Annotated in this window: 56 protein-coding genes (1 of these 56 running past the window's edge); 23 read left to right on the top strand and 33 right to left on the bottom strand. The window is 66.4% G+C overall.

What is annotated here, in order from left to right; all coding sequences use genetic code 11:
• From ACW9UR_RS00815 to ACW9UR_RS00785, 7 genes are all read left to right on the top strand, one after another.
• Positions 1-600, top strand: the 3' portion of a protein-coding gene (locus ACW9UR_RS00815; RefSeq protein WP_458914993.1) for a TraB/GumN family protein. The gene continues 390 nt to the left of window position 1, outside the view; the window shows 600 of its 990 coding nt (coding positions 391-990); its start codon lies off the left edge, out of view; it ends in the stop codon at positions 598-600.
• Positions 597-1,445 (top strand): MipA/OmpV family protein, encoded by an 849-nt coding sequence (locus ACW9UR_RS00810; RefSeq protein WP_458914992.1) that lies wholly within the window; start codon positions 597-599, stop codon positions 1,443-1,445. The genes ACW9UR_RS00815 and ACW9UR_RS00810 overlap by 4 nt, the downstream gene beginning before the upstream one ends.
• Before the next feature lie 77 nt (positions 1,446-1,522).
• Positions 1,523-2,398: a TIGR01459 family HAD-type hydrolase gene (locus ACW9UR_RS00805; RefSeq protein WP_458914991.1), complete on the top strand. Its 876-nt coding sequence runs from the start codon at positions 1,523-1,525 to the stop codon at positions 2,396-2,398.
• Between the two features lie 126 nt (positions 2,399-2,524).
• Positions 2,525-2,980, top strand: coding sequence for a MaoC family dehydratase (locus tag ACW9UR_RS00800; RefSeq protein WP_458914990.1), 456 nt, complete (start codon positions 2,525-2,527; stop codon positions 2,978-2,980).
• 34 nt (positions 2,981-3,014) lie between these two features.
• On the top strand, positions 3,015-3,956 hold the full coding sequence (locus ACW9UR_RS00795; RefSeq protein ID WP_458914989.1) for a bifunctional riboflavin kinase/FAD synthetase: 942 nt from the start codon (positions 3,015-3,017) through the stop codon (positions 3,954-3,956).
• Positions 3,957-3,999: 43 nt separating this feature from the next.
• On the top strand, positions 4,000-4,473 hold the full coding sequence (locus ACW9UR_RS00790; protein WP_458914988.1) for a YcgN family cysteine cluster protein: 474 nt from the start codon (positions 4,000-4,002) through the stop codon (positions 4,471-4,473).
• Positions 4,473-5,528 carry a threonine aldolase family protein gene (locus ACW9UR_RS00785; protein WP_458914987.1) on the top strand — a complete coding sequence of 352 codons (1,056 nt, stop codon included), beginning with the start codon at positions 4,473-4,475 and terminating at the stop codon, positions 5,526-5,528. Before ACW9UR_RS00790 ends, ACW9UR_RS00785 begins: the two co-directional genes overlap by 1 nt.
• Before the next feature lie 6 nt (positions 5,529-5,534).
• Here the strand turns inward: ACW9UR_RS00785 and ACW9UR_RS00780 are convergent, their stop codons facing one another.
• Positions 5,535-6,140 carry a DsbA family protein gene (locus ACW9UR_RS00780; RefSeq protein ID WP_458914986.1) on the bottom strand — a complete coding sequence of 202 codons (606 nt, stop codon included), beginning with the start codon at positions 6,138-6,140 and terminating at the stop codon, positions 5,535-5,537.
• A 129-nt stretch (positions 6,141-6,269) separates the two neighbouring features.
• On the opposite strand from ACW9UR_RS00780, the gene ACW9UR_RS00775 reads away from it, so the two are divergent.
• Positions 6,270-7,283: a ribose-phosphate pyrophosphokinase gene (locus tag ACW9UR_RS00775; protein WP_458914985.1), complete on the top strand. Its 1,014-nt coding sequence runs from the start codon at positions 6,270-6,272 to the stop codon at positions 7,281-7,283.
• Between the two features lie 21 nt (positions 7,284-7,304).
• Here the strand turns inward: ACW9UR_RS00775 and ACW9UR_RS00770 are convergent, their stop codons facing one another.
• From ACW9UR_RS00770 to ACW9UR_RS00735, 8 genes are all read right to left on the bottom strand, one after another.
• Positions 7,305-8,192 (bottom strand): hypothetical protein, encoded by an 888-nt coding sequence (locus ACW9UR_RS00770; protein WP_458914984.1) that lies wholly within the window; start codon positions 8,190-8,192, stop codon positions 7,305-7,307.
• A 33-nt stretch (positions 8,193-8,225) separates the two neighbouring features.
• The gene (locus ACW9UR_RS00765; protein WP_458914983.1) at positions 8,226-9,200 is read right to left on the bottom strand and encodes a hypothetical protein; all 975 of its coding nucleotides are present in this window, start codon (positions 9,198-9,200) and stop codon (positions 8,226-8,228) included.
• A 75-nt stretch (positions 9,201-9,275) separates the two neighbouring features.
• On the bottom strand, positions 9,276-9,641 hold the full coding sequence (gene atpC, locus ACW9UR_RS00760) for an ATP synthase F1 subunit epsilon (protein WP_458914982.1): 366 nt from the start codon (positions 9,639-9,641) through the stop codon (positions 9,276-9,278).
• A gap of 125 nt (positions 9,642-9,766) precedes the next feature.
• Positions 9,767-11,191: a F0F1 ATP synthase subunit beta gene (gene atpD / locus ACW9UR_RS00755; protein ID WP_458914981.1), complete on the bottom strand. Its 1,425-nt coding sequence runs from the start codon at positions 11,189-11,191 to the stop codon at positions 9,767-9,769.
• Between the two features lie 18 nt (positions 11,192-11,209).
• Positions 11,210-12,091, bottom strand: coding sequence for a F0F1 ATP synthase subunit gamma (locus ACW9UR_RS00750; protein ID WP_458914980.1), 882 nt, complete (start codon positions 12,089-12,091; stop codon positions 11,210-11,212).
• Between the two features lie 39 nt (positions 12,092-12,130).
• Complete coding sequence (gene atpA, locus ACW9UR_RS00745) at positions 12,131-13,663, bottom strand: F0F1 ATP synthase subunit alpha (RefSeq protein WP_458914979.1); 1,533 nt, start codon at positions 13,661-13,663, stop codon at positions 12,131-12,133.
• Complete coding sequence (locus ACW9UR_RS00740) at positions 13,664-14,224, bottom strand: F0F1 ATP synthase subunit delta (RefSeq protein ID WP_458914978.1); 561 nt, start codon at positions 14,222-14,224, stop codon at positions 13,664-13,666.
• A 230-nt stretch (positions 14,225-14,454) separates the two neighbouring features.
• Positions 14,455-15,255 carry a class I SAM-dependent methyltransferase gene (locus ACW9UR_RS00735; protein WP_458914977.1) on the bottom strand — a complete coding sequence of 267 codons (801 nt, stop codon included), beginning with the start codon at positions 15,253-15,255 and terminating at the stop codon, positions 14,455-14,457.
• A 29-nt stretch (positions 15,256-15,284) separates the two neighbouring features.
• Here ACW9UR_RS00735 and gloB point away from each other — a divergent pair, with 29 nt between their 5' ends.
• The 3 genes from gloB to ACW9UR_RS00720 all read left to right on the top strand — a co-directional run bounded on the left by gloB (position 15,285) and on the right by ACW9UR_RS00720 (position 19,509).
• Positions 15,285-16,052, top strand: a complete 768-nt coding sequence (gene gloB / locus ACW9UR_RS00730) for a hydroxyacylglutathione hydrolase (RefSeq protein WP_458914976.1) — start codon at positions 15,285-15,287, stop codon at positions 16,050-16,052.
• 273 nt (positions 16,053-16,325) lie between these two features.
• Complete coding sequence (gene clpA, locus ACW9UR_RS00725; protein WP_458914975.1) at positions 16,326-18,653, top strand: ATP-dependent Clp protease ATP-binding subunit ClpA; 2,328 nt, start codon at positions 16,326-16,328, stop codon at positions 18,651-18,653.
• A 151-nt stretch (positions 18,654-18,804) separates the two neighbouring features.
• Positions 18,805-19,509 carry a hypothetical protein gene (locus ACW9UR_RS00720; protein ID WP_458914974.1) on the top strand — a complete coding sequence of 235 codons (705 nt, stop codon included), beginning with the start codon at positions 18,805-18,807 and terminating at the stop codon, positions 19,507-19,509.
• Positions 19,510-19,857: 348 nt separating this feature from the next.
• Here the strand turns inward: ACW9UR_RS00720 and ACW9UR_RS00715 are convergent, their stop codons facing one another.
• Complete coding sequence (locus ACW9UR_RS00715; protein ID WP_458914973.1) at positions 19,858-21,582, bottom strand: peptidoglycan -binding protein; 1,725 nt, start codon at positions 21,580-21,582, stop codon at positions 19,858-19,860.
• 3 nt (positions 21,583-21,585) lie between these two features.
• Positions 21,586-22,749: a biopolymer transporter ExbB gene (locus ACW9UR_RS00710; protein WP_458914972.1), complete on the bottom strand. Its 1,164-nt coding sequence runs from the start codon at positions 22,747-22,749 to the stop codon at positions 21,586-21,588.
• A gap of 188 nt (positions 22,750-22,937) precedes the next feature.
• On the opposite strand from ACW9UR_RS00710, the gene ACW9UR_RS00705 reads away from it, so the two are divergent.
• Genes ACW9UR_RS00705 through ACW9UR_RS00695 form a run of 3 tightly spaced genes read left to right on the top strand, consistent with a single transcriptional unit; the run spans position 22,938 to position 25,634 of the window.
• On the top strand, positions 22,938-23,858 hold the full coding sequence (locus tag ACW9UR_RS00705; RefSeq protein ID WP_458914971.1) for an SPFH domain-containing protein: 921 nt from the start codon (positions 22,938-22,940) through the stop codon (positions 23,856-23,858).
• Positions 23,858-24,337 carry an NfeD family protein gene (locus tag ACW9UR_RS00700; protein ID WP_458914970.1) on the top strand — a complete coding sequence of 160 codons (480 nt, stop codon included), beginning with the start codon at positions 23,858-23,860 and terminating at the stop codon, positions 24,335-24,337. Before ACW9UR_RS00705 ends, ACW9UR_RS00700 begins: the two co-directional genes overlap by 1 nt.
• A gap of 58 nt (positions 24,338-24,395) precedes the next feature.
• Complete coding sequence (locus ACW9UR_RS00695) at positions 24,396-25,634, top strand: LysM peptidoglycan-binding domain-containing protein (RefSeq protein ID WP_458914969.1); 1,239 nt, start codon at positions 24,396-24,398, stop codon at positions 25,632-25,634.
• A 4-nt stretch (positions 25,635-25,638) separates the two neighbouring features.
• Here the strand turns inward: ACW9UR_RS00695 and ACW9UR_RS00690 are convergent, their stop codons facing one another.
• Complete coding sequence (locus ACW9UR_RS00690) at positions 25,639-26,220, bottom strand: gamma-glutamylcyclotransferase (protein ID WP_458914968.1); 582 nt, start codon at positions 26,218-26,220, stop codon at positions 25,639-25,641.
• 92 nt (positions 26,221-26,312) lie between these two features.
• Here ACW9UR_RS00690 and ACW9UR_RS00685 point away from each other — a divergent pair, with 92 nt between their 5' ends.
• The gene (locus ACW9UR_RS00685) at positions 26,313-27,329 is read left to right on the top strand and encodes a DUF2125 domain-containing protein (RefSeq protein ID WP_458914967.1); all 1,017 of its coding nucleotides are present in this window, start codon (positions 26,313-26,315) and stop codon (positions 27,327-27,329) included.
• A gap of 4 nt (positions 27,330-27,333) precedes the next feature.
• On the opposite strand, the gene ACW9UR_RS00680 is transcribed toward ACW9UR_RS00685, so the two are convergent.
• The 6 genes from ACW9UR_RS00680 to ACW9UR_RS00655 form a co-directional block, all read right to left on the bottom strand.
• Complete coding sequence (locus ACW9UR_RS00680) at positions 27,334-30,723, bottom strand: efflux RND transporter permease subunit (protein WP_458914966.1); 3,390 nt, start codon at positions 30,721-30,723, stop codon at positions 27,334-27,336.
• A gap of 3 nt (positions 30,724-30,726) precedes the next feature.
• Positions 30,727-32,202, bottom strand: a complete 1,476-nt coding sequence (locus tag ACW9UR_RS00675) for an efflux RND transporter periplasmic adaptor subunit (protein ID WP_458914965.1) — start codon at positions 32,200-32,202, stop codon at positions 30,727-30,729.
• Between the two features lie 114 nt (positions 32,203-32,316).
• Positions 32,317-32,763, bottom strand: coding sequence for an NUDIX domain-containing protein (locus ACW9UR_RS00670; RefSeq protein WP_458914964.1), 447 nt, complete (start codon positions 32,761-32,763; stop codon positions 32,317-32,319).
• The gene (gene moaB / locus ACW9UR_RS00665) at positions 32,760-33,293 is read right to left on the bottom strand and encodes a molybdenum cofactor biosynthesis protein B (protein WP_458914963.1); all 534 of its coding nucleotides are present in this window, start codon (positions 33,291-33,293) and stop codon (positions 32,760-32,762) included. Before moaB ends, ACW9UR_RS00670 begins: the two co-directional genes overlap by 4 nt.
• 2 nt (positions 33,294-33,295) lie before the next feature.
• On the bottom strand, positions 33,296-33,889 hold the full coding sequence (locus ACW9UR_RS00660) for a metallophosphoesterase family protein (protein ID WP_458914962.1): 594 nt from the start codon (positions 33,887-33,889) through the stop codon (positions 33,296-33,298).
• Positions 33,886-34,671 carry a uracil-DNA glycosylase gene (locus ACW9UR_RS00655; protein WP_458914961.1) on the bottom strand — a complete coding sequence of 262 codons (786 nt, stop codon included), beginning with the start codon at positions 34,669-34,671 and terminating at the stop codon, positions 33,886-33,888. Before ACW9UR_RS00655 ends, ACW9UR_RS00660 begins: the two co-directional genes overlap by 4 nt.
• 228 nt (positions 34,672-34,899) lie before the next feature.
• Here ACW9UR_RS00655 and ACW9UR_RS00650 point away from each other — a divergent pair, with 228 nt between their 5' ends.
• The 4 genes from ACW9UR_RS00650 (at position 34,900) to ACW9UR_RS00635 (ending at position 38,187) form a co-directional block, all read left to right on the top strand.
• Positions 34,900-35,838 carry an aspartate carbamoyltransferase catalytic subunit gene (locus tag ACW9UR_RS00650; RefSeq protein ID WP_458914960.1) on the top strand — a complete coding sequence of 313 codons (939 nt, stop codon included), beginning with the start codon at positions 34,900-34,902 and terminating at the stop codon, positions 35,836-35,838.
• On the top strand, positions 35,831-37,108 hold the full coding sequence (gene pyrC, locus ACW9UR_RS00645; RefSeq protein ID WP_458914959.1) for a dihydroorotase: 1,278 nt from the start codon (positions 35,831-35,833) through the stop codon (positions 37,106-37,108). The genes ACW9UR_RS00650 and pyrC overlap by 8 nt, the downstream gene beginning before the upstream one ends.
• Positions 37,105-37,695, top strand: a complete 591-nt coding sequence (plsY, locus tag ACW9UR_RS00640) for a glycerol-3-phosphate 1-O-acyltransferase PlsY (protein ID WP_458914958.1) — start codon at positions 37,105-37,107, stop codon at positions 37,693-37,695. The genes pyrC and plsY overlap by 4 nt, the downstream gene beginning before the upstream one ends.
• 69 nt (positions 37,696-37,764) lie before the next feature.
• Positions 37,765-38,187: a DUF805 domain-containing protein gene (locus ACW9UR_RS00635; RefSeq protein WP_458914957.1), complete on the top strand. Its 423-nt coding sequence runs from the start codon at positions 37,765-37,767 to the stop codon at positions 38,185-38,187.
• On the opposite strand, the gene ACW9UR_RS00630 is transcribed toward ACW9UR_RS00635, so the two are convergent.
• From ACW9UR_RS00630 to ACW9UR_RS00615, 4 genes are read right to left on the bottom strand one after another with little or no spacing between them, the layout of a single operon-like run.
• Complete coding sequence (locus tag ACW9UR_RS00630) at positions 38,184-39,554, bottom strand: glutamate--cysteine ligase (protein ID WP_458914956.1); 1,371 nt, start codon at positions 39,552-39,554, stop codon at positions 38,184-38,186. The two genes, ACW9UR_RS00635 and ACW9UR_RS00630, sit on opposite strands and share 4 nt — an antisense overlap.
• 36 nt (positions 39,555-39,590) lie before the next feature.
• Positions 39,591-40,148, bottom strand: coding sequence for a hypothetical protein (locus ACW9UR_RS00625; RefSeq protein WP_458914955.1), 558 nt, complete (start codon positions 40,146-40,148; stop codon positions 39,591-39,593).
• Positions 40,145-40,837, bottom strand: a complete 693-nt coding sequence (locus ACW9UR_RS00620) for a hypothetical protein (RefSeq protein WP_458914954.1) — start codon at positions 40,835-40,837, stop codon at positions 40,145-40,147. Before ACW9UR_RS00620 ends, ACW9UR_RS00625 begins: the two co-directional genes overlap by 4 nt.
• Positions 40,834-41,568: a 16S rRNA (uracil(1498)-N(3))-methyltransferase gene (locus ACW9UR_RS00615; RefSeq protein ID WP_458914953.1), complete on the bottom strand. Its 735-nt coding sequence runs from the start codon at positions 41,566-41,568 to the stop codon at positions 40,834-40,836. Before ACW9UR_RS00615 ends, ACW9UR_RS00620 begins: the two co-directional genes overlap by 4 nt.
• 9 nt (positions 41,569-41,577) lie before the next feature.
• Here ACW9UR_RS00615 and ubiA point away from each other — a divergent pair, with 9 nt between their 5' ends.
• The 3 genes from ubiA to ACW9UR_RS00600 all read left to right on the top strand — a co-directional run bounded on the left by ubiA (position 41,578) and on the right by ACW9UR_RS00600 (position 45,492).
• Positions 41,578-42,564 carry a 4-hydroxybenzoate octaprenyltransferase gene (gene ubiA, locus ACW9UR_RS00610; RefSeq protein ID WP_458914952.1) on the top strand — a complete coding sequence of 329 codons (987 nt, stop codon included), beginning with the start codon at positions 41,578-41,580 and terminating at the stop codon, positions 42,562-42,564.
• 72 nt (positions 42,565-42,636) lie between these two features.
• Positions 42,637-45,159 (top strand): OmpA family protein, encoded by a 2,523-nt coding sequence (locus tag ACW9UR_RS00605; RefSeq protein WP_458914951.1) that lies wholly within the window; start codon positions 42,637-42,639, stop codon positions 45,157-45,159.
• Positions 45,160-45,162: 3 nt separating this feature from the next.
• Entirely contained in the window at positions 45,163-45,492 is a 330-nt protein-coding gene (locus ACW9UR_RS00600; protein ID WP_458914950.1) for a hypothetical protein, read from the top strand.
• A 16-nt stretch (positions 45,493-45,508) separates the two neighbouring features.
• Here ACW9UR_RS00600 and moaE read toward each other — a convergent pair whose 3' ends face one another.
• Genes moaE through pgsA form a run of 3 tightly spaced genes read right to left on the bottom strand, consistent with a single transcriptional unit; the run spans position 45,509 to position 46,873 of the window.
• The gene (gene moaE / locus ACW9UR_RS00595; protein WP_458914949.1) at positions 45,509-45,955 is read right to left on the bottom strand and encodes a molybdopterin synthase catalytic subunit MoaE; all 447 of its coding nucleotides are present in this window, start codon (positions 45,953-45,955) and stop codon (positions 45,509-45,511) included.
• Between the two features lie 2 nt (positions 45,956-45,957).
• Positions 45,958-46,203 (bottom strand): molybdopterin converting factor subunit 1, encoded by a 246-nt coding sequence (gene moaD / locus ACW9UR_RS00590; protein ID WP_458914948.1) that lies wholly within the window; start codon positions 46,201-46,203, stop codon positions 45,958-45,960.
• 1 nt (position 46,204) lies between these two features.
• Entirely contained in the window at positions 46,205-46,873 is a 669-nt protein-coding gene (pgsA, locus tag ACW9UR_RS00585; protein WP_458914947.1) for a CDP-diacylglycerol--glycerol-3-phosphate 3-phosphatidyltransferase, read from the bottom strand.
• A gap of 102 nt (positions 46,874-46,975) precedes the next feature.
• Between pgsA and ACW9UR_RS00580 the strand changes: the two genes are divergently transcribed.
• Positions 46,976-47,152 carry a hypothetical protein gene (locus ACW9UR_RS00580; protein ID WP_458914946.1) on the top strand — a complete coding sequence of 59 codons (177 nt, stop codon included), beginning with the start codon at positions 46,976-46,978 and terminating at the stop codon, positions 47,150-47,152.
• Here ACW9UR_RS00580 and ACW9UR_RS00575 read toward each other — a convergent pair.
• The 8 genes from ACW9UR_RS00575 to ACW9UR_RS00540 all read right to left on the bottom strand — a co-directional run.
• Entirely contained in the window at positions 47,149-48,744 is a 1,596-nt protein-coding gene (locus ACW9UR_RS00575) for a lysozyme inhibitor LprI family protein (protein WP_458914945.1), read from the bottom strand. The two genes, ACW9UR_RS00580 and ACW9UR_RS00575, sit on opposite strands and share 4 nt — an antisense overlap.
• Positions 48,732-49,286 carry a hypothetical protein gene (locus ACW9UR_RS00570; RefSeq protein WP_458914944.1) on the bottom strand — a complete coding sequence of 185 codons (555 nt, stop codon included), beginning with the start codon at positions 49,284-49,286 and terminating at the stop codon, positions 48,732-48,734. The genes ACW9UR_RS00575 and ACW9UR_RS00570 overlap by 13 nt, the downstream gene beginning before the upstream one ends.
• On the bottom strand, positions 49,283-49,705 hold the full coding sequence (locus ACW9UR_RS00565; RefSeq protein WP_458914943.1) for a hypothetical protein: 423 nt from the start codon (positions 49,703-49,705) through the stop codon (positions 49,283-49,285). The genes ACW9UR_RS00570 and ACW9UR_RS00565 overlap by 4 nt, the downstream gene beginning before the upstream one ends.
• Before the next feature lie 56 nt (positions 49,706-49,761).
• Positions 49,762-51,672, bottom strand: coding sequence for an excinuclease ABC subunit UvrC (gene uvrC, locus ACW9UR_RS00560; RefSeq protein WP_458914942.1), 1,911 nt, complete (start codon positions 51,670-51,672; stop codon positions 49,762-49,764).
• A gap of 337 nt (positions 51,673-52,009) precedes the next feature.
• Entirely contained in the window at positions 52,010-52,792 is a 783-nt protein-coding gene (locus ACW9UR_RS00555) for an SDR family oxidoreductase (RefSeq protein WP_458914941.1), read from the bottom strand.
• A gap of 18 nt (positions 52,793-52,810) precedes the next feature.
• Positions 52,811-53,743: a calcium/sodium antiporter gene (locus ACW9UR_RS00550; protein WP_458914940.1), complete on the bottom strand. Its 933-nt coding sequence runs from the start codon at positions 53,741-53,743 to the stop codon at positions 52,811-52,813.
• Between the two features lie 46 nt (positions 53,744-53,789).
• Positions 53,790-53,972 (bottom strand): hypothetical protein, encoded by a 183-nt coding sequence (locus tag ACW9UR_RS00545; RefSeq protein WP_458914939.1) that lies wholly within the window; start codon positions 53,970-53,972, stop codon positions 53,790-53,792.
• A 3-nt stretch (positions 53,973-53,975) separates the two neighbouring features.
• Positions 53,976-54,701 (bottom strand): S49 family peptidase (locus tag ACW9UR_RS00540; RefSeq protein ID WP_458914938.1); only part of this gene is annotated, 726 nt, incomplete at its 5' end.

Raw genomic sequence — 54,701 nt, 5'->3', positions numbered from 1 at the left:
GAAGGAGAGTTCACCGAGATTACCGCGCTGCTGAGGGACTATGGCATCGGCGTCGAGATCGCCGAGCGCATGGCGCCCTGGTACCTGGTCATCACCCTGTCGAACCCCGCCTGCCTGATCGAGGACATGGCGACAGGCGGCACGATTCTCGACCGCCGGATCGAGGCGCTGGCCAAGGAGAACGAGGTGCCCGTCGGCGGGCTCGAAAGCTTCGAGGACGTGTTCGACCTGTTCGCCACCCTGCCCTACGACGCCCAGGTCGAGATGCTGCGCGCCTCGCTGCCGACCTTCGCGCTTGCCGAGGATTACCTCGAAACCACGCGGCAACTTTACCTCTCGGGCGAGATCGCGGCGATCCAGGCGTTCGCCGGCGCCGTATTGGAACAGGACATCGGCGCCGAACGCGCCGCCGAGATGGAGGAGGCCCTGTTCGGGCGGCTGCTCGACACCCGCAACCTGCGCTGGATCGAGACGCTGGAGCCGAAACTGGCCGAGGGTGATCGCGTGGTTGCCGTCGGCGCCCTTCACCTTGGCGGCGAGACGGGGCTGTTGCGCCTGCTGGAAGACCGCGGATTCACCGTAAGGAGACTGCCCGAATGACGCCCAAGGCCCTGATTGCCGCCACGCTGTCCCTGTGCGCGAGCGCCGTCGCCGCCCAGGACGTGTCGAACTTCCGGATCGAACCGCTCTATGAGGTCCGGCTGGGGACCATCGGCGTCTACGGCCCCGACTTCCCCGGCGCCGAGGAAAGCAGCTTCAACTGGCTGCCGTTTCCTTATGTGGTCTACCGCGGCGACATGTTCAGCCTCGGCGACGAGGGGGCGGAGTTCATCCCGGTCGCGACGCCCCGATACGAACTGGGCATCTCGGGCGGCGGCGCGTTTGCGGCGGACAGCGACAGCAATGCAGCGCGCGAGGGCATGCCGGACCTCGACTTCCTGTTCGAACTGGGCCCGGAGATCGAGATCAACGGGCCGACCTTCGCGGACGGTCTCGGGACCGTGAAGCTCTTCCTGCAGGGCCGCGCGGTGTTCGCCACCGACTGGACCTCGGTCGACTACGTCGGCTGGATCATCGAGCCCGAGCTGAAGGTCGAGCGCCGTGGCCTGCGCAACGGAAGGCTGAAACTGGACGCGACGCTGGCGCCTCAATACGGCGACCAGGGGCTCAACGACTACTTCTACCAGGTCGACCCCGAGTTCGCCCGCGCCGGGCGCCCCGCCTACGACGCCGAGCGCGGCTACATGGGAACCGAGGTCCGCGCCGGCTTCAGCTACGATCTGACGAACCGCGTCAACGTATTCGGCCGCGCCGGGCTTGAGGTCCGTTACGGCGCGGTCAATCGCGACAGCCCGCTCTTCGAGCGCCCCCTCGCTGGCTCCGTCGGCCTGGGCCTGAGCGTCGCACTCTACAAAAGCGAGCGCGAGGTTCGGGTGCGCCCCTGAAGCGGGAACATTGAAGTGTCCCCTCTACCGCACTATCCCTCCACCTTGTCCGCATATCTCAGCCCACAAGGTTCGCCATGACCCAGATCATCGCCTCGCTCGAGGAAATCTCGCATCGCTACAGCGTCCTGTTCTGCGACCTCTGGGGCTGCCTGCACGACGGCACAAAGGTATTCCCGGCTGCCGTGGAAGCGCTACAGAAGTTTCGCCAGGGCGGCGGCTCGGTGATCCTGGTGACGAACTCTCCGCGGCCCCGGCGTTCGGTCCGTGCACAGATTGCTGAACTTGGTGCGCCCGAGGACTGCTACGACGACATCGCCAGCTCGGGCGATGCGGCGCAGGCTGCGATGGCGGCGGGGCTGTTCGGGCGCAAGGTTTTCCACATCGGACCAGAGCGTGACCTGCCGTTTTTCCACAACGAAGACGGAACCCCGATCGACGTCGAGCGCGTGCCACTGGAGGAGGCCGAGGGCGTGATCTGCACAGGGCTCTACGACGACCGTTCGGAGTCGCCCGAGGATTACAAGCTGACGTTGATGCGCGCCAAGGCCCGGGGGCTGAAGCTGCTCTGCGCGAACCCCGACGTGATGGTCGACGTCGGCGACCAGCGGATCTGGTGCGCCGGGGCGCTGGCCGCGCTCTATGCCGAATTGGGCGGCGAGTCGCACTACTTCGGCAAACCGCACGCGCCGATATACCAACTGGCGCGGATGCGCGCCGAGCAGACCGGACGCGGCGGCGTGCGCGACACCGAGATCCTCTGTATCGGCGACGGTATCGAGACCGATATCCGCGGCGGCGTAGGCGAGGATCTGGACACGCTCTTCATCGCCGGCGGGCTTGCGGCGCGGGAAACCGGGATGCGCAACGGCGAGCCGGATCGCGAAGCGCTGCTCGGCTTCCTGGAGGATGCCGAGCTCTCCCCCACCGCCGCCATCGGCCACCTGCGCTGAATATCTTGCGCGGAATATAATTCCGACAAGCCAGCAATTTGCGCACGAAAATTAGTGTAATTTTGTTGCGCTGCACTGCGGAATCGGCTACACCACTTTCACGGACCCAAGTCCGGGGAGGATGGGATGCTGGACCGACCGCACGACAACCAGATGCGCGGGACGATCTGCATCGAGGATTTGGAGATCGGGCTGGCCCGCTCGGTCTCCAAAACCGTTACCGACGAGGATATCGCGCTGTTCGCGCAGGTCTCCACCGACCACAACCCCGTGCATCTGGACGAGGATTACGCCCGCGACACGATATTCGCCGGTCGCGTCGCCCACGGCATGTTGACCGCCAGCCTGATCTCGGCGGTGATCGGCGAGCAGCTTCCGGGACATGGCAGCGTCTATCTCAAACAGGACCTGAAGTTCCTCGCCCCGGTACGTCCCGGCGACCGCGTGACGGCCTGCGTCACCGTCGCCGAGATCGACCATTCACGGCGCCGGGTCACGCTTGATTGTCTGTGCCGCGTGGGCGATACGGAGGTCCTGAAGGGCGAGGCGCTGGTGCTCGCGCCCAGCCGCAAGTTCGACTGAGGGGCCAGCCGCGCCGGCCCCGCCCAAGGGGGCCATGAGACGCCACTTCCGCTACCATGACCTCGCAGCACAGGACCGGGGCGCAAGTGTCGCCATCGGCAACTTCGACGGCGTGCACCTGGGCCACCGCGCGGTAATCGACCGCGCCCGCGCCGCGGCAGAACGCCTGCATGGCGCGCTCGGCATCATCACTTTCGAGCCACACCCCCGCGCCTTCTTCGCCCCCGATGCCCCGCCGTTCCGTTTGATGAACGCCGAGACACGCGCTCACCGGCTCGCGAAACTCGGCGTGGACCAGCTCTACGAGCTGCCCTTCAACGCCGACCTCGCCGCCTTGCCCGCCGAGCGCTTCGTGACCGAGGTACTGGTCGAGGGCCTCGGCGTGCGGCACGTCGTCGTCGGCGCCGATTTCCGCTTCGGCACCAAGCGCGGCGGCGACGTGGCGCTGTTGGAAAAGCTCGGCGCAGAACACGGCTTCAGCGTCGAGATCGCGCCGCTGATCGGCAAGGGCGACACCGAGTTTTCGTCGACCGCGATCCGACAGGCGCTTTACGAGGGCGACCCGCGTCACGCCGCGCAGATGCTGGGACACTGGCACCGGATCGACGGCACCGTCAGCAAGGGCGATCAGCGCGGGCGCGACCTGGGCTTTCCGACCGCCAACCTGACGCTCGAAGGGCTGCACCTGCCCCGCTTCGGCGTCTACGCGGTGCTTTTCGACGTACTCACCGGCCCGCATCAGGGCAGCTACCTCGGCGCGGCCTCGCTGGGCGTGCGGCCGACCTTCGGGGTCAACGCGCCGAACCTCGAGACCTACGTCCTCGATTTCAGCGGTGATCTCTACGGCGCCGAGGTCTCGGTCGCATTGGTCGAGTTCATCCGCCCCGAACTCGCCTACGAGGGCGTCGAGCCGCTGATCGCGCAGATGAACGCCGACGTGGCGCGGATCCGCCGGGTGCTGGCGGAAACCGCCTGAGCCCCCCTTCCCCTTCTGGCCGTTCCGCGTTTATCTGCGCCCCATGACCGATGACCCCATCAATCGCGACGGCGTCCGCGACGGCTTCTGGCGGCGCTTCACGCTCGACGAGCTGACCCCGCGCGAGTGGGAGGCGCTGTGCGACGGCTGCGGCAAGTGCTGCCTGCGCAAGATCGAGTTCGAGGACACTGGCGAGGTCGAGTACACCAACGTCTCGTGCAAGCTGCTGGACACCGGGACCTGCCGCTGCACCAACTACAAGCACCGCAAGCGGATCGTTCCCGACTGCGTGGTGATCTCGCCCGAGGTGCTGGAACACATCCTCTACTGGATGCCCTCGACCTGCGCTTACCGGCTGATGGCCGAGGGCCGCCCGCTGGAGCCCTGGCACCCGCTGGTCTCGGGGCGGGCGGAAAGCGTGCACGAGGCGGGGATCTCGCTGGCCGGGCACATGGTGTCCGAGGACATGGTCGATGAGGACGACCTTGAAGACTACATCGTGGAAGGACTTCAGTGATGCATTTCGAATCCGACAACTCCGGCCCCGCCCACCCGTCGGTGCTGGAGGCGCTGGCGCGGGCCAACCAGGGCTATGCCGGCTCCTATGGCGGTGACGATCTGACCACCCGCGTCCGCGACCGCATCCGCGAGATATTCGAGGCCCCCGAGGCTGCCGTCTATTTCGTCGCCACCGGCACCGCAGCGAACGCGCTGGGCCTCGCGACGGTCTGCGATCCCTATCAGACCATCCTCTGTCACCCGATCGCCCATATCGAGGAGGACGAGTGCGGCGCGCCCGAGTTCTACACCGGCGGCGCCAAGCTGACCCACGTCCCGGGCGAGAACGGCAAGATCGACGAGCGCGCGCTGGCCCGCGCGATCGCGAACAACCGCAAGGGCTTCGTGCACGCGGTGCAACCCGGCCCGCTGTCGATCAGCCAGGCGACCGAGACCGGAACGGTCTATTCGCTTGGCGAGTTGATGGCGCTGACCGGGCAGGCGCGCGATGCGGGAATGCCGGTGCATATGGATGGCGCGCGCTTCGCGAACGCCCTGGTCTCGCTGGACCTCAGCCCGGCCGAAATGAGCTGGAAGGCGGGTGTCGACGTGCTGTCCTTCGGCGGCACCAAGAACGGACTTCTGGCGGCCGAGGCCGTTGTGATCTTCGACCCCTCGATGGCCTGGGAATTCGAACTGCGGCGCAAGCGCGCCGGGCACCTGTTCTCGAAATACCGCTATCTGTCGGCGCAGTTCGAGGCGTATCTCGCGGACGATTTGTGGCTGAAACTTGCAGGACAGGCCAACACGGGCGCCGGAGCCATGGCCGAGGCCCTGACCAGCGTAGACGGCGTCACCCTACTCTACCCGCCCGATGCCAACATGGTCTTCTTCGAGGCCCACGCAGACGTGCACCGCGCACTTCAGGCCGCGGGCGCCCGATACCACCTCTGGCCAGCTGGCGCGTCGCTCGACGGCGCCGGGGACGCCCCGGTCGCCGCCCGCCTCGTCAGCGGCTGGGCGACGACCGAGGCCGAGATCGCGGCCTTCGTGGCGGCCCTGAAGGCCGTCTGAGGCCCGTCAGCCCTTCGACAGCTTGCGGTCGAGATAGGGCAGCCGGTCCTGGCCCCAGAACAGTTCGTGGTCGCAATAATAGGTCGGCGCACCGAAGACGCCGATGTCCAGTGCGTCCTGTGTGTTCTTCTCGTAGATCTCGACCGCGCTCAGCATGTCGCGATCGGCAATGCCTGCGTCGAAACCGGCTGCCACGAGGCATTCGCGGACGATGTGATCCTCAGCGATGTCCTTCTCCTCGGCCCAGCAGGCGCGCAGGAAGGTCTGAACCAGCTTGCCGACGTCGCCCTTGCCGGTATCGGCATGAAACATCTGCGCCGAGATGATCGCCGTGCAGGACGGCACGGGATTGGTCGGGAAATGCTTCGGCTGCACGTTGACGGGCAGGCCGTGCATCTCGGCGATGCGGGCAATCTCGGTCAGACGATAGGTCTTGCGGGTCTCGTGCCGCTGGGGCAGCGCGGGCGTACCGTGGGCCTCGAACACCTTCGGCAGGGCGAAGGGCTTGTACTCGATATCGACGCCGTGCTTCGCGGCGATCTCCTCCAGCCGGTTACCGGCGAGGTAGGTGAACGGCGAAAGCGTGAACAGGTAATAGTCGATGCGCGCCATGGGGCCCTCTGTCTTCTGCGGTGATCGTTCTGGTCTTCGGGCGCATCATGGTTTTCGCGCGAGACTTTGCAAGGGCGGGCTGGGGTGCTAATGGGGCGGCGTCCGTCCCCCAGCAGTCCCGAGGCCCTGATGCTCAAGACCCAGCCCAAGCTGATCGCCGGAAACTCCAACCGGCCGCTTGCCGAGGCGATCGCCCGGCGCATGACCTTTCACCGCGGAGAGGCGGTGAAACTGGTCGAAACCCGCGTCGAGCGGTTCAATGACGCCGAGATTTTCGTCGAGGTCTACGACAACGTCCGCTCGGAAGACATGTTCATCATCCAGTCGACGTCGAACCCGGCTAACGACAATTTGATGGAATTGCTGATCATGGCCGACGCGCTGCGGCGCTCTTCGGCGAACCGGATCACCGCTGTGATTCCCTATTTCGGCTACGCCCGCCAGGATCGCCGCACCAAGGCCCGCACGCCGATCAGCGCCAAGCTGGTCGCCAACCTGCTGACCGAGGCCGGGATCGAGCGGGTTCTGACGATGGACCTGCACGCCGCGCAGATCCAGGGCTTCTTCGACATCCCCGTGGACAACCTCTACGCCGCGCCGGTCTTCGCGCTGGACATCCGGCACCACTTCAAGGCGCTCGACAAGATCACCGTGGTCTCGCCCGACGTCGGCGGCGTGGCCCGCGCCCGCGAACTGGCCGAACGTATCGGTGCGGACCTCGCCATCGTCGACAAGCGCCGCTCGGCGCCCGGTGAAGTCGCCTCGATGACCGTCATCGGCGAGGTGAAGGATCGCACCTGCATCATCGTCGACGACATCTGCGACACCGCCGGAACCCTGTGCAAGGCCGCCGACCTGCTGAAGTCCGAAGGCGCCACGGAAGTCCACGCCTACATCAGCCACGGCGTCCTGAGCGGCCCGGCGGTCGAGCGCGTGACCAAGTCGGCCCTGAAGTCGCTGGTCATCACCGACAGCATCGAGCCGACGGCCCCGGTCCGCGCCGCCCGGAACATCCGCATCATCCCGACCGCACCGATCTTCGCCCAGGCGATCCAGAACATCGCCAACGGCACATCGGTCTCGTCGCTGTTCAAGGTCGACACGATCGCGCCGATCTACGAGGTCGCCTACCCGGCGGCCTGAGCCATTGGGATTGGCCGGAGCTCAGCTCAGGCCAAGTTCCTTTTGTGAACGTCGGACCCGCTTCAGCCAAACCGGCAGAAACTCACGCACCTCGGGCAGTTCGTGCTTTGCCGCTGCAGCCTCGACAAAGGCAATGGGATCTATTGGCAAAGCTTGTGCCACGGCATCCAACCGGTCTCTAATCTCGTCCAGCGGATAGGCTTCTTCGCGGAGCAGAAGGTCGTCGAAACCAGCTTGCTCAACGGCTTCAATCGCAACTTTGTCAGTGCCGGACAGTTCGGCCTTAGCTTTCTGTTTAAGTCCTTGGTAGTGTTTTTGAATATCTTCCAATACTGGCTTTCGGAAACTTGGAATAATGTCAGGATCGATAAACTCCAACATCTTCCGGGTCGCCATTTCCCAGTCTTTCAAGATTGCGGGATAGGGCATAACCAGGATTTTCTCATCCTCGATGGATCGTAGAGCATGGATGAGGATCATGGCATCGCCTGCAGCAAACAACGCTGTACGTCCCTTCGGCCATCCATCCTTTATGCTGGCAGCTCGTGTATTGAACGACAAGCCGACGCTTCGTATCGCGCGTGCACAAAGAATTCCCTTCGGAACGCCAATCTCACCAAGGACGCCCTTCAGACGATAGAAGTACGTCGGCAGCTTGTTGCCGTAGCGCAGAATCCGGACATTCTTCTCGAATAGATCCCGTTCGGAGAACTTGAAGTTCGCGTGTCCACGGGGCAAGTGCTCATCCGAGAAAAAGGCGAACGGCACCCGGAGGGTGGAATGATCTACGCCAACATGAAATCTCTCGATACCACAGTGGAATTGCTCAGTGGCCGAGATGTACCGACTGACCGAGGTCGTTCCGCTGCGCCCGACACCGAACACGATAAAATCAAGTCGACTGCTCATGGTCCCACACTTTTCGGCCAGCTAGTGTACTGATCAACGAAGCCAGTACCCGGCATCCCGCATCCGCTTGCCGAACTCGGAAGGCTTCAATACCTCACGATCCGCAAACTCCAATATTTCATTATACTTCTCATCATCTGCAAGTTGAGAGAAGATCCTCGAGTTTATGAAGTACTCCCGCCATCTATCGTCTGACGCAAACTCGCGCGCCATCAGTAGTTTCTCGCGGTGGCGATCAAGAAACAATGTCACGACCACATGATAGTGATGAGCCACCGGGTTCAAAAAATAATCCATATTATAATGGCGCTTATCGGCGTTCAGAGAACGCATCACAATCGGCAGCGAAATCTGATCAAGCCAAGGGTAAAGCGTTTGCCCCTCCAGTTCCGGCGGCGGAGCGTCTTCGATAGCCTCGGCTACCCTGCGATAGCTATCAAAAACCACATCAGCGCGCCGATAATAGAAGCGGGCGGCATTAAAATAGGGATAGCGCTTCAAGGCGCCTGGGGGTTGATGTTCCCTGATCCAACCTTCGGTCGTCAGACCGAATTTCCTATACAGCGATTCCCAGATTCGGTCGCGTTCGATACTATTGTTCTCAACACTCGGCCAAGTCGCCCTCCCAGCGTACATTGAGGGCCTATCAAAATCGAAAGACAGTCTCGATAGATCGCCGGTAATAACGAAGTCTGTGTCGAGAAACAGAAATGGCTCTCGGGGCGGAAGCGCTGAGAGCGCATAGATTTTGTTCGAGTGGGGGTAGCGCGATCCGAACCTCGCGTTCCTGAACCCCCTGATCTCCGCTCCGAGATCTACGAGTTCCGCCGCGATCTCACCGCCCCGAATATCGACCGGGCCATTCCATTCGGGCCCGTCTTCTGGCGTACACACAATCAGCTTGATGTCATTGTCACGGTTAAACCGGAAGAATGACAACGCGAACATCAAGGCCTGTTCTTCCAGCCATCCTCGCTGAGCGACAATGCCAATGTTGAATGCTACCAAGATCTACGCCATAGGAAAAAGTCTTCGGTTCAATGATAAGCGCCCATACGTGATAGACGCGGCGCTATCTCGGAGTTAGCCGATTTGCTTGATCAGCTCCGACAGGTCGTTGATGCGCTGGCGGGCGCCGATCTTGTCCTCGGCAGCATCCACTGCGGCCTGCGCGTCGCGCAGAACCTCTTCCAGCATCTCGCGGTTCGCCTCGGCGCGAGGGACGGCCTGTTCGGCCAGGATCGAGGTGCCGCCTTCCGAAATCTCGGCAAAGCCGCCGGTGACGACATAGCTGTCGCTGCCGATGGTCACGACGCCGGGGCGCAGCGTGGTCACGGTGGGAGCGTGGTTCTCCATCACCGTCATGTCGCCGTCGGTGCCGGGAAGCTGCACGCGGTCCGCCTCGGTCGAGACGAGCTGGCGTTCCGGAGTGACGATGTCGACGCGCATGTTATGCCCCTTGAGCTTGGTTCGGCGTTGCCTGCGGCGGGAGGTCTAGACCGGCGCGCGCAGGGCTTCAAGTGGAACCGACGGCCCGCCCGAAGGCAGGCCGCACGGGATTGGGTGTGGACCGATCAGGCCGCTTCGGCAGCCAGTTTCTCGGCCTTGGCAACCACTTCGTCGATGCCGCCGACCATGTAGAAGGCAGCTTCCGGCAGGTGGTCGTACTCGCCGTTGACGACGGCCTTGAACGACTTGATCGTGTCTTCCAGCGGCACCTGGACGCCGGGCGAGCCGGTGAAGACTTCGGCCACGTCGAACGGCTGGCTGAGGAAACGCTGGATCTTCCGGGCGCGGGCCACGGTCAGCTTGTCCTCTTCCGACAATTCGTCCATGCCGAGGATCGCGATGATGTCCTGCAGCGACTTGTAGCGCTGAAGGATCCCCTGCACCGAACGGGCCACTTCGTAGTGCTCTTCGCCGACGACGGCCGGGTCGAGAATACGGCTGGTCGAGTCGAGCGGGTCAACGGCCGGGTAGATGCCCAGCTCCGAGATCGCGCGCGACAGAACCGTGGTGGCGTCGAGGTGCGCGAACGAGGTCGCAGGCGCCGGGTCGGTAAGGTCATCCGCGGGCACGTAGATCGCCTGCACCGAGGTGATCGAGCCGCGCTTGGTCGAGGTGATCCGCTCCTGCATGGCGCCCATGTCGGTCGCCAGGGTCGGCTGGTAGCCCACCGCCGAAGGAATACGGCCCAGAAGCGCCGACACCTCGGAACCCGCCTGAGTGAAGCGGAAGATGTTGTCGACGAAGAACAGAACGTCGGTACCGGACTGGTCGCGGAACTGCTCGGCCATGGTCAGGCCGGTCAGCGCAACGCGGGCACGGGCCCCCGGAGGCTCGTTCATCTGGCCGTAGACCAGCGCCACTTTCGACTTCGTCAGATCGTCGGCGTTGATGACGCCCGATTCGATGAACTCGTAGTAGAGGTCGTTGCCCTCGCGGGTCCGCTCGCCCACACCGGCGAAGACCGAGTAGCCCGAGTGCACTTTCGCGATGTTGTTGATCAGTTCCTGGATCAGAACCGTCTTGCCGACGCCGGCGCCGCCGAACAGGCCGATCTTGCCGCCCTTCGAGTACGGGGCCAGCAGGTCGATGACCTTGATGCCGGTGACCAGGATGTCGGTCGAGGTCGACTGATCGGCGAAGGCCGGGGCCTCGGCGTGGATCGGACGGCTCTCGGCGGCTTCCACCGGGCCCTTCTCGTCCACGGGATCGCCGACGACGTTCATGATGCGGCCCAGGGTCGCGTCACCCACGGGAACGGTGATCGGGCTTTCGGTGTCCGTCACCTTGCCACCGCGGACCAGACCTTCGGTCGAGTCCATGGCGATGCAGCGCACGGTCGCCTCACCCAGGTGCTGGGCGACTTCCAGGATCAGCCGGTTGCCGTTGTTGTCGGTTTCCAGCGCGTTGAGGATCTCGGGGAGGTGGTCGTCGAACTGGACGTCGACAACCGCGCCGATCACCTGTGTGATTTTGCCTACAGCATTTGCCATTATGTGTGTCTCCGTCCCTTAGAGCGCTTCCGCGCCCGAGATGATCTCGATGAGTTCGTTGGTGATCGCCGCCTGACGCGAGCGGTTGTACTGGATCGTCAGCTTGTCGATCATCTCGCCCGCGTTCCGCGTGGCGTTGTCCATCGCACTCATCCGTGCGCCCTGTTCGGACGCGGCGTTCTCGAGCAGAGCGGTGAAGATCTGCGTAGCGATCGAGCGCGGCAGCAGGTCCGCCAGAATGGCGTCCTCGTCCGGCTCGTAGTCGTAGAGCGTGGCCTTCGCGGCGGCTTCGCCCTCGGCAGCCTCAAAGGTCGCCGGGATCAGCTGCGTGGCGGTCGGGACCTGCGAGATCACCGACTGGAAGGTGTTGAAGTAGATCTTGCAGACGTCGAACTCACCCGCCGCATAGCGCGTCAGCACGTCCTGCGCGATCCCGTGGGCGTTGTCGTAGCCCACGTGCTTCACGTCGCTCAGGTCGACATGGCCGACCAGGTGATCGCCGAGGTCGCGGCGCAGCTGCTCGCGGCCCTTCTTGCCGACGGTCAGGATCTTGACCGTCTTGCCCTGGCCGAGCAGCTTCTGGGCTTCATAGCGGGCCAGACGCACGATCGACGAGTTGAACGCGCCGCACAGGCCGCGCTCGGCGGTGGCGACGATCAGCAGGTAGGTCTGCTCCTGACCGGTTCCGGTCAGAAGCTTCGGTGCGGTGGGGCTGCTCTTGGCGCCCCGGGCCAGGTTCGACAGCACGGCGTTCATACGCTCGGCATAGGGCCGGGCAGCCTGCGCATTCTCCTCGGCGCGGCGCAGCTTCGCAGCTGCGACCATCTGCATCGCCTTGGTGATCTTGCGCGTCGACTTGACGCTGTCGATCCGGATTTTCAGGTCCTTGAGGCTTGGCATCGGCCAGTCTCTCCTTCCGAGGGGTCAGTCAGGCGACGATCAGGCGAAGTCCTTGGCGAACTCTTCGATCGCGCCCTTGATCGCCTCTTCCAGATCCCCGGCGACCTTGCGGTCGTTGTTGGTGATGTCGGCCAGCAGGTCCTGGTTGTTGGCGCGGACGTGGGTCAGCAGACCCCGCTCGAACCGCTGCACGTCGCCGACGGGCAGCTTGTCCAGGTAGCCGTGCGTACCGGCGTAGATCACGACGACCTGCTCGGCGTTGGTCAGCGGCGAGTACTGGGGCTGCTTCAGCAGCTCGGTCAGGCGCGCACCACGGTTCAGCAGGCGCTGGGTCGCGGCGTCGAGGTCCGAACCGAACTGCGCGAACGCGGCCATCTCGCGGTACTGGGCCAGTTCCAGCTTGATCGAGCCGGCAACCGACTTCATCGCCTTGGTCTGAGCCGACGAACCGACGCGCGACACCGACAGACCGGTGTTCACGGCGGGGCGGATGCCCTGGTAGAACAGCTCGGTTTCCAGGAAGATCTGGCCGTCGGTGATCGAGATCACGTTGGTCGGAATGAACGCCGACACGTCGCCGGCCTGGGTTTCGATGATCGGCAGCGCGGTCAGCGAGCCGGCACCGAAGTCCTCGTTCAGCTTCGCCGAACGCTCCAGCAGCCGCGAGTGCAGGTAGAAAACGTCACCCGGGTAGGCTTCACGGCCCGGCGGACGGCGCAGCAGCAGCGACATCTGGCGGTAGGCGACGGCCTGTTTCGACAGGTCATCGTAGATCGCCAGGGCGTGCATGCCGTTGTCGCGGAAGAATTCCGCCATCGCGGTCGCCGAGTACGGCGCCAGGTACTGCATCGGCGCGGGCTCGGAGGCGGTCGCGGCGACCACCAGCGAGTATTCCATCGCGCCGGTCTCTTCCAGCTTCTTCACCAGCTGCGCAACGGTCGAGCGCTTCTGGCCGACAATGACATAGACGCAGTAAAGCTTCTTGCTCTCGTCGTCGGTGTCGTTGACCGATTTCTGGTTCAGGACGGCGTCCAGAGCCACGGCCGACTTGCCGGTCTGACGGTCGCCGATGATCAGCTCGCGCTGGCCGCGGCCGATCGGGATCAGCGCGTCGATGGCCTTGAGGCCGGTCGCCATCGGTTCGTGCACCGATTTGCGCGGGATGATGCCCGGCGCCTTAACGTCGGCGACGCGACGCTCTTTCGCCTCGATCGGGCCCTTGCCGTCGATCGGGTTGCCCAGCGCGTCGACGACGCGGCCCAGCAGTTCCTTGCCCACCGGCACGTCCACGATCGAGTTCGTGCGCTTGACGGTGTCGCCTTCCTTGATGTCGCGGTCGGAGCCGAAGATCACGACGCCGACGTTGTCGACTTCGAGGTTCAGCGCCATGCCCCGGATGCCACCGGGGAATTCGACCATCTCGCCGGCCTGCACGTTGTCGAGGCCGTGCACACGCGCGATGCCGTCACCGACGGACAGCACGCGGCCAACCTCGGCGACCTCGGCGTCCTGGCCGAAGTTCTTGATCTGCTCCTTGAGGATCGCAGAGATCTCTGCAGCTTGGATCGCCATTTATCCGACCTCTTTCATGACATTTTTCAGACTGTCGAGCTTGGCGCGGACCGACGTGTCGATCATGCGCGAGCCCAGTTGAACGACGAGACCACCGATGAGGCTTTCGTCGACGGTGGTGTTGATCTTGACTTCGCGACCCGCGGCCTCGTGCAGCGCGGCGGCCAGCGCCTTCGACTGCTCGTCGCTCAGCGGGCTGGCGGCGCGCACCTCGGCGGTGACGACGCCGCGGTGATCGGCGATCAGCTTCTGCACGTCGCGGATCACGGCGGGCAGCGCGAACAGGCGCCGCTTGATGGCCATCAGGCCCAGCGTGTTGGCGGTCAGCGAGGACAGGCCCATCTTCTCGGCCACGGCGGCCATGCCCCGGCCCTGCTGGTCGCGGGAATAGGCGGGCGAGCTGATCAGCTGGCGCAGGTCTTCGCTTTCGTTCAGCGCCCCTTCCAGAGCGTTCAGATCACCCTCGAGACCGTCGATCTGATCGGCCTCGCGGGCCAGTTCGAACAGCGCGGTCGCGTAGCGGCCGGAAATGCCGGACGTCAGGGAACCAGAGTCGGACAAGGGCTACTCCGTTTCTTGTAGGCGGCGAAGGGGCTTGAGGCCCGCGCCCGCATGCAGGCGGGATCGGTGACAACCCCGGCGAAATCGGCGCGGTGATAGCAGAGCGTTCCCGAGGTGGCAAGAATGCTTGTGGTTCGGCGCGTGGGGCCGGAGACCCATGTTTCAAGGGCGCGCGGCGCACCGGCGGAAAACCTGCGACGCTTTGCACCATCGCAGGTGCAGCATGGCCGTCAACCGGGCGAATCCATTGCCGCGCGGGCGGCGGCCGGACAGGCTGCGCGTCCGGTTGCCGGCTTGGGCTTGGGCTGGGTCAGCCCCTCCAGCACTTCCAGCGGGCCCGGCACCGTCACCGGCGTGCCCCGCCGCGGCGTGGCGTAGACCTGCTTGCTGGCCTCAACCAGCAGCGTGCCCGCCAACATCTGGGCGTCAAGCCGCCGGCCCAGCCCCTCCCATATGCGGTCGGTCCGCAGCCAGAACCGCTTGTGGCTGGGCGGCGTATAAAGTGCCGCCGTGTGCCGCTCGGGGACGAAATTGTGCTTCCGCAGCAGGCTCTCGACCTGCCCTGTGCTGTAGGGGCGGCCATAGCCGAACGGCGTCGTCTCGCGGCGCGCCCACATCCCCGAGCGGTTGGGCACTATGAAGACCGCGTAACCGCCTGGCGCGAGGACGCGGTGGACTTCTTCCATCAGGGCGTTCGCCCGCTCGCAAGTCTCCAGCCCGTGCGCCACGATCAACCGGTCCACCGATCCCGCCGTGATCGGCCAGTTCGTCTCTTCGACCAGAACCGAATGATTGGCGACGCCCTGCGGCCAGGCCATCACCCCCTGCTGTCCCGGCATCAGCGAGATCACCCGGCGGCTGTCGGCGAGGAAGGGACGCAGGAAAGGATTTGCAAACCCGAATCCCGTAACCGTCATGTGCTTGGTCTCGGGCCACAGGCGTCGCAACTCCTCCTGCAGGACGCGTTGCGCCATCCGGCCAAGTTTGGTCCGGTAGTAAAACGCTCTCAGATCGACCACATCTAGGTGCATGAAGCGCCCATCTTACCGGAGGTATCCCCTTGTCGCTGGAAATCGTAACCATCCCCTGCCGCAGTGACAACTACGCCTACCTGCTGCGCGACAGCGTGAAGGGCGAGACCGCCGTGGTCGACGTGCCCGAGGCGGCGCCGATCCTCGCCGCGCTGCGCGCACGCGGCTGGGGGCTGGACCTGATCCTGATCACTCACCACCACAACGACCATGTCGACGGGGTCGAGGAAGTGCGCAAAGCCACCGGCGCCCGCGTTCTCGGCGCCGAGGCCGACGCCCACCGCCTGCCGCCGCTGGCCCGCGCGCTGAGCGAAGGTGACAAGGTCGCGCTCGGGGGTTCGGTCGCCGAGGTTATGGACGTCTCCGGGCACACCGTCGGGCACATCGCCTTCCATTTTCCCCAGGACCACGCGGTCTTCACCGCCGACAGCCTGATGGCGCTCGGCTGCGGACGGATATTCGAGGGCACGCCCGAAATGATGTGGAAAAGCCTCTCCAAGCTCGCCGCGCTCCCGCCCGAGACGCTGGTCTACTCGGGCCACGAGTACACCCAGGCGAACGCCCGCTTCGCGCTGACGATCGAGCCCGGCAACGGCGCACTCGAGGCCCGCGCCGCCCGCATCGACGCCCTGCGGGCCAAGGGCGAGCCGACCGTACCCGTCAGCCTGCGTGAAGAACTCGACACCAACCCGTTCCTGCGCGCCTCGCGCCCCGAGGTGAAACAGGCCATCAACATGCCCGGCGCCACCGACATCCAGGTTTTCGCCGAGATCCGCGGCAGGAAGGACCGTTTCTGAGGCAAACCGCGTACGGGCGTCGCGAAACCGTGTTCTCGACACAACCTCTTGTAGGCGGAGTTTCTTCGCCTACTTTATGCCCAGAAGCCGTTGCAAGATACTGCTTAACATTTCGGCACCGCCGGCTCGCTTCTCAGGCTTCGCTCCCAAACACGGCGCGATCACAAAATTGTCCTTGAAGCGCCGGCGACAAAACCGAAATGATAGAGTGAGGCCATCGGCTGACGGGTGGTTCCGAACTTCATCGGGGCCACGAGAGACAAGGAAGCAGACATGCCATCTTTCTCGAACACCCTTGAAACGGCGATCCACAATGCGCTGGGCCTTGCGAACGAGCGACGCCATGAACTGGCGACCCTCGAACACCTGCTGCTTGCGCTCGTGGACGAACCCGACGCCGCGAGGGTGATGAAGGCCTGCTCGGTCGACCTGGACGAACTGCGCAAGACCCTGGTCAAGTTCCTCGACGAGGAACTGGACAGCCTGGTGTCGGATATCGACGGCTCCGAAGCCGCGCCGACCACCGGGTTCCAGCGCGTGATCCAGCGCGCCGCCATTCACGTTCAAAGCTCCGGCCGCACCGAGGTCACCGGCGCCAACGTGCTCGTCGCGATCTTCGCCGAGCGTGAGAGTCATGCCGCCTATTTCCTGCAGGAGCAGGACATGACCCGCTACGACGCGGTCAACTACATCAGCCACGGCGTCGCCAAGGACCCGTCGTACGGCGAGGCGCGCCCGGTGACCGGCGCCGAAGAGGCCGAAAGCCAGGCCGAGGCCGCGCCGCAGAAGGAAGGCGAGGAAACCGCGCTGCAGAAGTACTGCGTCGACCTCAACGCCAAGGCGCGCAAGGGCGACGTGGACCCGCTGATCGGCCGCGAGCACGAGGTCGAGCGCTGCATCCAGGTGCTCTGCCGCCGCCGCAAGAACAACCCGATCCTCGTGGGCGATCCGGGCGTGGGCAAGACCGCCATCGCGGAAGGCCTCGCGCGCAAGATCGTCGACGGCGACGTGCCGAAGGTGCTGTCCGGCACCACGATCTTCTCGCTCGACATGGGCGCACTGCTGGCCGGCACCCGTTACCGCGGCGACTTCGAGGAGCGGCTGAAGGCCGTCATGAAAGAGCTCGAGGATCACCCCGACGCTGTTCTGTTCATCGACGAGATCCACACCGTGATCGGCGCCGGTGCGACCAGCGGCGGCGCGATGGACGCGTCGAACCTGCTGAAGCCCGCGCTTCAGGGCGGCAAGCTCCGCTGCATGGGCTCCACCACCTACAAGGAGTTCCGCCAGCACTTCGAGAAGGACCGCGCCCTGTCCCGCCGGTTCCAGAAGATCGACGTGAACGAGCCGTCGGTGGATGACGCGATCAAGATCCTGCGCGGCCTCAAGCCCTATTTCGAGCAGCACCACGACATCCGCTACACCAACGACGCGATCAAGATGGCGGTGGACCTCTCGGCCCGCTACATCCACGACCGCAAGCTGCCCGACAAGGCGATCGACGTGATCGACGAGGCCGGCGCGGCGCAGATGCTGGTGGCCGAATCCAAGCGCCGCCGGACCATCGGCGCCAAGGACATCGAGGCTGTTGTCGCCAAGATCGCGCGGATCCCCGCGAAAAGCGTCTCCAAGGACGACGCGGCGGTGCTCAAGGATCTCGAGACCAACCTCAAGCGGGTGGTCTTCGGTCAGGATGCCGCGATCGAGGCGCTCAGCTCGGCGATAAAGCTGGCCCGCGCGGGCCTGCGCGAGCCCGAGAAGCCGATCGGCAACTACCTCTTCGCCGGCCCCACCGGCGTCGGCAAGACCGAGGTTGCCAAGCAGCTCGCCGCCGTCATGGGCATCGAGTTCAAGCGCTTCGACATGTCCGAGTACATGGAGAAGCACTCGGTCAGCCGCCTGATCGGTGCGCCTCCGGGCTATGTCGGCTTCGACCAGGGCGGTCTGCTGACCGATACGGTCGACCAGAACCCGCACTGCGTGCTGCTGCTGGACGAGATCGAGAAGGCGCACCCGGATGTCTACAACATCCTGCTGCAGGTGATGGACCACGGGAAGCTGACCGACCACAACGGCCGGACCACCGACTTCCGCAACGTGGTGCTGATCATGACCTCGAACGCGGGCGCGGCGGAATTGGCCAAGACCGCGATCGGCTTCGGCCGCGACAGCCGCGAGGGCGAGGACATGGCCGAGATCGAGCGTCAGTTCAGCCCCGAGTTCCGCAACCGCCTCGATGCGGTCATCAGCTTCGGCGCGCTGCCGAAATCGGTGATCCTGCAGGTGGTCGAGAAGTTCGTGCTGCAGCTCGAGGCCCAGCTGATGGACCGCAACGTGGCCATCGACCTGACCCCGGCCGCCGCCGAATGGTTGGCCGACAAGGGCTACGACGAGAAGATGGGCGCGCGCCCGCTGGCCCGCGTGATCCAGGAGCACATCAAGAAGCCCCTGGCCGAGGAACTGCTGTTCGGCAAGCTCGCCAAGGGCGGCACCGTGCGCGTGGCGGTGAAGACCGACGCCGACGAGCTGGATCTGCAGATCAGCGAGCCGGGCGCGCCGCAGCTGCCCTCTCGCAAGCCCCCGCTGCTGACGGCGGAGTAAGGCTTACAGGACATGGAAACGGGCCGTCCCTCGCGGGGCGGCCCGTTTTCCTTTGCCCGATCTTCTGCCCGATCTTTTGCCAGTGCGGTTAACCGGCTCTCAACTCCCGTGACCGAGGATCCGATTCTATTGATGCCAAGGAGGACCCTTCGTGTCGCTGGTCGAGATTCTCATCATCCTGGGCTCCGCCGCCGTGGGCGGCGTGGTCGCCTGGGCAGCCTGGCAAGTATCGCTGCGCCGCCGCAAACGCGCCGGGGCCGTGCCCGCAAAGGCACGAAAACCCTCCGCCGTGGCAGAGGAAAGCGGACCCGAAGCGCCCCGTCCGGCGCATGCCCCGCTCCGTGCCTCGTTCCTCGCCCGCCTGGCGCCGGCAGCGCAGCCCGTACCGCCAGCCGCACCGGCCGGCCCCGATCCCGAGGTACTGGCGCGGCTCGACGGGCTAAAGGCCGACATCGCGACGCTCGCGCAGGCGCAACTTGCCCTGCTCGAAGGCCGCGCCGAACGCGAAAGCCGCCTGCTGGCCGAGATGCGCGCCATCGCCGCAACGCCGGAACTGACCAAGGGTCTCGGCCGGGTCGAAGCCGCCCTCGCAGCGCTCGAAGAACGGATTGGCGCGCCCGAAACCCGCGCCGAAGCAGCCGAACCGCGGGACGAACCCCGTCTCCGCACCCGGTCATTCGACGACAACACCCCCTCCGGCGAGCGCCGTGTGATCGCCGATGCGACCGCACCGCGAGAGGATGGACAGCGCCGCGACGACAGCCTCGTCACGATGCTGGACCACGCCCGCAACGCTCAGCGTCCGCAGGCAGATACCGGCCTGATCGGTCGCCGCACGCTCGGCCCCGCCGAATAACCGAACCAGACAATTGAACGGGCCGCCGCCGCCTCTGGCGAACGCTCGGCCAGTTTCGACACAGCAGAAGCCCCAATCAACTCTGGCTCCGCCCATGCGCGCCACTGGAGGCCGTCCCCCAGAGGCGCGCCGCTTTCTTCAAGGGCGCACCGACCTTCTCTTTCCCCAAAATACTCCCGCCGGAGGCCCCCATCGGCAACCGCACCACGCCTGCCGGAACGGAGCAGAATCGCCGCTAACGAAGTTTTTACACTCTTTTCAACTTAAAATTCATAGGCTTAAGGGGGTTTTCACGATGAAAACCCCGGATTTCACAGTGAAACCCCAGCGCGGCAGGGCGCGCCCGGCTCAGCGTTCGGTGAATTTCAGCTCGATCCGCCGGTTGCGGGCGCGGGCCTCGGCGGTGTCGGCGGGATCGATGGGCTGGTACTCTCCGAACCCGTTCGCCGCCAGCCGCGAGGCCGGGATACCCTCGGCGTCGATCAGGTATTTCACCACCGACAGCGCGCGGGCCTGGCTCAGTTCCCAGTTGTCCGCATAACGCCCGCCCGAGATCGGCAGGTTGTCCGTGTGCCCGTCGACCCGCAGGATCCAGTTGATGCCTTCCGGGATCTCGCCCTGAATCTCGCGGATCACCGCAGCAACCTCGCCCAGCTGCTGCCGGCCCGCGACGCCCAGCGCCGCCGAGCCTCGGTCGAACAGCACCTCGGACGAGAACACGAACCGGTCACCCACGACCTGGATCCCCTCGCGGTCACCCAGGATCTCGCGGACCCGGCCGAAGAATTCAGAGCGGTAGTTCTCGAGGTTCTGCGCCTCGGCCTCCAGCCGCTGACGCTCGGCCTCTTCCAGCTCGCGGCGGCGGCGCTCCTCGTCGGCCAGTTTGCGCTGTTCCGAGGCGACGCGGGCCAGCGCAGTGTTCAGGTCCTGGCCAAGGCTCTCGATCCGCACCTGCTGCGCCTCTTCCTGCGCCTTGGCCTCGTCGAGCAGCGATTGCAGCGAGCGAAGCTGCTGGCTGAGCGCCGCAGTCTGCTGGTTCAGCAGCTCCACCCGGCGCTGGCTTTCCGAGGACAACTCCTCCTCCTCGGCCAATTCGCGCTGCGCAAGCTCCAGCAGCGCCCGCCGCTCGTCGGCCAGCGACAGCGCCTCGTCCCGTTCCTCCGTCAGCGCGGCGCGGGCGGCTTCCGCCTCGTCCTCGGCGGCCCGTGCGGCGGCGAGCAGGGTCAGCGTCTCCTCGGCGCGGGCCCGGGCCTGTTCCAGCTGCAAGGTCATCGCGGTAAGCTCAGCCGAGGAGTTCTCCAGTCGCTCGCGCAAGGCGCGGGCCGCCTCGGCCTCGACAAGCCGGGCCTGTTCGGCCTCGGTCAGCGCATCCTCGGTCTCGGAGAGTTCCGAGGCCTGCTCCTCGATCATCGCGGCCTGCGTGTCCCGCTCGGTCTCCAGATCGGCGACCAGAGCCTCGAGCGCCTCACGGCGGGCCGCTGCGAGCCGTGCGGCCTCTGCCCCCTCGTCGATCTCGTCCCGAGCCCGCGCGAGCGCCAGTTGCAGGGCCTCGGCCCGGCTGAGCGTCTGGGCGTTTTCATCGCGCAAGGCCGCCAGGTCTTCCTGCGAGGCGGCCAGTTCGTCCTCGGTCTCGGACAGGTCCGAACGGGCGGCAGCAAGGCTGCTCTCCAGATCCGCCTGCTGCGCCAACAGCCCAGCGACCTGTTCCTCGAATGTAGCGATCTGCGCCTGCGCCTGGTCCCGCTGGTCCGAGAGCGTTGCGATCAGCGCAGCCTGCTGCACCGCCTGGCTTTCCGCAGCCGAGAGGTCGTCGCTCAACGTCTCGACCTCGCCCTCCAGACCCGCGGCGCGCTGCTGTTCCAGTCCCAGAGCCTGCGCCAGCTGGGCGACTTCGCCGGAGAGCTGGTCCAGTTCGCGGTCCGCTTCCGTGATCCGGTCCCGCAACACGAACTGCACGATCATGAAGATCGACAGCACGAAGAACAGCACCAGCAGCAGCGCCGTCATCGCGTCGACGAAGCCGGGCCAGATATTGGCCGAGAAACGGGAGCCGGAGCGCCGGGCGAGAGGCATGGCCTAGCCCCTCGTCGCCTGGCGGATGGTCTCGGTCAGCTGGGCGATCTCCTGCCGCAGCTCGGCGACCGCGTCCTGCCGCCCGGCGGTCATTTCCTCGAGGATCCGCAAGAGTTGCGTGTCCATGTTCCGTAGGCGCATCCGGCTGTCCGCGTCCAGCGCGCCGCCTTCTTCCTCACGCGCCTCGAGCATGGTGGCGATCCGCTCCTGGCTGGTGGCGATGCGATCGAAGATACCCTGATCCGCGCCGCTGCCGCCCTGCGGACGTTCATTCAGCTGTTGTGCCAGCGCCATGACCGCGTCGGTCAGACGGCTCATCTTGGCGTCGGTCTCGATCCGGCTGCTCTCGGCCCGCACCGCAAGGTCACTGAGCGTCGAGATCTGCGAGGAGGCCATCTCGGACCCGCCGCCGCCCATGATCCCGGTGCCCTCTTCGCCGGTGAAGAGCGAAAGCTTGGTGATCGAGCTGAGCCATTCCTCGAGCTCGGAGTAGAACCGGTTCTGCCCGTGCCCGGCGAAAAGCTCCAGCAGGCCGACAACCAGCGATCCGGCGAGGCCCAGCAGCGACGAGGCGAAGGCCGTGCCCATGCCGCCCAGTTGATCCTCGAGCCCGGTCATCAGGTTGTCGAACACCTCCATAGAATCCTGACCCTCTTGCGGAGCGAGGGTGCGAATGGTGTCGACCACCGCCGGGACTGTCGTGGCGAGACCGTAGAACGTTCCGAGAAGTCCTAGGAAAATCAAAAGGTTAATAATGTAGCGCGTGATGTCTCGCGCCTCTTCCAACCGCGTCCCGACCGAGTCGAGGATCGAGCGGGTCGAGGTCGAGGTCAGCTGTTGCCGCGCCTTGCTGTCGCGCAGCATCGCCGACAGCGAGGCCAGAAGCCGGGGCGAGGCCGTAAATTCGTGCCCAGGCCGATCGAGTGCGAACCCTTCGATCCAGTTCACCGCCGAGGTCAGCGCGAACACCTGCCAGAAACAGGCCAGCACCCCAACGACGAACACCGCGAGGATCACGCCGTTCAGATAGGGCGACGCCAGGAAGATCGGCGAGACCGCCGGGAAGGCGAAAAAGGATCCGACCGCCACCAGGACAAGGATGACGACCATGACAACGATCTGGCGGAACGGTTGCGAGAACTGCGGTTCCTGTTCGCGATCCATCATCATCTAGGCTCTTGCCCCTTCGTGTCTTTTTCGCCGGCCAGCGCCGCGCCCCGCAGTCTAGCCGTGCCGCTGACCTTGGCCAAATGTCAATGTTGCCGTGCAAAATGACCCGGTTTGCGCGGCTTTTGTTGCGTGCCCGACATGGTTACCCCATATCTTGTTGCCATTGTGTTTCTTTGAGGTCCGTCATGCTGGAAACCTTTGGCCCGCCCGCAATTGCCATAGCCGTCTTTGCCGTCGTCCTGATCTGGATGACCGTCAAATCGGTTCCCCAGGGCGAAGAGTGGACTGTCGAGCGGTTCGGCCGCTACACCCGCACGCTGCGACCGGGACTGCGGTTCCTGGTGCCGCTGATGGATCGCGTCGGCGCCAAGATCAACATGATGGAGACCGTCCTCGACATCGAAAGCCAGGAGGTCATCACCCGTGACAACGCCATGGTGCGCGCGGACGCGGTCGCCTTCTACCAGGTGATCGACGCGGCCAAGGCGGCCTACGAGGTGCGAAACCTGGAACGGGCGCTGTCGAACCTCAGCCAGACCAACATCCGCGCGGTGATCGGTGCAATGGATCTGGATGAGAGCCTGTCGAACCGCGACATCATCAACTCCAAGCTGCTGACGGTGATCGACCAGGCCTCGAACCCCTGGGGCGTCAAGGTCACGCGGGTCGAGATCAAGGACCTGGCCCCGCCCAAGGACATCACCGAGGCGATGGGCCGCCAGATGAAGGCCGAGCGCGACCGCCGCGCCGAGATCCTCACCGCCGAGGGTGAGAAGCAGTCGGCTATCCTGAAGGCCGAGGGTCTGCGCGAAAGCCAGATCCGCGAGGCCGAGGGCCGACGCGAGGCCGCGTTCCTCGACGCCGAGGCCCGCGAGCGCGCCGCCGAGGCCGAGGCCAAGGCTACGCGCATGGTCTCCGAGGCGATCGCCGCCGGTGACGTTCAGGCGGTGAACTATTTCGTCGCCCAGAAATACACCGAGGCGCTGCGCGACGTGGCCGCCTCGCCCAATTCCAAGACGGTGATGGTGCCGCTGGAGGCGTCGAGCCTTCTGGGCTCGATCCAGGGCATCCGCGACCTGGCCGAGGCTGCAGGCAAGGCGCGCTGATGTTCGTCTGGCTGGAGACCATCTCGCCCTGGTGGTGGGTCGCGCTGGCGCTGATCCTGGGCGCGATCGAGATGCTGACCATGTCGCTGTTCCTGCTGTGGCCAGCCGCCGCCGCGCTGCTGATGGCGGTGGTGGTCGCCGTGCTGCCCGGCATGCCTGGAGAGCTGCGGCTCGCGGTGTTCGCTGCGCTTGCGATCGCGCTCACCTACGCCGGTCGGGCACTGGTGCGGCGTTATGGCGACGGCGGCGGCGCGGGGGATTCGGGGCTGAATTCGCGCGCCGCGCAAATGGTCGGGCGGCGCGGCCGGCTGCTGTCGGCCCAGGCCGGCGAGCTGAGCGTCGAGATAGACGGGGTGCACTGGTCCGCGCGCCTCGACGCCGAGGCGCCGCTGGCGCCGGGCGTGCTGGTCGAGGTCACGGGCGTACAGGGTATGACGCTGCTGGTCCGGCCTCGGCTCGACACATCGGGCGCGTCTTAACCAAGCGGTAACGCTGCCGCCGTATCTCTGGTCCGGTCTTGCTGGAAGGAGTTCGGCCATGCCCTCAGGCCAGAGGGTCCGCGCGTGCGTGATCGCGCTGACCTGCCTTGTCCCCGCCACGCTGTTCGGCAACGCGGTCGCCGCGCAGACCTGCCCCACGCACGAGGTGCAGGCCGGCGACACCCTGCGCCGGATCGCCGAGGCCTATCTCGGCAGTCCCGAGCTGTCGGGGCTGGTCTACGCGCGAAACGCGACGCTGATCGGCCCGGACGCGGACCAGATCGTGCCGGGCATGCGCCTGACCGTCCCGTGCGAGGGCGGGATTGCGAGCGGCACGCCCCAGTTCCCCGCGACGCCGGATGTCGATGCGCCGGCGCCGGTCGGCGCCGCGCCCGAGCCAGACCAGACCGCCGAACAGGTGCCGACACCGCAGCCGGTCGCGGTCGGCACCGCAGGGTCCGCGTGGGGGCTGAGCGGTGTCTCTCCGGCCGCTACGCCCGAACCTGTTGCCGAAACGGTGCCGGCTGCTTTGCCGCCCGTCGCGGCCTCTCGCAAGGCGGCAGGCAGTTCTGTCCTGCACATCGTCACCGGCGGTCCCTACCGGCCCTATGTCACCCCCGAGGCGGGGGATGGCGGGCTGTTGCCGGTGCTGGTCCGCGCCGCGCTCGACACCACGCGCGGCCCCGAGCCGCGCATAGCCTTCGTCAACGATCCGGTCGCCCATGTGACCGAGCTGCTGCCGCGCGGCGTCTATTCCGTCAGTTTCCCGTGGCTGGTCCCCGATTGTGCCGCGGCGCCCGTCGATCCGCTGGGGCTTTGCACCGGCCACATCGTGTCAGACACGCTCTACGAACAGGTAACCGAGTTCTACGCGATCTCGGAAGGCCCCTTTGCGGGCGCGCAGGATCTGTCAGACCTCGCCGGAGCCCGGATCTGCCGCCCCGAGGGCTGGCCGGTCTGGGATCTGGAGGCGGCCGGGCTGCTGCCCGACGCCGTGGACCTCGTGGTGCGGCCCGATCCCGCCGGTTGCCTGCATGCGCTGGACGGCGGCGCGGCGGACATCGCCTCGCTCGACGCGATGCTGGCGCGGGCCATCGCCGGGCGAAGCGATCTGGACAACCCCCTGGTGGTTCTGGAGCCGCTGACACGGGCCGAGGGGCTGCGCGCCATCGCGCGGGCCGACGATCCCGCCGGTGCCGAGGCAATCGCGCGGATCAACAAGGGCCTGCGCGCCATCGCCGAGGCCGGGACCTGGTTCGAACTGGTGCGCGCGCAGATCCTGTCGGTCGGCGGCTGACCGGTCAGGGCAGCGACCGGACCCGTGCCGCGAGGTCAAACAGGCCGGCATCTTCCAGCCCCAGGTCGTGCAGGCTGCGGACCGTGTTGAGAAGGTAATCGCGGTTGGTCCCCGCCGGTCCTTCGGCGCGGGCGATGATCTCGGCCTGATCCTCGGTCGACAACATGCCGCGATACTGCTCGTGGCTGCGGTCCATCACGTAGCACAGCGCCTGCACGTTGCGGCCGTCGCTCAAGGCAAGCGGCTCGAGCACTTCGAGATAGGCCGAGGAAACGAGTTCCCGCTCGCGCAGGTACGACAGGCAGGTTTTCCCATGCGCACCGGGCACGCGGTAGGCGACCCCAGTGCACGCCGCGCCAGCCTGCCGGTCCAGCGCCAGGACAAGGCCCGGCGCCTCTGGCGTGCCACGGTAGACGATCGAGGACATGCAGAACGACCGGTGATAGCCGTCGAGGCGGGCCAGCACCTTCTCGGCGGCCTCGAAGCCGGGGTTCCACATCAACGAGCCATAGGCGAAGACCCAGAAGCCCTGCCCCGCGTCGATGTTTACGGTGCCGCCTGCGCGGCCTTCCGCCTCGTTGTTCATTGCCTGCCGCTTTCCTATCTGGTGCCGAGCCTGTTCCCCGGTTCCGCCCGCTGATATAGCCCGCATACCCCCGCTGCCGAAAGTCCTGACCGATGCGCCGCCTGTTCTTCCTCGTTGTGATCGCCGCCCTCGCCTGGTCCGGCTACTGGTTTGTCGGTTCCACCGCGAAGCGCGAGGCCATCGCCGGCTGGCTCTCGGCGCAGCAGAGCCGGGGCTGGATCGCCGAGGCGGACGAGATCGCCGTGCAAGGCTATCCGAACAGGTTCGACACGACACTGAGCGGGCTGGAACTGGCCGACCCCGCATCGGACGTGGCGTGGTCGGCGCCGAGCTTCCGGATCTACGCGCTCAGCTATGCTCCGAACCATATCATCGCCTCCTGGCCGCAGAGCCAGACTGTCTCGGGGCCCTTCGGGGCGCTGCGCATCGACAGCCGCGAGATGACAGGCAGCGTCCGCTTCCAACCCTCGACTTCGCTGGCGCTGGACGAGACCCGGATCGAGATGCGGGGCGTCGACATCTCAGCCGCCGAGGGCTGGAGCACGGGGCTGGGTGAGGGGCGCTTCGCGCTGCGTGCTGACCCCACCGCCGAGATCCCGAACACTTACGAGGTCTTCCTCCGCGGCAGCGTACTGGAAATCCCGGAGGCCCTGCGGGATAGGCTCGACCCCGAGGAGAACCTCCCACCCTCGATCGGCGCGATCGAACTGCGCGGGCGGATGACGCTGGACGCCCCGCTCGATCGGCACGCGGCGGAGGGCGCGCCGCCGTCCGTGATGGCAATCGAGATCGACGAGGCCTCGCTTGGCTGGGGCGACCTGCGGCTTGCGGCGGACGGCAGGCTCGAAGCGGACGCCAACGGCTATGCAGAGGGCCGTGTCGCGTTCCGGGCTGGGAACTGGCGCGAGCAGCTGCGCCGGGCGCGCAATTCGGGCCTGCTGACACCCGAAGCCGATGCCTGGGCGAACCGGCTGCTGAGTGCGACGCAGCAGAGCGGCGAAGAGGACCTGAACCTGACGCTGGCCTATCGCAAGGGACGGATGTGGATGGGGCCGATCCCGGTGGGTCCCGCGCCGCGCCTGAACGACGGGGTGCCGAACCCGTCCTGATGGCTTACGCGGCCCGGCGTCCGGCCCCGGTCAGCGCCACCAGAACCCATGCGCTGACGAAGACGGCGAACAGTCCCACCAGCATCGCCGCAATCGAGGCCGGGCCGCCGGGCAGTCCCGGTAGCAGCGCCTCCACCGGCCCAGAGGCCCGGCCCGTCGCCGCCCAGTAGCCCGCCGTCACCGCGACCACGCCGAGGCTCGCAGTCGCCGCGCCTGCCAGCACCAGCCGCGCCGCCACCGGCTGGCCCCGGCCTGCGCGCGCCCGGCGAAGCGAGCGCAGGATCCGGCCCACGTCCTGCTGCGACGCGATCAGTGCCGGCACCAAAAGCAGGACCAGCACCATGCCGACCCCCAGCCCGTAGCTGAGGGTGATCACCGTCGGCTTCAGGAATTGCGCCTGCTGGCTGCTTTCATAGAGCAGCGGCGCGAGCCCCAGCACCGTCGTCAGCGTCGTCAGCAGGATCGGTCGCAGCCGGTCCGCCGCCGCGTCGATCAGCGCCGGGACCAGCGCCCGGTCGCGGGCGTAGTCGTCTACCGTCGTCACCAGCACGATCGAGTCGTTGATGATGATCCCTGTCATGCCGATCAGCCCGACGACCGAGAACATCGAGATCGGGACGTCCCACTGCCAGTGCCCGTAGATCACCCCGATCAGGCCGAAGGGGATCACCGACATCACCACAAGCGGGCGCGTCCAGCTGGCGAAGATCCAGGACAGCGTCAGGTAGATGCCCAGAAGGCAGAGCATGAAGCCCAGCAGCGCTTCGGACAGGAAGTCGCTTTCCTGCTCGGCCAGGCCCGCGAGCCGCCATTCCACCCCGTGCCGGGCGGCGAGGTCGGGCAGGATCGCGGTACGCAGCTCCTCGGTTATGGCGGCGGCGCGCTCGGGGTCGTCCTCGGAGATGTCGCCGGTGACGTTCAGCACTCGCAGGCCGTTCTCGCGCCGCACGGTCGAGAAGCCCAGCCGCTCGCTGACCGAGACGATGTCCGACAGCTGCACCCAGGCACCGTCTGGGGCGCGCAGCCGGGTGCGGGTGAGGAAATCGGCAGTCAGCTCACCCTCCGGAAGGCCGACCTCGATGCTGCCGGTGCGGGTGCCGACCGGGAACTCGGCGGCCTCGATTCCGTTCAGCCGCTGGCGCAGTTCGCGCCCGACCGTGTCGATGCTGAAGCCCAGCGCGGTACCGAGCGGGGTCAGCTCCAGCACCATCTCGGTCTTGTCGTAGGCCAGATTGTCCTCGACCGCACTGACTTCAGGGAAGCGGGCGACGGCGAGCTTGAGTTCCTCGGAAGCCTGTTTCAGCACAGCCGCCTCGGCACCGAACAGCTGCACGTCGAGCGCATCGCCGCCGGGCCCGGAGCGCCAGCCGCGGAAGCTGAGGGTCTCCAGCATCGGGTGGCGCACCACCTCGTCCTGGAGCGCACCGAGAAACTCGAACGAGGAATAGGGCCGGAAGTCCGGATCGATCAGTTCGATGGCGATCGAACCAAGCTGGTCCTCGTCCTTGGTATCGGACCCGGCGAGGCCCCGGCCGGTGGTGCCGCCGACCTCGGCCAGCGCGAAGGTGACGGGGTTGGTGCCATGCTCGTCCTCGTAGCGGGCAGCGACGGCATCCGTGGCACGCTGCAACTCGCGGATCATCGCCAGAGTGTCGTCGCGCGTGGCGCCAGGCAACATGGCGATGTTTCCCGAGATCGAGGGCTGTTCCGGCGCATTGAAGAAGCGCCAGGTCACGTCGCCGCGGAGGAAGGCCGACAACGCCAGCGCCAACACCACCAGCGCCCCGGCCAGCATCGGATAGCGCAGCCGGATCACCACCGCCATCAGCGGACGGAAGGCGTAGTGGCGCACGTAGCGGAACCCCGCGTTGACCGTGCGGCTGGGCCAGTCGTACCAGGCCCGCCCCCGGTCCTGTGCCGCCAGCGCATGGGACATGTGGTTTGGCAGGATCAGGAAGCACTCCGCCAGCGAGGCGATCAGCACCATCACCACGGTGAACGGAATGTCGGCGACCAGTTCCCCGAACCGGCCCGAGATCGTGGTCAGGCCAATGAAGGCCAGAACGGTGGTGATCGTGGCCGAGAACACCGGCAGGAACATGCGGCGGGCGGCGTTCTCGGAGGCCTCGGCGGGGCCTTCGCCAAGGCGGCGGTGCCGGAAGTCGGCGTGCTCGCCCACGACGATGGCGTCGTCGACGACGATGCCCAAGCAAATGATCAGCGCGAAGAGCGAGATCATGTTGATGGTCAGCCCGAAGGCGTACATCAGCGCAATGGCGGCGAACATGGCGACCGGGATGCCTGCCGCCACCCAGAACGCGATCCGGGCCGAGAGGAACAGGAACAACAGCGCCAGCACCAGACCGAGGCCGACGAGGCCGTTGTCCAGCAGGATGTCCAGCCGGTCGGTGATCGCCTCGGCGCGGGTGCGGATCAGCTCGACCCTCACGCCATCGGGCAACAGCGGTTGCAGTTCCGCAGCGACGCGGGACACGGCGGCCTGCATCGCGATGGCGTCGCCCTGGTCGTTGCGGTCGACGCGGATCGAGACCGCCGGGTACTCCCCTTTGAAGTAGGCCCGACCGCTGTCCGCGCCGCGCTGCGTGACCTGCGCGAGGTCGCCGACGGTCAGCCGCTCTCCCTGCCGGTCCGAGCGGACCTCGACGGCGGCGACCTCCTCGGCGGTGCGCTTTTCGACACCGGTGCGAACCCGGGTAGAGCCGCCCGACACTTCGCCCGCCGGGTCGGCTTGCGCCTCGGCGCCGATGGCGTCGGCGATCTGCTGAAGCGAGACGTCGTGGCGGACCAGCGCGGCTTCGGGGACGGTGACTTCGATCTTGGGCGCGGCGACGCCGCGGATCGTGGTGCGGGTGATCCCCTCGCGGAACAGGCGCTGCACGAACTCGTCGGCATAGCGGCCCAGCTGCTCGGGCGAGACCGGGCCCGAGATTACAACGTCCGTCACCCGGTCGCGCCAGCGGGCACGCTGGATGTCGGGCTCCTCTGCCCCCTCGGGCAGGTTGTTCACGCTATCGACGGCGGCGACCACCTCGTCGAGTGCCGAGGCCATGTCCCAATCCGGCTCGAAGAACAGCTCGACCTCGGCGCGGCCTTCGCGCGCGGTGGACTCGGCTTCTGTGACGCCCTCCACGACCAGAAGCGCGGGTTCGAGAACGCCAATGATGGCGTTGTCGACATCCTCGGGCCCGGCACCCTCCCAGGCGATCTGCACGCGGATGCGCTCGAGCACCACGTCGGGGAAAAACTGGCTGCGGATCTGGGTCGCGGCAACGATGCCGAAGGCGACCATCAGCACGAGGATCAGGTTGGCGGCGGTGTTGTGCCGGGTGAAGTAACTCAGGATCCCCTTCGCCCGTTCGATCCCCCGCGCCACGGCTCAGCCCCCCATCCGGCTTTCAAGCCGTTCGACCACCTCGGCGGGGACCTCGTCGGCTGCAAGCTGTGTCAACAGCCGGGCCTTCACCTCGTCAGGCATCCGGCCATTGCCTTCGACGAATGCGATCAGGCGCGCGCGGCGATCCGGGGTCAGCACCAGCGTCTGCGGCGGCGCGGCAGAGGCCTGTGGGCCGCCGCCCTCGCCGCCGGTGTCGATGATCGCCCGGACCTGAACGCCCGGCCCGAGTTGCGGCTGACGCTCGCGCACATAGCTCCGCCCGGCGGGTGCGTCGGCGACGATCAGGCTATCGCCCTGCCGCCGCAGGATACGCACCTGCGCCGCTTCGAGCCGCCCGTCGTCGGTCAGCAGAAGGATCCCGCCATCGGCGCTGGCGGCCGTTGCCGGGATCACCGCAACCTCGCTGAGCGGAGGCTCGAGGATCTCGACCACAAGGAAATCGCCTGGTCTGAGCGCTTCAGCGCCGACACCATCGAGCGCGGCATAGAGCAGCCGTCCGGTCTGCCCGGTGCCGACCTCGGCGCCGACTCGGTCGACGTGGCCGGAGACCTCGATCGGGAACTCGTCCAGCGGTAGCGTCGCGCGGATCGCGATATCGCCGAGCGCCGCCTCGCGGGCTATCAGCCGGGCGTATTCCGCATTCGAGATACGGAAGGCCACTTCCAGCGCGCTGGTGTCGATCAGGCTGCCAAGTTTCTCATTCGCCGAGACCTGCCCGCCCGGCACGGCGCTCGTCGCGGTCAACAGACCGTCGAACGGGGCGAGGATGCGCGTGTCGTCCAGCTCGCGCTCGGCCTCGCGCACGGCGATGCGGGCGCGGTCGACGGCGATATCGCTCAGCGAGGCCTGCGCTTCCGCCTGCGCCAGAGCCTGCCGACGCTGCACGACGGCCTGCTCGGCCTGCGCCAGCGTCACCTCGGCCAGTTCGACCGCGGCACCGGTGCCCGCGCCCCGGTCGCGGATCGCAGTCTGCCGCTCGAAGGCCTGCACGCGCAACTCGCGGGTCTGCTCGGCGGCGGCGAGATCCTGTACGGCCAGTTCCAGGGTCGTCACCGCCTCGATCGCCTGCGCCTCGGCCTGGCGCAGATCGGCGCGCGCCAGGTCAAGCGCGGCACGGGCGTCGGCGGGGTCGATCTGCACCAGCACTTCGCCGCGCGAAACGGCGCCGCCGTCGCGGAACGCGGCGTTCAGTTCCTGCACGCGCCCGGCGGCGGCGGCGCGGATCTCCAGTGTACGGCCGCTGGCGACCTCGCCATAGGCAGTGATGATCGGCGTCGCTTCCTCAAGGCTCAGAGTGTCGACATAGACCGCGAACTCCCGCTCGCGCCCGCCACCGCGCCTGTCGTCGTCCTCGGACTGCTGCAAGGCGCGGAACAAGGTACCGCCCGCCATCGCCAGCAGCCCGAGCGTCAGGCTCAGCAACAGCACACCAGCAAGGGATCGGGTCAGGAAACGCATGCGGTCAGGTTGACGGGTCCATGGTGCCGCTTTCGTGCGGCGGGGCGCGGACAATCTGCGCCCTTCAAACGTATAGTACGCAGCACTCCGTCGATCCTGTCGAAAAAAATGCGTTCACGCGGCCAAATAGGCTTCGATCAGCGGCACCAATACCGGAACCAGCGGCACCGCGCGCAATTGGGCCGGGGTCAGAAGGGCGAACCCGGCCCCCTCGCCCAGGCGGATATCCTTCGGGTTCACGTCGAGCGTGGCGGTGAAGACGAAGAGCCGCGTGCGCCGGGCCGAGCGGGACTGCACCTGTCCGAAGGGCGTCAGCGCCGAGGCGGGCAGCACCAATCCAGTCTCTTCCTCAAGCTCGCGCAGCGCGGCCTCGGCCAGGGTCTCACCCGGTTCGACACCGCCGCCGAAGAAGCTCCAGTAGCCGCCGTAGGCGATGTCGGGATAGGCGTCCCGCAGCTGCATCAGGTCCCGGCCCTGGCTGTCGCGAAGGGCCACAAGCGCCCCGCGCGTTGCGCCCGGATCTTCGCCCGGACCGTAGAGCGGGAACGGCTCGCGGCTCATTTCCGGCGCATGTGTTCGTCGAGCCGCGGCATGATCTCGACGAAATTGCAGGGCATGTGGCGATAGTCGAGTTGCTTGACCAGGATCTCGTCCCAGGCGTCCTTGCAGGCCCCGGGGCTGCCGGGCAGCGCGAAAAGATACGTACCGCCCGCGACGCCACCGGTGGCGCGGCTCTGGACCGCCGAGGTCCCGATCTTCGCCATCGAGACATGGGTGAAGACCGTGCCGAACGCCTCGATCTCCTTCTCATATACATCGCGGTGCGCCTCGACGGTCACATCGCGCCCGGTCAGGCCGGTGCCGCCTGTCGAAATCACCACGTCTATCCCGTCGTCGGCGATCCACTCGCGCAGCTTCGCGGCGATCCGGCCCCGCTCGTCGGGGAGGATCGCCCGGTCCGCCAACAGGTGCCCGGCCCCGGTCAACCGGTCCACCAGCACCTGCCCCGAGCGGTCCTCCGCCTCGGTCCGTGTGTCCGAGACCGTCAGAACCGCGATCCGGACCGGGATGAAGTCCCGCGCTTCGGCCATGGTCAGACCTCGAACCAGTTGGGCGTCGGACCCAGGTTGCGCACGCGGGTCTGGCCGATCATGCCCTCGGCGCCCCAGCTGTCGTGGATATGGCCGCAAACGGCCAGTTGCGGCCCGATCCGCTCGATCGCGTCGCGGATCGCGGTGGACCCGACCGAGGCGCCGCCCGATGTCACGTCCCCGACGCCCTTGGGCGGTGAATGCGTGACCAGGATATCGGCGCTGCGGCAGGACTTCAGCATGCCGGCGGCCTCGTCCTCGGACAGATCGCAGGACCAGTCGCCGAAGGGTGTCACCGGCACGCCGTAGCCGAGGCCGAAGATCTTCACGCCGCCGACGTCGATGCCCTCGCCATGCAGCACGGCGGTGCCCTCGTGCGCGGCCTCGCGCAGCTCGTCGGCACTTTCGGCATTGCCCGGCACGAACACCATCGGGCGGCGGATGTCGGCCAGCAGCGACATCGCGCCCGCCAGCCCTTCGCGCATGTTGCAGAAATCCCCCGCGCCGATCACGAGATCCGCGTCGAGGCTGGCCGCGACGATCGCCTCGGCCTTCAGGCGCGACAGATGCAGGTCGGAGAACGCCAGTATCCTCATGCCAGCCTCGCCTTCAGCGTCAGCAGGTCCGACCAGGCCAGCCGCTTCTTCAACGGGTCGCGCAGCAGCGCGGCGGGGTGGTTCATCGGCAGCACCGGCAGGCCCAGCGCCTCCTGCCACTGGCCTCGCAGCCGGGTGATCCCACTGGTGGTTTGCAGGACGGTGCGGGCGGCAGGCGCGCCCATCACGACCAGGATCTCGGGGGCCGCCAGCGCGATGTGGCGACGCAGGAAGGGCAGCATGGTGGACATCTCCTCGGGCGATGGATCGCGGTTCTGCGGCGGCCGCCAGGGCACCGTATTGGTGATGTAGAGGCCCTCGGCCGGATCGCCAGCGGTGCGGCTGAGGCCGATGGCCGCGAACATCCGATCCAGAAGCTGACCCGATTTCCCGACAAAGGGCTTGCCCTGCTGGTCCTCCTCGCGGCCCGGCGCCTCACCGACGATCATCACCCGCGCGCCGGGCACGCCGTCGGCAAAGACCGTGTTCCGCGCACCGCGTTTCAGCGCACAGCCCTCGAAAGCGGCGATGGCAGCATGCAGCGCAGGAAGATCCGCAGCCGCAGCGGCCAGCTTCTCGGCCTCGTCAGCCGCCGAGGCCTTGGGTGCGGGGGCCGCAACGACCGCCGCAGCCTTCGGCGCCGGAGCCACGGCCGGCTGTTCGTATCTATTGACCGGCGCATCCAGAATCGCCTCGTCCGCACCCAGCTCGATCTGCCAGATCAGCGCGGCCAGCGCATCCTCGGGAGCCAGGGATTCGGCAAAGGTCTCGGGGTGATTCATGCGCCCGACCCTAGCGAGGCGCGACCGGACTGGAAAGGCCGCCCGAAGCCGCGCGGCGGGCCCCGTCCCGGCCGCAGGTCGGGATGGGGAAAAAAGACCTGGCGCGCAAGCGCCTCCGCCGGCTTGGCGGCAACCGAGCTTGCCTCCAAGTTCCCGGCCACAGGACTTGCCGCCCCGACGCCCCGTGCTATACCCGGCGCGACCAGCCCGGAAAGGACCGCCCCGCCGATGTTTCCGCACCGCCACCTGCTGGGGATCGAGGGGCTTTCGCCCACCGACATCACGACGATCCTCGACCTGGCCGAAACTTACGCCCGCGCGAGCCGCGACGGCCCGGCGCCCGAACCGGTGCTACGGGGCCTCACCCAGATCAACATGTTCTTCGAGAACTCCACCCGCACCCAGGCCAGTTTCGAGCTGGCGGGCAAGCGGCTGGGCGCAGATGTGATGAACATGGCGATGCAGGCCAGTTCGATCTCCAAGGGCGAGACGCTGATCGACACCGCCTTGACGCTCAACGCCATGCACCCCGATCTGATCGTCGTGCGCCACCCGCAGTCGGGCGCGGTGAACTTGCTGGCCTCCAAGGTCAACTGCGCGGTGCTGAACGCCGGTGACGGACGGCACGAGCACCCGACACAGGCGCTGCTTGACGCGCTGACGATCCGCCGCCGCAAGGGCCGCCTGCACCGGCTGACCGTGGCGATCTGCGGCGACATCGCACACAGCCGCGTGGCGCGCTCGAACATGATCCTTCTGGGCCTGATGGAGAACCGCGTTCGCCTCGTCGGCCCCAGGACCCTGATGCCCTCGGGGCTCGACCAGATGGTCGCCGAGACCACCGACGACATGCGCGAGGGCCTCAAGGACGCCGATGTCGTGATGATGCTGCGCCTGCAGCGCGAACGCATGGACGGCGGCTTCATCCCGTCGGAACGCGAGTACTACCACCGCTTCGGCCTCGACGCCGAGAAGCTGGCCTACGCCAAGCCCGACGCCATCGTCATGCACCCCGGGCCGATGAATCGCGGGGTCGAAATCGACGGGCTGCTGGCCGACGACATCAACCACAGCGTCATCCAGGAGCAGGTCGAGATGGGCGTCGCCGTCCGCATGGCCGCGATGGACCTTCTGGCCCGCAACCTGAGGGAGGCGCGCAATGCCTGACCGCCTGATCCTCTCCAACGCCCGCCTGATCGACCCCGAGGCAGGCGAAATCCGCCCCGGCGGCATCATCATCGAGGATGGCCTGATCGCCGGCTTCACCGACGGCACGCCGGACGGCGCGATCGACTGCCGAGGCAAGTGCCTTGCCCCCGGCATCGTCGATATCGGCGTCAAGATCGGCGAGCCGGGCGAGCGGCACAAGGAAAGCTACCGCACGGCGGGGCTTGCGGCGGCGGCGGGCGGTGTAACGACGATGGTCACGCGCCCCGACACGTCTCCCGTCACCGACACGCCCGAACTGCTGGAATTCGCCTCGCGCCGCGCGGCCGAGGTCGCCCCGGTCCATGTCCGCCCCATGGCCGCCCTGACCAAGGGCCGCGAGGGGCGCGAGATGACCGAGATCGGTTTCCTGCGCGACGCGGGCGCGGTGGCATTCACCGACGCCGACCGCCCGGTGCAGGACCCCAAGGTGCTGCTGCGGGCGATGCAATACGCACGTGGCCTTGATGCGCTGATCATTGCCCACGTTCAGGAGCCGGGGCTCAGCAAGGGCGCCTGCATGACCTCGGGGCCGTTCGCGGCGAAGCTGGGCCTGCCCTCGGTCAGCCCGATGGCCGAGCGGATGCAGCTTGAACGCGACCTCGCGCTGGTCGAGATGACCGGCGTTCGCTACCACGCCGACCAGGTGACCTGTGCGCCGGGAATCGAGGCGATCCGCCGTGCCAAGGCCGCGGGGCTGGACGTGACCGCGGGCACCTCGGTCCATCACCTGACGCTCAACGAGTTCGACGTCGAGGATTACCGCACCTTCTTCAAGGTCAAGCCGCCCCTGCGCTCCGAACAGGACCGGATGGAGACGGTGCAGGCGCTGGCCGACGGGATCATCGATATCATCAGTTCGATGCACACGCCGCAGGACGAGGAAAGCAAGCGCCTGCCGTTCGAAATCGCGGCCTCGGGCGCGGTGGGTCTGGAAACCCTGCTGCCCGCCTGTCTGCAACTGGTCCACGCGGGCCATATCGACCTGCCCCACCTGTTCCGGGCGCTGAGCCTGAACCCCGCCACGCGCCTCGGCCTTCCCGCAGGGCGACTGGCCGAGGGCGCCCCGGCGGACCTGGTGCTTTTCGACCCGGACACGCCTTTCATCCTCGACCGCTATACGCTGCGGTCGAAGTCACGGAACACGCCCTATGACGGGCGGCGGATGCAGGGCCGTGTGCTGCTGACCGTCGCAGGCGGGCGCGTCGTTTTTGAACGGGAGGCCGCATGAGCTGGCTGCTGGCGGCCCTTGGCGGGTATCTTCTTGGTTCGATCCCCTTCGGCATGGTCATCAGCCGCGCGCTGGGGCTGGGGGATCTGCGCCAGATCGGCTCAGGCAACATCGGCGCGACGAACGTGCTGCGCACCGGGCACAAGGGCGCGGCGCTGGCGACGCTGATCCTCGACAGCGGCAAGGGCGCGATCGCGGTCCTGCTGGCGCTGTGGCTGGCACCGCAGGCCGCGCCCGTTGCGGGCGTCGGCGCGTTTCTCGGCCATCTGTTCCCGGTCTGGCTGGGCTTCAAGGGAGGCAAGGGCGTTGCGACCTATCTGGGGATCCTGCTGGCGCTGGCTCCGCTTGCGGGGCTCGCCACCTGCGCAACCTGGCTGGTGACGGCGCTGATCTTCCGGATCTCGTCGCTCTCCGCGCTGGTCGCGGCATCGCTCGCCCCGGTATGGATGCTGATCCTCGGCAATCCGCGCGACGCGCTGGCCGCGCTGGTCATGGCGGCGCTGATCTGGTGGACACATCGCGCCAACCTCGCCCGTCTGCGCGCAGGCACCGAGCCGCGCATCGGACGTGGCGGCAAATCTTCGTGAACACATTGCCATAACAGGATTTTTCATGTCATCTTCCCGCCGGACTACAGGGTACGGGGGCAGAACCGCATGAGAATGGGCATGGGCAAGGCGATCATGACCTGCCTCGAGAAATTCCTGATCTTCGGTGGACGCGCGACCCGGGCCGAGTTCTGGTGGTTCTACCTGTTCACCGTGATCGTCGGCTTTCTCGCCGTTCCGCTCGAGATCTTCCTGGAAACCCAGATGATCACAACCGGTGTTGGCGTCGCTTTCCTGTTGCCGACACTGGCCGCCGGCGCACGTCGACTGCACGATACCGGCCGCCCCGGCTGGCTGCTGGCGATCCCCTTCCTGGCGCTTCCGCTCTACGCAATCAGCCCGGCAGCTTTCGGGCTGGGCCTGCTGTTCGGGCTCGCCGTCGTGGTCCTGCTGCTGTGCATGCCGGGCCAGCGCGGCCCGAACCGCTGGGGGCCGGACCCGCGCCTGACCCCCGACATCGACGCCTTCTAGTAGCTGTACTCGCCGTAGATCCGGTCGAGGTTGCCGTCCCAGTTGCCGTTGTAGCGCCCCAGCAGTTCGTCCGAGGGCGTACGCCCGGTCTCGACAATCTCGAGCAGCGCGTTGAGGAAATGCGTCTCGTCCGCAATCAGCCCACCCGCGCCGGGACGTGCCCGCGCGACCAGCCCGGCCTTGGCAATATCCAGCACCTGCGCCGCAAGATCCTGCATCGAGCGGCCCCGGATCTGGGCCTTCAGGCCCAGTTTCGCGGCATCCCGGCGCAGCGCGTCACGCTCTTCCGCGGTCCAGTCCTTGACTAGGTCCCACGCGGCATCCAGCGACGGCTGGCTGTAGAGCAGCCCGACCCAGAGCGCGGGCAGCGCACATAGGCGCCGCCAAGGGCCGCCGTCTGCGCCGCGCATCTCCATGAACTTCTTGATCCGCACTTCCGGAAAGATCGTGGTCAGGTGATCGGCCCAGTCGCTCAGCGTCGGCTTTTCGCCGGGCAGCGCGGGCAGCTCACCCTTCAAAAAGTCGCGGAAGGACTGGCCCAGCGCGTCGATGTACTTGCCGTCGCGGTAGACGAAGTACATCGGCACGTCGAGCGCGTAGTCCACGTAGCGCTCGAACCCCATGCCCTCCTCGAAGACGAAAGGCAGCATGCCCGTGCGGTCCGCGTCCAGGTCCTGCCAGATCCGGCTGCGCCAGCTCTGCCAGCCATTCGGCTTGCCATCCAGGAACGGAGAGTTCGCGAACAGCGCCGTCGCCACCGGCTGCAAGGCCAGCGAGACGCGGAACTTCTTCACCATGTCCGCTTCGGAGGCGAAATCCAGGTTAACCTGCACGGTGCAGGTCCGGTACATCATCTGCGTGCCCAGCGCGCCGACCCGCCCCATGTAGCGGGTCATCAGCTTGTAGCGCCCCTTGGGCATCATCGGCATCTGCTCGTGCGACCAGATCGGCGCGGCGCCGAGGCCGATGAAGGCGGCGCCGATCTCGTCGCCGATCTCCTTCACCTCGCGCAGGTGCTGGTTCACCTCGTCGCAGGTCTCGTGGATCGTCTCGAGCGGTGCGCCGGAAAGCTCCAGCTGTCCGCCGGGCTCGAGGCTGACGTTTGCGCCATCCTTCTGCAGGCCAATCAGCTTGCCGGCCTCCTCGACCGGGGTCCAACCGAAGCGGTCGCGCAGGCCCGAGAGCATCGCGTGGATCGAACACGGTCCCTCGTAGGGCAGCGGCAGGTGTTTCCCGAGGCAATAGCCGAACTTCTCATGCTCGGTGCCGATGCGGAAATCCGCCTCGGGCTTGCAGCCCTCCTCGAGATAGCCCGCAAGCTGGGAATGGTCCTCGATCGGTCCGCCGCCGGACTGGGGTATCGACATGCCTGCGGCCTCCCGCGATTGACGTAGACGTTTTGCCTAGTGCTTCCCGATGGACCGCGCAACCCGCGTTCCCGTGACCGGGTCCGGATCTGAGCGTTTCCAGATCGTGAACGATCCGTCCGCGTCCAGCGCGGCGGTCGCCGCCTCCATCCGCATCCCCGGCAGGGCCGCGAACAGGTCCACCAACCGCTCGGCCCCGCGCGCGCCAAGCGGAACATAGACCGGAGGGCCGTCGTCATGGTGCAGCACCCAGGATCGGTCGCCGTTGCGGTGGTGAACGAGTTCCAGCTTCTCCAGTGATCCCAGATCGACAAACTGCCCGCCCTCGGGCGCATAGTAGCCAATGCGCGCCTCGGTAATGTCGACCACGCCCGCCGCCAGTTCCGCCGCGCGGAAGCGCGCCCTGCGCAGGGCAGCGACCAACCCAAGCAAGCCCACCATGAGGATCGCGCCGCCCGCCATAGCCGCCAACCAGCCACCCGAGGCCAGCCCCAGCCAGCCCAGCCAGACGCCTAGCAGGCCCACCGCACCGAAGGCCAGCGGCTCGGCATTGCGGACCGCCCAGGTGCGGATCTCGGGGCGGATCAGGCTCATGCCTCCCGGTCCAGCGGATCCCAGGGCAGGTCTTCGGTCTCAGCCCGGTCGTCGTATGGCGCGCGCAGCGGCTCGAAGGTCATGTCGCTCATATCCCGGATCAACGTCTCTCCGCGATATAAGCATCCGCCCTCGGTTCGGTAGTCCGCCAGTGGGTCCGGGCTTTCGACAGCACCACTCAGCCGGGTCAGATCAGCTGGCCGGACATTCACCCGCCGTCCGTCCGCATGGGCGAACCCGAGCGTGTTGTCCCCCGAAGGCGTCACCTCGAACACCTGCTCAAGCCCCTTGGCGCGGCGCAGCTTGTCGCGATTCTCCGTCGCGCCGTGGATGACATAGCGCGTGTTGTCGAGAAACCGCCCGCCCACGCCATAGCCGATCCCGTCAGCATAGAGCGCCAGAGCGGTCAGCCACGGAGGCTGGCAGATCACCGTGTACCACCAGCCGACCTCGGCCCCGCGCCTGTCGTGCCGCCCGGTCAGATAGATCATGTGCCGCCCGTCCGGCGACAGCGAACACTCGTCCGCGCGGATCGAGCCCTTCAGCCACTGGCCGTCCTCGAAACTGTCGTCGGCCCGGTCCCAGAGGATGCAGCGCACCAGCGCCGAGGGGCCGCGCCGCAGGATCACCGTGCGCGTGCTGTCTGCCGCCGTCACGAAAGACAGTGAGCACTGCGCGGGCGTGTTCACCGCCAGTCCCCCAGCGCGATCTGCCAGGCGGTGATCGCGGCGGCAGCGGCAGTATCGGCACGCAGCACGCGCGGCCCAAGCGTCACCGGCACCACACCGGGATGCCTGCGCAACACCTCGGCCTCTTCCGGCGAGAACCCGCCCTCGGGTCCGATCAGGATCGCCCAGGGACCGCCCCCCTGCCCCGCCATCGCCTCGGCGACCGGGCGGGCGGTGCGCGCCTCGTCGCAGAACATCAGCCGCCGGTCCTCGGGCCAGGTTGCAAGCACGTCCGCCAGCTTCGCGGGATCGTCCACCGTGGGCACAAAGGTGCCGCCGCATTGCTCGGCCGCCTCGACGGCATGGGCCTGCAGCCGGTCGGTCCGGACACGCTCTGCATTGGTGAACCGGGTCAGCACAGGGCAGATGCGGGCGGCCCCCAATTCGGCGGCCTTCTCGACGATGAAATCGGTGCGCGCCTTCTTGATCGGCGCGAACAGAAGCCACAGGTCCGGCGGGTCCTGCTGCGGGGCGGTCTGCGCCTCCACCCGGACGCTCACGCGCTTTTTTGCGGCACTCTCGATCACCGCCCGCCACTCGCCGTCGCGACCGTTGAACAGCGCCACCGCGTCGCCCGCGCCCTGGCGCATCACGCCAGTCAGGTAGTGCGCCTGCGCCTCCAGCAGCAGCTCGGTCCCTGCGGCAAGGGGTGCGTCGACATAAAGCCTGATTTTCGGTGAACGGTCTGTCATAAGGCCCCCATGATCGAGCGAGACCCTATAACCGAAACCGCCCCGGACGGAAGGGTGGCCGACGCCACCGACCGTAACTGGGTCGACCGCTATGCGCCGGCCTTTTCGCGGCCCTACCTGCGGCTGGCGCGTGCCGACCGGCCCATCGGGACCTGGCTTTTGCTGCTGCCCTGCTGGTGGGGGCTTATGCTGGCGGTCGCCGCGGACCCCGGGGGGGCGACACTGCACGACCTCTGGATCGTGGTCGCCTGCGGGGTCGGCGCGACGCTGATGCGGGGCGCGGGCTGCACCTGGAACGACCTCGCCGACCGCAAGATAGACGCGAGCGTGGCGCGGACCCGCTCGCGCCCGCTGCCCTCGGGGGCGGTAAGCCCGCGCGCGGCGTTCCTCTGGCTCTGCGCCCTGTCGCTGGCCGCCTTCGCGATCCTGCTGACCTTCAACGCGTTCACCATTCTGTTGGCCTGTTCCTCGCTGGTGTTCGTCGCAATCTACCCGTTCGCGAAGCGCTTCACCTGGTGGCCGCAGGTCTTCCTGGGGCTGGCGTTCAACTGGGGCGCGCTGGTCGGCTGGGCCGCGCACACCGGCAGCCTCGGCTGGCCGCCGGTGATCCTCTACCTGGCCGGCATCGCCTGGACGCTGTTCTACGATACGATCTACGCGCACCAGGACGCCGAAGACGACGCGCTGATCGGCGTGAAGTCCACCGCCCGGCTGTTCGGAGAGAATTCGCCGCGCTGGCTGTTCGCCTTCCTCGTTGTCTCGGTCTGCCTGCTGGCCGCAGCGGCGATCATGGCGCTGGCGCCGGTCGGCGCGCTACCGCTGCTGGCAGGGATCGGCGGCGCCTGGGCCTTCGGTTGGCACCTGGCCTGGCAGTTGCGACATCTGGATATCCAGGACGGCCCGACCTGCCTGCGACTGTTCCGATCCAACCGCGAGGCGGGGCTGCTGCCGGTCTCGGCCTTCGGCTTCGCGGCGCTGCTCGGGACCTTCGGCTGAGGCCGCTTGCTTGAACCACCCGAAGCGAGGGCATAGTGTGCCGGCGCACTCGGGACATCGGAGGTATCCGCGTTGCCAACACGGGCAGCCACCCTATACGCGATAGCAGCGGCATTCGGAGCGGCGGGCGTCAGCGCCCTGGCCGCCGCGGGGGGCGTGACGCTCTTCGAAACGCAGACCCGCGACTACCTGGTTTCGGCGCTGGAGCCCGAGGATTCATGGCTTTCCATTGACGTTCGCGGGACCACGGCGGTCCTGACCGGCGATGCGCCCAGCGTCGCCGCGCGCCGTGCCGCGCTGACCCGGCTGGGCGCCGCGCGCAAGGGGCTGGTCATGCTCGACCATACTGGCACCGCCGATGCGCCCGAGGATGACTCGCCCGCCGAAACGCCGATTCCTTTCGCCAACCTGGCGCTGCAGATCCTCGTGAACGGCGAGGAGATCACACTGATCGGCGAAATTCCGCAGGCCGAAGATGGCGACGGCCCCGCTGCATTGCTGGCCGAGTTGCGCGGCGACGTGCAGCTTTCGGACATGACTTTGGCCGCCGAGGGTCGCGTCCCCGACGACTGGCCGCCCAGCATGGCGCTGGCGCTGGAGGCGGCGCAAATGCTTCACCGTGGGCAGATCGCGGTTCGCGCCGGGGACGTGCTGGTCGACGGCTCTGTGGCAAGCGCCGAGCTGCGCGACCCCGCGCTGGCCCGTCTTGCCGTCGCACGTCCTGAAGGTACACGCCTGCTGGCCCGGTTGAGCGCGCCGCGCCCCCTGATCGCGCCGTTTCCGTTCTCGGCCCGGATCTCCGACGACGGGACACTGAAGATCGAGACCTGCGCAGCGCCCGACACCGCCGGCGCCGAACTGATCCGCGCGCGCGCCCTGACCCTGGGCGGCAGCGCCGAGTGCCAGATTGGCCTTGGCGCCCCTACGGCCGAGTGGGCCAAGGCCGTGGTCGCCACGCTGAACACGCTCGAGGGACTTGGTCAGGGCCGGGTCCGCATCACCGATGGCGACATTCGCCTGACCGGGCCCCGCGGCATGGCTGCCGGCACCTTCGAAGAGGGCACCGCGGCGCTCGCCGCCGCACTGCCCCCGGGCTACTCGCTGACAACAGTCCTGCCTCCGCCGCCGCAGACCGGCGAGACCGGCGATGTCGAGCCGCCGCGTTTTACCGCCGTCCGCTCCGAGGATGGTGCCGTGAGAATACGCGGCGACCTGTTCGCGGATGCGCTCAAGGGCACCGCGCTCGCGCTGGCCGAGGCTCATTTCGGCTTCGAAGCCGTAGTCGACGAAACCACCTCGCGCGAGGATCTACCGCATGGGTGGTCAGCCCGCGTCGTCGCCGCGCTCGACGCGCTCGGACGCCTGAATCAGGGGCAGGTCGAGGTTACCGAAGGCGAGATCTTCGTGACCGGCACCTCCGGCTCCGAAACGATCGAGGAAGACGTCCAGGCCGCGCTGAACGAGCGTCTGCCCGAGGGTGCCGAGGCCCGGCTGGAGCTCTGGTACTCCGAGGAACTCGCCGTGGCCGAGGAGCAGAAGCTCGTCGCTTTGCCCGGCGAGCTTTGCGCCGAACAGATCAACGTGATGCTCGACGGCAGCCAGATCGTGTTCCCGCCGAACGCCGACGATATCTCCGAGGAAAGCCTGCCCGCGATCGACCGCATCGCCGAGGTCCTGCAGCAGTGCCCCGGCGCGCGATTCGAGATCGAGGGTCATACCGACAGCCAGGGCCGCGAAAGCTCGAACATGGCGCTCAGCCAGGCGCGGGCACAGGCGGTCATGGCGGCGCTGCTGGAGCGCGGCGTCGACATGGTCTTCCTCAACGCACGCGGTTACGGCGAGGAACAGCCCATCGCCGACAACGAAACCGAGGAAGGCCGCGCCCGCAACCGCCGTATCGCCTTCCGGCTGATCGAGAAGGACGAAGCCGCCGACGAGGCCCAGACGCCCGAGGAGCAGAGCGTGATGGCCGAAGCCGACACGCCTGACGGCGCCAACGCGGGGGAAAGCGATAGCGTCACCACCCGCGCCTCGATCGGGCCGACGCCGATCATCGAGACCACCACCAGCGAGGACGAGGAAGGCGGCGTGGAGCGCACTGCCCTTTCGGTTCAGGATGACAGCCTGGACGGCTCGGGACACGATATCGACGAAACCGCCGAAGGCGAAGCGCCCGAAGACGCCGCCGACGGCGCAGCCGAGACGGCCTCTCTCGGCGATGGCGAGGCCGATCAAGACGCTGCTGGGGAAGAACCCGCAGAAGAGGCTGGGGACGCCACAGCTCTCGGCGACATCCGTGACCACACCGACGCGCATGACGGGGACGCGGACACCGCGGAAGGGGCGGCAGATGCAGACAACGCCCAGGCGGATGAAGACGGCGCGTCAGAGACGACTGACGCGGAGGAGACTGCCGACGAAGGCGCTGCGGAGGATGCATCCACCGGCGCCGATGCGGACGCGGGCACGGGCACGGGCACCGAAACAGACGCTCAGACCGGAACCGAACCTGAAGAAACCATCGAGTACAGCGGCGAAGGCCCCGGCCGTCCGCGTGCTCGCCCCGAAGACCTGCCGTCGGTGCAGGCGGACTGACCTATGGACCGCACACAGCTTACTATCCTCGTCGCCCTCGCATTTCTGCTGGCCATGGCCTTCGGCTGGATGCTCCGCTGGGGCTATGACCTCCTGAACCCGCCGCCGCCGCCCGAGCCGAAGGACGACAGCGAATGGGCCGAATACGCCCGTGCCTGTGAAGCCGCCCGTGATGAAGCTCAGGGCCGCCTGTCCGAAGTCGAGCGCGAATTGGGCAACAAGCTGCAGCAGGCGCAGGCCGAACTGGAGGCCGCGATGGACGGTCTGGGGGCGCAACGGCGTTACGCGACGGAACTCGAGGCCGAGCTGAACGCGCTCAAGGCAAAGGGCTGAGCCACTCGCAAAGCCTTTACCAACGTTTCAGCGCAGCCTCGTCCTCTTCGCGGGCATCGACCCAGCGTCCGCCGTCGCGCGTCGCTTCCTTTTTCCAGAACGGCGCGCGGCTCTTCAGGTAGTCCATCAGAAATTCCGCCGCCTCGAACGCATCTCCCCGATGCGGCGACGCGGTGGCGACCATCATGATCTGATCGCCCGGATGCAGCAGCCCGTAGCGGTGGATGATCAGGCTCGCCTGAAGCGACCAACGGTCGACCGCCTGCGCCTCGATTTCGGCAAGCGCCTTCTCGGTCATGCCAGGATAGTGCTCCAGCTCCATGCTGGAGATCGCCTCACCCTTCGCGGTGCCACGCACCAGCCCCGAGAAGCTGACCAGCGCGCCGATGTCGTCGCGCCCGGCGCGCAGGGCATCTAGCTCGGCGCCGATGTCGAAATCCTCGCGCTGAACCCGGACCGCCATGCTCAGCCCCCGGTCATCGGCGGGAAGAAGGCGACCTCACGCACGCCCTCCAGCGAGGCGTCGAGCGGCGATAGCTCCTGGTCCAGCGCCACGCGGATCGCGCTCATGTCCGAGAAAGCCACGGCATAGCGTTCCTCGCGCGCCTTCAGCTCTTCGACCAGTTCGGCCACGGTGGCGGCGCCGGTCTCGACGCGTTCTTTCGGCAGGCCGATGCGCTCGCGCACCCAGGCGAAATAGAGGATGTCCATCTCAGCCCTCCTTCGGGGTCAGGAACGGCAGCGCCTTCCGGAAATAGTCAATGCCGGTGATCAGGGTCAAAATGCCCGCGATCCACATGGTCACCAACCCTGCATATTGCGCCGCCTGAAAGCGCCAGACCGTGCCACGCAGGCCGAACTCATCCTCGGCCTCGCCCGAGAGCACCGCAAGCTCGCCCTCCAGCCCGATCTGGTTGTAGATGACAAGGTAGTCGTACTGGAAGATCCCCGCCAGCAGCAGCAGCGGGATCGCCACCATCTGCACGGTGGTCTTCCACTTGGCCAGCTTAGTTACAGCCAGCTTACCCGCGTCCGCGCCCAGGAACTCGCGCAGGCCCGAGACGAACACCTCGCGGAACAGGATCATCGCCGCCGGGATCAGCACCCAGGGGTTCAACCCGCTCAGGCCCATGATCACCGCCAACGCGATCACCACCATCGCCTTGTCCGCGATCGGATCCAGCATCCGCCCGAAGGCGCTGATCTGCTTCCATCTGCGGGCAAGATAGCCGTCGAGGTAGTCGGTCAGGGCCGCGCCGATGAACAGCGCCAGCGCCACCCAGTCGGCAACAGGACGCGGCAGCACGACGAAGACCAGCGCGAAAGCAGGTGCTGCCAGCAGGCGCAGGACGGTCAGGATGTTGGGCACGGTGTTCAGCATACCCCGGCTTATCGCGCGCCTTGGAACAAATGCCAATGGCCCCTTTCGCCCGCCCCGCGGCGTGGTGTAGCGATGCCGGGAACCACGCTTCGGAGACCCACCATGCGCCCTTCCGCCCCCGGACGCTTCGTCCTCTATGTCTCGCTGATTGCCGCCATCGCCGCGGCGCTGACCATCTTCGGCCTGATCCCGATCTATGTCGCCGGCCTCGGCGGCGGAGAACTGGCCCTGATCGCCTACGGCTTCCTTCTGGCCGGGGTGCTGATCCGGTTCCTCTAGTCGCCCAGCATCGCGGCAAGCTGATCGACACGCATACGGGTGTAAAACGCCAGACAATGTGCGGCGTTTGCCGAAGCAAGGGGGTTGTCGAGGTCGATCCGCTCGGGTCGACAGGTGAGGTTGCGCGCCTTTATCCACTCCCTCTGTGCGGACTTTACGTCCAACCCTTGATCTCGCGCCTGAGCGTAGAGTTTTCCCATCGCCCCATCGAAACGCGACAATATCGAATAGCGGCAAATCAACTCGGCGGCAGGATCTAGTTCGCCACCGCAGTTGAAGCTGGGACCTTCCACGTCCGAGACTTCCGCGGGCAGACGCTCATGGCCCGCGCCGATATCATGTCCAGGTCGCAGCCAGGATCCCCAATTGCCCAGCCGGATAAAGTCGTTGACTGGGTATGCACCGTCGATGTCGAGGGCGGATTTGTAGAGAGAGCCGGGACTGACCTCGCCATTCCGAGGATCGCGATAGTGAATATTCTCGTTGAAGGTCTTCACATACCAGCCGTCACCCCGGAACACGTTGCATCCGACCGGACCCAAACCAGGTTCGATACCCTCGGTTGCAAATGAGTCCGGACCGTCGGCCGGCAGAAGTCGCCGGTAAACGACCCCGGCGATCGCCCCCGATTGTGCGTCGATTGTCGGGAACGGCGCACCCGAAGTTTCAAGCTCGCGTCCGGCTATCTGTGCAGGAGCTTGAAAAGACGAGCCATAGCCCCGTTCGTTGCCAAGATTGCGGTTGTATGTGTGGACGAACACGCACGCACCCTGCGCATCTACGCCACCAATTTCTGCAGGATTGGATACGTCGTCCGCCAATAACGTCGCGGCCGTCTGGTCGAGCCTGGCGTAATTCTCAATCAGTACAAACTGCTCGGCTAGGTCGTCGACCGTTTCGGGCAGGGTAGCATCTGCGCTCGGCGGCCCCATCGAAAGCATGTCGAAGACGAAATCGGCTGCGACGTCCCAACCGGCCATGCGAGCCGCGATCTCGCTGATCGCGAAACGCGCCATAGCGTAGAAATCGTCCGCTATCCCGGATAGATCGACGTCAGCACCAGGCGCCGGTTCCAAGGTCTTTCCCAATTCGGTGAACGGGGCATGGAACCCCACGATGGCCCCGGTGTGGAGATACCGCGCCGGCCACTTCGGCAGGCCTCGCAGCATTACTCTTGCGCCGCCGAGCCACGCGATTGCACAGGCTGAAAGGCACCGGTCCCCCGACGCGACATATGTTGCGACAGCAAAAGACTGGATGGTGTCGGATATGTCGAGGGCCTCGTAGAAGTCGCCGCCGTCGCTGGCGAATGACACGACGACCTCATTGAACATGTGCTGATTGAAGTCGGGCAGCTTCTCCTGCAAGAGCGCCTTCAATTTGGCGTTGTCGCCCCTTACGATTTCGCCTGTAACCCGAAGATGGGGCCCGCCTAGAAAAACCGGACCGCCTGTCGGCATCGGCTCGCCGACCGAATCCAGTGGATATGGCGAGACCAACACCTGGCCCATCGGATCGACCCAGTTCATCTCGGCAGCGCCAGCCTTGGCAACCAGCCCGAGCGCCAAAAGGCCCGCGATCACCGTGCGCATTTGGAGTTCTCCACAAATTCTTGCAAGTCTATACCGAGGCTGTTGCCGCCAAAGACCAGCCGGTAGTCAGAAACTATGGGGGCGTAGGTTTGATGAATTTCTATTGCGTACTCGCCAAGGTGATCGCGTGCGGTGTTGCAGTCGCACAAACCCGCATCGACACAAATGGCCAGTTGATCGAGATTGCGCACAATGGCTACGACGGATGACGTCAAGTCTTGCTGCGGCTCCTCCGAGGCGCGCCCATAGATCACCTCGCGGGTGAATAGGGCAATGTTTGGGCCAGAAACCTTTTGCTGCTGCATCACGGCCAAAGCTTCCCGGTGTTCCAGCCAACGATCCGTGATCTCACGTTGCATGTCCGCCAGAGGATCCTCGCTTAACACGCGCAGGTAGCCAAGGGTGGCGTCGACCGCGCGATCCCCATTCGCCTTGTAGAGCTGGTATGCGGTGGCGCCGATCGCGAATACGGCGGCAAGATACGAAGCCGCTTCAAGCCTTCTGAACCAAGTCCAGTTTGCCGCATCCGGAACGTCGCTCATGGGCAAAGATCCAGGCGCAACTCCACAATCAATGCATCTGGATCGAGAACGCCGTCATACTCGAAAGGCTGTACGACGAGATCATAATGATCCCGCAAGCATTCCAACTGCCTGCGGCTAAGGATCAACATGGCCTCCGTCTCATCCTCCGGAATGAGCGGCCCCGCATCGAACGAGGGATTGAGGACGGAATTCTGGGTCGCGAGCCGTGCAAGATCCCTGGCTGACGGCATGTCCGGACAAAGACCAACCGGGAGCGGTCGAGAGGCACGGCCCGCCTTGATGTATTCATCTGCCATTTCGGATAAACATGCAGCCTGATGTTCACGAAGTACGGGATACTCGGGAACCTGTGCGACGCTTCCGTCGGCAACCAAGTAGAACACGGCGATACCGCAGGCGGACAATGATCTTAACATGAAATAACCGAATACTTCCCCACCTGAGAACAGGCTAGCAAAGCATCCGCGTCACGTCATCCGCTCTTTTCGTGGAAATGCGCATAGATCGTCTCGGCCAATGCGTCCGAGATGCCGTCCACGGCCTTCAGGTCCGCCAGCCCCGCGCGTGAGACCGCCTTGGCCGAGCCGAAATGCGCCAGCAGCGCCCGCTTGCGCGTGGCACCCACGCCCGGCACATCGTCCAGCGGCGTTGCGCTGACCGCCTTGGCCCGCTTGGCCCGGTGCGCGCCGATGGCGAACCGGTGCGCCTCGTCGCGCAGGCGCTGGATGAAATAGAGAACCGGGTCGCGATAGGGCAGCGCCATGGCGGGCTTGCCGGGGCGGTAGAACTCCTCCTTGCCCGCATCGCGGTCCACGCCCTTCGCCACGCCGATCACCGCGATATCCTCGACGCCCATCTCGTGCATGACCTCGTCCACCGCGCTGATCTGACCCGGGCCGCCGTCGATCAGCAGCAGATCGGGCCAGGCGTCAGTCTCGCGGTTCGGGTCTTCCTTCATCAGCCGAGCCAGACGCCGCTCCAGCACCTCGCGCATCATTCCGAAATCGTCGCCTGGCGTCAGATCCTTCGAGCGGATGTTGAACTTGCGGTACTGCGATTTCAGGAACCCCTCGGGCCCAGCCACGATCATCCCGCCGACGGCGTTGGTGCCCTGGATATGCGAGTTGTCGTAGACCTCGATCCGCTGCGGCGGACCGTCGAGGTCGAACGCCTCGGCCAGCCCCTCCAACAGCCGTGCCTGGCTGGCGCTTTCAGCCATCTTGCGGGCCAGCGCCTCGCGCGCGTTGCGCAGCGCGGATTCCACCAGCTGCGCCTTCTCGCCACGCTGGGGAACGCCGATCGTCACCTTGCGCCCGGCGGCGGCGCTCAGCGCGGCAGCCACAAGGTCGGGGTTGTCGACGGGATGGCTCATCAGCACCATCCGGGGTGGCGTCTTGCCATCGTAGAACTGGGTCAGAAACGCCTCCAGCACCTCGCCCGGCTCGGTCCCCGAAGCGAGACGCGGGAAATAGGCCCGGTTGCCCCAGTTCTGGTTGGCGCGGATGAAGAAGACCTCGACGCAGGCCTGGCCGCTGTCCTGATGAAGCGCGACGACATCGGCCTCGGCCACGCCCGCAGGGTTCACGCCTTGCGTGGACTGCACCTGTGTCAGCGCCTTGATCCGGTCGCGCAACGCGGCGGCGCGCTCGAACTCCATCGCGTCCGAGGCTTCCTGCATCGCCTCCGCCAACTTGGCCTGAACTCTCGTGGTACGCCCCTGAAGAAAACGCCGGGCATCCTCCAGGTCGCGGGCGTACTCTTCTTCGCTGATCCGACCCACGCACGGCGCCGAGCAGCGCTTGATCTGGTGCAGCAGGCAGGGGCGCGTGCGGCTCTCGAACATCGAGTCCGAACAGTTGCGCAGCAGGAATGCCTTCTGCAGCTGGTTCAGCGTTCGGTTCACCGCGCCGGCGCTGGCGAACGGGCCGAAATAGGCGCCGTTCTCACGCTTCATCCCCCGGTGCTTCTTGATCGCCGGAAAAGGGTGGTCCGCCGGGATCAGGATGTTCGGAAAGCTCTTGTCGTCGCGCAGCAGCACGTTGTAGCGCGGCTTGAGCTGCTTGATGAGGTTCTGCTCAAGCAGCAGCGCCTCGGTCTCGGTTTCGGTTGACAGGAACATCATGGAGCGGGTGGCCGCGATCATCCGCCCGATCCGCGCGGAATGCCCCGTCGGCTTGGCGTAACTCGCCACCCGTTTTTTCAGGTTCCGCGCCTTGCCGACGTAGAGCACCGCGCCCTGTTCGTCGAGCATCCGGTAGACGCCTGGCCCCTGCCCGAGGTTGCGCACGTATTCGGCGATGATCCGGTGTCCCGCTCGCGCCGAGGATGTGGGTGCGCTGGCTCCCTCCTCCTCGAAACCCGGCGCTTGCGGTTCTTCCGTCATCAATTCCTCACCCGTGCTGATTCTGCTCTCTGGCTGCTACTCCAAGCGGCCGATTTCAAGCCAAAACCTTTCCACCAATCCTGTGGATAAAGCTGTTCAAAACTCCTGCGTAAGCGCGATTTCCCCCGGAAATTAAGGGCTCCGAGCGAATTGCTCAAAAAATGAGCAACATCGTAAGTCATTGAAATTCAATGTGATATTTTTGTATACGTCAAAAAATTCTAGGAAATTTAAGGATTTATAACAGTAATGTGAGAACTCAGATACCCGTGGACAAACCGGCTTTGACCTGCCGTGGTCCGGCCCTTCGCCGAACACCCGATTCCCTGAGCGCGAATTACTCAACACCCTGAACATCCGGCGTATTCCATCCAAGATGCTGACCGCCGTCCATACACAGCAACTGCCCGGTCAGTCCGGGCGAGTCGAGGATGAAGCCCAGCGCCCGGCAGACCTCCTCGGGGTCGGACCCGCGCTGCAGAATTGTCGCCTGCCGCTGCCCCTGGAAGTGCCCGTCGCTCTGCCGCGCGCCTTGCATCGTCGGGCCCGGGCCGATGCCGTTTACCCTGATGTCGGGCGCCAGCCCCTGCGCCGCCGTTCTCGTCAAAGCCCAGAGCGCCGACTTGGCCAGCGTGTAGGTCGCAAAATGCGGTGTCAGCTTGCGCACGCGCTGGTCGATCATGTTGACCACAACGCCGCTCGCGATCGGCTCTCCAGCCGCGTCCCGCGCCCCTTTGGGGCATTGCGCGGCAAAGGACTGGGTCAGGAAGAACGGCGCCTTGAGGTTCGATCCGAGGTGCCGGTCCCAGCTTTCCAGTGTCGCGGTCCCGACCGTGTCGTGCTCGAAGATCGAAGCATTGTTGACCAGTACCGTGAGCGGCGACCCCAGCGCCTCGGAGGCGCGCGGAACCAGACCGGCCACGGCCTCGTCGTCCAGCAGGTCCGCTTGCAGCACCGTTGCACTCACGCCCAGCGCCCGCGCCTCCTCGGCGGTGGCTTCGGCATCGGCAGCACTACCGTTGTAGTGGATCGCCACGTCATGGCCGCGCCGGGCAAGCTCCAGCGCCATGGCCCGGCCCAGCCGCCGGGCGGCCCCCGTCACAAGGGCAGGTCCCGTCATCTTACGTCCCTCTCCGGGTCAGAACAGGAACATCATGTAGGCCGCATAGGCCAGAAGGAACCCCGCACCGACACGCCGGCCCAGTTTGACCCCGAACATCACGAAAGGGGCCAGCACCAGCGCGGCCGCCAGCATCACCCACATGTCCTGCGAGATCATCATCTGCGGCACCTCGAGCGGACCGAACAGGCTGGCGACGCCCATGATCGCCAGAATGTTCAGCATGTTCGAGCCGATCACGTTGCCCAGCGCCACGTCCGCCTGCCTGCGGATCGCGGCCATCACAGTGGTGGCCAGTTCCGGCAGCGAGGTACCGACGGCGACCAGCGTCAGGCCGATGACCTCTTCCGAGATCCCCGAGTTCAGCGCGATCTCGCGTGCGGCGTCGACCAGGATGTCGGCGCCGAAGGGCAGCGCGATGATGCCAGCCAGCACGTAGAGCGCCGCGCGGCCGTTCGACAGTGCCGCGGCCTCGGAAGGGTCGAAATCCTCGGGCAGCCCGTTCCGGCTCTTCATCGCGCTCATCGCCATCCAGACCAGCACCACCACCAGGATCGCCAGCAGAAGCAGCCCCTGCCAGACGCCCAAGGGGCTGGTATAGAGCAGACCCATGAAGACAACCGTGACGGCGAGCATCTGCAGATAGCTGCCCTTGGTGTCGCAGTCGTCGGTGTAAAGCCGGCTGATCAGCGCCGGTACGCCCAGCACCAGAAACACGTTCGCGATGTTCGAGCCGACGACGTTGCCCAGCGCAAGACCCGGCGCGTTCTCCAGCGCCGCCTTGACCGCGATCAGCAGCTCGGGCGCCGATGTACCGAAGGCGACGATGGTCAGGCTGACCAGCAGCGGCGGCACGCCGAGATGGAGGCTCAGGGCCACCGCGCCGCGCACCAGCACGTCGCCGCCCATGATCAGGATCAGCAGGCCGACGCCGGCCAGTAACAGTTCCATGTCCTCACTTCCGCATGGTCGCGCCACCCTCAGAGGGCAGGAGTGGTCATTTCTTCGATTGGCACGGGCAAGGACCCTTGCCCGGATTGTAGGCGCCGCACTCGGGGCATTTCCGCGCCGCCGGAAGCCGTGGCTTTCGGATCCCCGGAAGGCGGGGCATCCGCAGCTTTCCGAACATCGCCAGCACCGCCATCGCGATCAGGAACAGAAGGACGGCGCGGACGATCATGGCTCAGACTCCGTAGCGGGCCCAGGCGGCCCGATCCTCGATCGCGCCGACCAGGTCGGGGGCACTCATGCCGAAACGGCTGAGCAGGCCGCGCTTGGGCTTGCTGACGCTGAACCGGGTCTTGTCCCCGAACAGCTCTTTCATCTTGGGCACCAGATGGGCGGTTCCGTCGACCAGTCCCAGCTCGACCGCCTGGCTGCCAAGCCAGACATCGCCGGTGAAAAGGTCACCCTCGGCAAGCTTGTCGCCGCGGCGGGATTTCACTTGCGCGATGAAAACCTGGTGCAGGTCGGCCTGGATTTCCTTCAGCCGCTCGACGTCCCGTTCCCGTTCGGGGCGGAACGGGTCTAGCATGCTCTTGTCCTCGCCCGCGGTGTAGACGCGACGCTCGATGCCGTGGCGGGCGATGAACTCGTGCAGGCCGAACCCGGCAGAGATCACGCCGATCGAGCCGATGATGGACGCCGGATCCACGTAGATCTCGTCCGCCGCCGTTGCCAGCCAGTACCCGCCCGAGGCGGCCACGTCCTCGCAGAAGGCGTAGACCTTCACGCCCTTCTCGTCGGCGAGCCGCCGGATCCGCGCGGCGATGAGCGCCGACTGGACCGGAGAGCCACCGGGCGAGTTGATCTGCAAGGCCACCGCGGCGGGCTTGCCCTTGAAGGCGCGCTCGATCGGTTGGGCCAGAAGGGAGTCGTTGATCGCGCGACCGCCCGGCCGGGCGGTCGC

This window comes from Halovulum sp. GXIMD14794 (assembly GCF_054457455.1).
The sequence above is the reverse complement of the archived record's forward strand: the minus strand, read 5'-3'. Positions and strand labels throughout refer to the sequence as shown.

What these genes read in the sequence shown, in the direction of transcription:
- ACW9UR_RS00810 (WP_458914992.1), top strand. Translation starts at nt 597, where the DNA reads ATGACGCCCAAGGCCCTGATTGCCGCCACGCTGTCCCTGTGCGCGAGC.
- ACW9UR_RS00805 (WP_458914991.1), top strand. Translation starts at nt 1,523, where the DNA reads ATGACCCAGATCATCGCCTCGCTCGAGGAAATCTCGCATCGCTACAGC.
- ACW9UR_RS00800 (WP_458914990.1), top strand. Translation starts at nt 2,525, where the DNA reads ATGCTGGACCGACCGCACGACAACCAGATGCGCGGGACGATCTGCATC.
- ACW9UR_RS00795 (WP_458914989.1), top strand. Translation starts at nt 3,015, where the DNA reads ATGAGACGCCACTTCCGCTACCATGACCTCGCAGCACAGGACCGGGGC.
- ACW9UR_RS00790 (WP_458914988.1), top strand. Translation starts at nt 4,000, where the DNA reads ATGACCGATGACCCCATCAATCGCGACGGCGTCCGCGACGGCTTCTGG.
- ACW9UR_RS00785 (WP_458914987.1), top strand. Translation starts at nt 4,473, where the DNA reads ATGCATTTCGAATCCGACAACTCCGGCCCCGCCCACCCGTCGGTGCTG.
- ACW9UR_RS00780 (WP_458914986.1), bottom strand. Translation starts at nt 6,140, where the DNA reads ATGGCGCGCATCGACTATTACCTGTTCACGCTTTCGCCGTTCACCTAC.
- ACW9UR_RS00775 (WP_458914985.1), top strand. Translation starts at nt 6,270, where the DNA reads ATGCTCAAGACCCAGCCCAAGCTGATCGCCGGAAACTCCAACCGGCCG.
- ACW9UR_RS00770 (WP_458914984.1), bottom strand. Translation starts at nt 8,192, where the DNA reads ATGAGCAGTCGACTTGATTTTATCGTGTTCGGTGTCGGGCGCAGCGGA.
- atpC (WP_458914982.1), bottom strand. Translation starts at nt 9,641, where the DNA reads ATGCGCGTCGACATCGTCACTCCGGAACGCCAGCTCGTCTCGACCGAG.
- atpD (WP_458914981.1), bottom strand. Translation starts at nt 11,191, where the DNA reads ATGGCAAATGCTGTAGGCAAAATCACACAGGTGATCGGCGCGGTTGTC.
- ACW9UR_RS00750 (WP_458914980.1), bottom strand. Translation starts at nt 12,091, where the DNA reads ATGCCAAGCCTCAAGGACCTGAAAATCCGGATCGACAGCGTCAAGTCG.
- atpA (WP_458914979.1), bottom strand. Translation starts at nt 13,663, where the DNA reads ATGGCGATCCAAGCTGCAGAGATCTCTGCGATCCTCAAGGAGCAGATC.
- ACW9UR_RS00735 (WP_458914977.1), bottom strand. Translation starts at nt 15,255, where the DNA reads ATGCACCTAGATGTGGTCGATCTGAGAGCGTTTTACTACCGGACCAAA.
- clpA (WP_458914975.1), top strand. Translation starts at nt 16,326, where the DNA reads ATGCCATCTTTCTCGAACACCCTTGAAACGGCGATCCACAATGCGCTG.
- ACW9UR_RS00715 (WP_458914973.1), bottom strand. Translation starts at nt 21,582, where the DNA reads ATGCCTCTCGCCCGGCGCTCCGGCTCCCGTTTCTCGGCCAATATCTGG.
- ACW9UR_RS00710 (WP_458914972.1), bottom strand. Translation starts at nt 22,749, where the DNA reads ATGATGGATCGCGAACAGGAACCGCAGTTCTCGCAACCGTTCCGCCAG.
- ACW9UR_RS00705 (WP_458914971.1), top strand. Translation starts at nt 22,938, where the DNA reads ATGCTGGAAACCTTTGGCCCGCCCGCAATTGCCATAGCCGTCTTTGCC.
- ACW9UR_RS00700 (WP_458914970.1), top strand. Translation starts at nt 23,858, where the DNA reads ATGTTCGTCTGGCTGGAGACCATCTCGCCCTGGTGGTGGGTCGCGCTG.
- ACW9UR_RS00695 (WP_458914969.1), top strand. Translation starts at nt 24,396, where the DNA reads ATGCCCTCAGGCCAGAGGGTCCGCGCGTGCGTGATCGCGCTGACCTGC.
- ACW9UR_RS00690 (WP_458914968.1), bottom strand. Translation starts at nt 26,220, where the DNA reads ATGAACAACGAGGCGGAAGGCCGCGCAGGCGGCACCGTAAACATCGAC.
- ACW9UR_RS00685 (WP_458914967.1), top strand. Translation starts at nt 26,313, where the DNA reads ATGCGCCGCCTGTTCTTCCTCGTTGTGATCGCCGCCCTCGCCTGGTCC.
- ACW9UR_RS00675 (WP_458914965.1), bottom strand. Translation starts at nt 32,202, where the DNA reads ATGCGTTTCCTGACCCGATCCCTTGCTGGTGTGCTGTTGCTGAGCCTG.
- ACW9UR_RS00670 (WP_458914964.1), bottom strand. Translation starts at nt 32,763, where the DNA reads ATGAGCCGCGAGCCGTTCCCGCTCTACGGTCCGGGCGAAGATCCGGGC.
- moaB (WP_458914963.1), bottom strand. Translation starts at nt 33,293, where the DNA reads ATGGCCGAAGCGCGGGACTTCATCCCGGTCCGGATCGCGGTTCTGACG.
- ACW9UR_RS00660 (WP_458914962.1), bottom strand. Translation starts at nt 33,889, where the DNA reads ATGAGGATACTGGCGTTCTCCGACCTGCATCTGTCGCGCCTGAAGGCC.
- ACW9UR_RS00655 (WP_458914961.1), bottom strand. Translation starts at nt 34,671, where the DNA reads ATGAATCACCCCGAGACCTTTGCCGAATCCCTGGCTCCCGAGGATGCG.
- ACW9UR_RS00650 (WP_458914960.1), top strand. Translation starts at nt 34,900, where the DNA reads ATGTTTCCGCACCGCCACCTGCTGGGGATCGAGGGGCTTTCGCCCACC.
- pyrC (WP_458914959.1), top strand. Translation starts at nt 35,831, where the DNA reads ATGCCTGACCGCCTGATCCTCTCCAACGCCCGCCTGATCGACCCCGAG.
- plsY (WP_458914958.1), top strand. Translation starts at nt 37,105, where the DNA reads ATGAGCTGGCTGCTGGCGGCCCTTGGCGGGTATCTTCTTGGTTCGATC.
- ACW9UR_RS00635 (WP_458914957.1), top strand. Translation starts at nt 37,765, where the DNA reads ATGAGAATGGGCATGGGCAAGGCGATCATGACCTGCCTCGAGAAATTC.
- ACW9UR_RS00630 (WP_458914956.1), bottom strand. Translation starts at nt 39,554, where the DNA reads ATGTCGATACCCCAGTCCGGCGGCGGACCGATCGAGGACCATTCCCAG.
- ACW9UR_RS00625 (WP_458914955.1), bottom strand. Translation starts at nt 40,148, where the DNA reads ATGAGCCTGATCCGCCCCGAGATCCGCACCTGGGCGGTCCGCAATGCC.
- ACW9UR_RS00615 (WP_458914953.1), bottom strand. Translation starts at nt 41,568, where the DNA reads ATGACAGACCGTTCACCGAAAATCAGGCTTTATGTCGACGCACCCCTT.
- ubiA (WP_458914952.1), top strand. Translation starts at nt 41,578, where the DNA reads ATGATCGAGCGAGACCCTATAACCGAAACCGCCCCGGACGGAAGGGTG.
- ACW9UR_RS00600 (WP_458914950.1), top strand. Translation starts at nt 45,163, where the DNA reads ATGGACCGCACACAGCTTACTATCCTCGTCGCCCTCGCATTTCTGCTG.
- moaE (WP_458914949.1), bottom strand. Translation starts at nt 45,955, where the DNA reads ATGGCGGTCCGGGTTCAGCGCGAGGATTTCGACATCGGCGCCGAGCTA.
- moaD (WP_458914948.1), bottom strand. Translation starts at nt 46,203, where the DNA reads ATGGACATCCTCTATTTCGCCTGGGTGCGCGAGCGCATCGGCCTGCCG.
- pgsA (WP_458914947.1), bottom strand. Translation starts at nt 46,873, where the DNA reads ATGCTGAACACCGTGCCCAACATCCTGACCGTCCTGCGCCTGCTGGCA.
- ACW9UR_RS00580 (WP_458914946.1), top strand. Translation starts at nt 46,976, where the DNA reads ATGCGCCCTTCCGCCCCCGGACGCTTCGTCCTCTATGTCTCGCTGATT.
- ACW9UR_RS00575 (WP_458914945.1), bottom strand. Translation starts at nt 48,744, where the DNA reads ATGCGCACGGTGATCGCGGGCCTTTTGGCGCTCGGGCTGGTTGCCAAG.
- ACW9UR_RS00570 (WP_458914944.1), bottom strand. Translation starts at nt 49,286, where the DNA reads ATGAGCGACGTTCCGGATGCGGCAAACTGGACTTGGTTCAGAAGGCTT.
- ACW9UR_RS00565 (WP_458914943.1), bottom strand. Translation starts at nt 49,705, where the DNA reads ATGTTAAGATCATTGTCCGCCTGCGGTATCGCCGTGTTCTACTTGGTT.
- uvrC (WP_458914942.1), bottom strand. Translation starts at nt 51,672, where the DNA reads ATGACGGAAGAACCGCAAGCGCCGGGTTTCGAGGAGGAGGGAGCCAGC.
- ACW9UR_RS00555 (WP_458914941.1), bottom strand. Translation starts at nt 52,792, where the DNA reads ATGACGGGACCTGCCCTTGTGACGGGGGCCGCCCGGCGGCTGGGCCGG.
- ACW9UR_RS00550 (WP_458914940.1), bottom strand. Translation starts at nt 53,743, where the DNA reads ATGGAACTGTTACTGGCCGGCGTCGGCCTGCTGATCCTGATCATGGGC.
- ACW9UR_RS00545 (WP_458914939.1), bottom strand. Translation starts at nt 53,972, where the DNA reads ATGATCGTCCGCGCCGTCCTTCTGTTCCTGATCGCGATGGCGGTGCTG.